48 protein-coding genes, 1 tRNA gene and 1 pseudogene are annotated in these 56,457 nt (G+C 41.0%); 20 read left to right on the top strand and 30 right to left on the bottom strand.

What is annotated here, in order from left to right; genetic code table 11:
- Window positions 1–324: 324 nt before the first annotated feature.
- The 3 genes from J2W55_RS18530 to J2W55_RS18520 form a co-directional block, all read right to left on the bottom strand.
- The gene (locus J2W55_RS18530; RefSeq protein ID WP_310099066.1) at window positions 325–1,719 is read right to left on the bottom strand and encodes an arginine decarboxylase; all 1,395 of its coding nucleotides are present in this window, start codon (window positions 1,717–1,719) and stop codon (window positions 325–327) included.
- A 1,563-nt stretch (window positions 1,720–3,282) separates the two neighbouring features.
- Window positions 3,283–4,203, bottom strand: a complete 921-nt coding sequence (gene ctlX / locus J2W55_RS18525) for a citrulline utilization hydrolase CtlX (protein WP_310099063.1) — start codon at window positions 4,201–4,203, stop codon at window positions 3,283–3,285.
- Window positions 4,204–4,295: 92 nt separating this feature from the next.
- On the bottom strand, window positions 4,296–5,738 hold the full coding sequence (locus tag J2W55_RS18520; protein ID WP_310099060.1) for an arginine deiminase family protein: 1,443 nt from the start codon (window positions 5,736–5,738) through the stop codon (window positions 4,296–4,298).
- Window positions 5,739–5,824: 86 nt separating this feature from the next.
- Between J2W55_RS18520 and argS the strand changes: the two genes are divergently transcribed.
- Entirely contained in the window at window positions 5,825–7,591 is a 1,767-nt protein-coding gene (gene argS / locus J2W55_RS18515; RefSeq protein ID WP_310099058.1) for an arginine--tRNA ligase, read from the top strand.
- A 149-nt stretch (window positions 7,592–7,740) separates the two neighbouring features.
- Here the strand turns inward: argS and J2W55_RS18510 are convergent, their stop codons facing one another.
- The 6 genes from J2W55_RS18510 to J2W55_RS18485 all read right to left on the bottom strand — a co-directional run bounded on the left by J2W55_RS18510 (window position 7,741) and on the right by J2W55_RS18485 (window position 12,090).
- Window positions 7,741–8,031: a hypothetical protein gene (locus tag J2W55_RS18510; RefSeq protein ID WP_310099055.1), complete on the bottom strand. Its 291-nt coding sequence runs from the start codon at window positions 8,029–8,031 to the stop codon at window positions 7,741–7,743.
- 61 nt (window positions 8,032–8,092) lie between these two features.
- On the bottom strand, window positions 8,093–8,989 hold the full coding sequence (locus J2W55_RS18505; RefSeq protein WP_310099052.1) for a 3-hydroxyacyl-CoA dehydrogenase family protein: 897 nt from the start codon (window positions 8,987–8,989) through the stop codon (window positions 8,093–8,095).
- A 79-nt stretch (window positions 8,990–9,068) separates the two neighbouring features.
- Window positions 9,069–9,686, bottom strand: a complete 618-nt coding sequence (bioD, locus tag J2W55_RS18500; RefSeq protein WP_310099049.1) for a dethiobiotin synthase — start codon at window positions 9,684–9,686, stop codon at window positions 9,069–9,071.
- Window positions 9,687–10,805, bottom strand: a complete 1,119-nt coding sequence (locus J2W55_RS18495) for an aminotransferase class I/II-fold pyridoxal phosphate-dependent enzyme (RefSeq protein WP_310099046.1) — start codon at window positions 10,803–10,805, stop codon at window positions 9,687–9,689.
- Window positions 10,806–10,863: 58 nt separating this feature from the next.
- Window positions 10,864–11,235, bottom strand: coding sequence for a Spy/CpxP family protein refolding chaperone (locus J2W55_RS18490; protein WP_310099043.1), 372 nt, complete (start codon window positions 11,233–11,235; stop codon window positions 10,864–10,866).
- A 78-nt stretch (window positions 11,236–11,313) separates the two neighbouring features.
- Window positions 11,314–12,090: an XRE family transcriptional regulator gene (locus tag J2W55_RS18485; RefSeq protein WP_310099040.1), complete on the bottom strand. Its 777-nt coding sequence runs from the start codon at window positions 12,088–12,090 to the stop codon at window positions 11,314–11,316.
- A gap of 86 nt (window positions 12,091–12,176) precedes the next feature.
- On the opposite strand from J2W55_RS18485, the gene J2W55_RS18480 reads away from it, so the two are divergent.
- On the top strand, window positions 12,177–12,533 hold the full coding sequence (locus J2W55_RS18480; protein WP_310099038.1) for a GIY-YIG nuclease family protein: 357 nt from the start codon (window positions 12,177–12,179) through the stop codon (window positions 12,531–12,533).
- Here J2W55_RS18480 and msrB read toward each other — a convergent pair.
- The 4 genes from msrB to J2W55_RS18460 all read right to left on the bottom strand — a co-directional run bounded on the left by msrB (window position 12,523) and on the right by J2W55_RS18460 (window position 19,583).
- A complete protein-coding gene (gene msrB / locus J2W55_RS18475) occupies window positions 12,523–12,999 on the bottom strand; it encodes a peptide-methionine (R)-S-oxide reductase MsrB (RefSeq protein WP_310099035.1) in 477 nt (158 codons plus the stop codon). The genes J2W55_RS18480 and msrB overlap by 11 nt on opposite strands.
- A 153-nt stretch (window positions 13,000–13,152) precedes the next feature.
- Window positions 13,153–13,758 carry a fasciclin domain-containing protein gene (locus J2W55_RS18470; RefSeq protein ID WP_310099032.1) on the bottom strand — a complete coding sequence of 202 codons (606 nt, stop codon included), beginning with the start codon at window positions 13,756–13,758 and terminating at the stop codon, window positions 13,153–13,155.
- A gap of 110 nt (window positions 13,759–13,868) precedes the next feature.
- Entirely contained in the window at window positions 13,869–17,084 is a 3,216-nt protein-coding gene (locus tag J2W55_RS18465; RefSeq protein ID WP_310099029.1) for a DPP IV N-terminal domain-containing protein, read from the bottom strand.
- 171 nt (window positions 17,085–17,255) lie between these two features.
- A complete protein-coding gene (locus J2W55_RS18460; RefSeq protein WP_310099026.1) occupies window positions 17,256–19,583 on the bottom strand; it encodes a penicillin-binding protein 1A in 2,328 nt (775 codons plus the stop codon).
- Window positions 19,584–19,856: 273 nt separating this feature from the next.
- On the opposite strand from J2W55_RS18460, the gene J2W55_RS18455 reads away from it, so the two are divergent.
- Window positions 19,857–20,735 carry a polyphosphate kinase 2 family protein gene (locus J2W55_RS18455; protein ID WP_310099023.1) on the top strand — a complete coding sequence of 293 codons (879 nt, stop codon included), beginning with the start codon at window positions 19,857–19,859 and terminating at the stop codon, window positions 20,733–20,735.
- 91 nt (window positions 20,736–20,826) lie between these two features.
- On the opposite strand, the gene J2W55_RS18450 is transcribed toward J2W55_RS18455, so the two are convergent.
- The 7 genes from J2W55_RS18450 to J2W55_RS18420 all read right to left on the bottom strand — a co-directional run bounded on the left by J2W55_RS18450 (window position 20,827) and on the right by J2W55_RS18420 (window position 31,916).
- Window positions 20,827–21,192 carry a magnetosome magnetite crystal formation protein family gene (locus J2W55_RS18450; RefSeq protein WP_310099020.1) on the bottom strand — a complete coding sequence of 122 codons (366 nt, stop codon included), beginning with the start codon at window positions 21,190–21,192 and terminating at the stop codon, window positions 20,827–20,829.
- A 74-nt stretch (window positions 21,193–21,266) separates the two neighbouring features.
- Window positions 21,267–23,888, bottom strand: a complete 2,622-nt coding sequence (locus J2W55_RS18445; protein WP_310099017.1) for a GH92 family glycosyl hydrolase — start codon at window positions 23,886–23,888, stop codon at window positions 21,267–21,269.
- A gap of 101 nt (window positions 23,889–23,989) precedes the next feature.
- Window positions 23,990–27,130, bottom strand: coding sequence for an efflux RND transporter permease subunit (locus tag J2W55_RS18440; protein WP_310099014.1), 3,141 nt, complete (start codon window positions 27,128–27,130; stop codon window positions 23,990–23,992).
- A gap of 92 nt (window positions 27,131–27,222) precedes the next feature.
- Window positions 27,223–28,326 carry an efflux RND transporter periplasmic adaptor subunit gene (locus J2W55_RS18435; protein WP_310099011.1) on the bottom strand — a complete coding sequence of 368 codons (1,104 nt, stop codon included), beginning with the start codon at window positions 28,324–28,326 and terminating at the stop codon, window positions 27,223–27,225.
- Between the two features lie 21 nt (window positions 28,327–28,347).
- Window positions 28,348–29,622 carry a TolC family protein gene (locus J2W55_RS18430; RefSeq protein WP_310099007.1) on the bottom strand — a complete coding sequence of 425 codons (1,275 nt, stop codon included), beginning with the start codon at window positions 29,620–29,622 and terminating at the stop codon, window positions 28,348–28,350.
- A gap of 230 nt (window positions 29,623–29,852) precedes the next feature.
- Window positions 29,853–30,638 carry an amidohydrolase gene (locus J2W55_RS18425; protein WP_310099003.1) on the bottom strand — a complete coding sequence of 262 codons (786 nt, stop codon included), beginning with the start codon at window positions 30,636–30,638 and terminating at the stop codon, window positions 29,853–29,855.
- A gap of 132 nt (window positions 30,639–30,770) precedes the next feature.
- Window positions 30,771–31,916 carry a methionine aminotransferase gene (locus J2W55_RS18420; protein WP_310099000.1) on the bottom strand — a complete coding sequence of 382 codons (1,146 nt, stop codon included), beginning with the start codon at window positions 31,914–31,916 and terminating at the stop codon, window positions 30,771–30,773.
- A gap of 415 nt (window positions 31,917–32,331) precedes the next feature.
- Here J2W55_RS18420 and J2W55_RS18415 point away from each other — a divergent pair, with 415 nt between their 5' ends.
- From J2W55_RS18415 to J2W55_RS18400, 4 genes are all read left to right on the top strand, one after another.
- On the top strand, window positions 32,332–32,739 hold the full coding sequence (locus J2W55_RS18415; RefSeq protein ID WP_310098996.1) for a DUF4199 domain-containing protein: 408 nt from the start codon (window positions 32,332–32,334) through the stop codon (window positions 32,737–32,739).
- Window positions 32,740–32,974: 235 nt separating this feature from the next.
- A tRNA-Pro gene (locus tag J2W55_RS18410) sits at window positions 32,975–33,048 on the top strand.
- Between the two features lie 194 nt (window positions 33,049–33,242).
- Complete coding sequence (locus J2W55_RS18405; protein ID WP_310098993.1) at window positions 33,243–34,049, top strand: toxin-antitoxin system YwqK family antitoxin; 807 nt, start codon at window positions 33,243–33,245, stop codon at window positions 34,047–34,049.
- 5 nt (window positions 34,050–34,054) lie between these two features.
- Window positions 34,055–34,564 (top strand): endonuclease V, encoded by a 510-nt coding sequence (locus tag J2W55_RS18400; protein ID WP_310098988.1) that lies wholly within the window; start codon window positions 34,055–34,057, stop codon window positions 34,562–34,564.
- 550 nt (window positions 34,565–35,114) lie between these two features.
- On the opposite strand, the gene J2W55_RS18395 is transcribed toward J2W55_RS18400, so the two are convergent.
- Window positions 35,115–37,385, bottom strand: a complete 2,271-nt coding sequence (locus tag J2W55_RS18395; RefSeq protein WP_310098985.1) for a TonB-dependent receptor domain-containing protein — start codon at window positions 37,383–37,385, stop codon at window positions 35,115–35,117.
- Between the two features lie 531 nt (window positions 37,386–37,916).
- Between J2W55_RS18395 and J2W55_RS18390 the strand changes: the two genes are divergently transcribed.
- Entirely contained in the window at window positions 37,917–38,183 is a 267-nt protein-coding gene (locus J2W55_RS18390) for a hypothetical protein (RefSeq protein WP_310098980.1), read from the top strand.
- A complete protein-coding gene (locus J2W55_RS18385) occupies window positions 38,159–39,226 on the top strand; it encodes a glycoside hydrolase family 130 protein (protein WP_310098977.1) in 1,068 nt (355 codons plus the stop codon). The genes J2W55_RS18390 and J2W55_RS18385 overlap by 25 nt, the downstream gene beginning before the upstream one ends.
- 197 nt (window positions 39,227–39,423) lie before the next feature.
- On the opposite strand, the gene J2W55_RS18380 is transcribed toward J2W55_RS18385, so the two are convergent.
- Window positions 39,424–40,014: a DUF308 domain-containing protein gene (locus J2W55_RS18380; protein ID WP_310098974.1), complete on the bottom strand. Its 591-nt coding sequence runs from the start codon at window positions 40,012–40,014 to the stop codon at window positions 39,424–39,426.
- A 340-nt stretch (window positions 40,015–40,354) separates the two neighbouring features.
- Between J2W55_RS18380 and J2W55_RS18375 the strand changes: the two genes are divergently transcribed.
- A complete protein-coding gene (locus J2W55_RS18375) occupies window positions 40,355–41,737 on the top strand; it encodes a mercuric reductase (protein WP_310098971.1) in 1,383 nt (460 codons plus the stop codon).
- A 188-nt stretch (window positions 41,738–41,925) separates the two neighbouring features.
- On the opposite strand, the gene J2W55_RS18370 is transcribed toward J2W55_RS18375, so the two are convergent.
- From J2W55_RS18370 to J2W55_RS18355, 5 genes and pseudogenes are all read right to left on the bottom strand, one after another.
- Window positions 41,926–43,512, bottom strand: a complete 1,587-nt coding sequence (locus J2W55_RS18370) for a DHA2 family efflux MFS transporter permease subunit (RefSeq protein WP_310098968.1) — start codon at window positions 43,510–43,512, stop codon at window positions 41,926–41,928.
- 79 nt (window positions 43,513–43,591) lie between these two features.
- Complete coding sequence (locus tag J2W55_RS18365) at window positions 43,592–43,744, bottom strand: hypothetical protein (RefSeq protein ID WP_310098966.1); 153 nt, start codon at window positions 43,742–43,744, stop codon at window positions 43,592–43,594.
- A 32-nt stretch (window positions 43,745–43,776) separates the two neighbouring features.
- A pseudogene (locus J2W55_RS25790) lies at window positions 43,777–43,902 on the bottom strand (thioredoxin-disulfide reductase); the annotation flags it as partial.
- A 57-nt stretch (window positions 43,903–43,959) separates the two neighbouring features.
- Window positions 43,960–44,385 carry an OsmC family peroxiredoxin gene (locus J2W55_RS18360; protein WP_310098963.1) on the bottom strand — a complete coding sequence of 142 codons (426 nt, stop codon included), beginning with the start codon at window positions 44,383–44,385 and terminating at the stop codon, window positions 43,960–43,962.
- Between the two features lie 500 nt (window positions 44,386–44,885).
- On the bottom strand, window positions 44,886–45,497 hold the full coding sequence (locus J2W55_RS18355; protein WP_310098960.1) for a Crp/Fnr family transcriptional regulator: 612 nt from the start codon (window positions 45,495–45,497) through the stop codon (window positions 44,886–44,888).
- Window positions 45,498–45,618: 121 nt separating this feature from the next.
- Here J2W55_RS18355 and J2W55_RS18350 point away from each other — a divergent pair, with 121 nt between their 5' ends.
- The gene (locus tag J2W55_RS18350) at window positions 45,619–46,395 is read left to right on the top strand and encodes an NUDIX hydrolase (protein ID WP_310098957.1); all 777 of its coding nucleotides are present in this window, start codon (window positions 45,619–45,621) and stop codon (window positions 46,393–46,395) included.
- Between the two features lie 152 nt (window positions 46,396–46,547).
- A complete protein-coding gene (locus tag J2W55_RS18345; RefSeq protein WP_310098954.1) occupies window positions 46,548–47,117 on the top strand; it encodes a redoxin domain-containing protein in 570 nt (189 codons plus the stop codon).
- Between the two features lie 104 nt (window positions 47,118–47,221).
- Here the strand turns inward: J2W55_RS18345 and gap are convergent, their stop codons facing one another.
- Window positions 47,222–48,199, bottom strand: coding sequence for a type I glyceraldehyde-3-phosphate dehydrogenase (gene gap, locus J2W55_RS18340; RefSeq protein WP_310098951.1), 978 nt, complete (start codon window positions 48,197–48,199; stop codon window positions 47,222–47,224).
- Window positions 48,200–48,209: 10 nt separating this feature from the next.
- Window positions 48,210–49,241: a GlxA family transcriptional regulator gene (locus J2W55_RS18335; RefSeq protein WP_310098948.1), complete on the bottom strand. Its 1,032-nt coding sequence runs from the start codon at window positions 49,239–49,241 to the stop codon at window positions 48,210–48,212.
- Window positions 49,242–49,438: 197 nt separating this feature from the next.
- On the opposite strand from J2W55_RS18335, the gene J2W55_RS18330 reads away from it, so the two are divergent.
- From J2W55_RS18330 to J2W55_RS18295, 8 genes are all read left to right on the top strand, one after another.
- A complete protein-coding gene (locus J2W55_RS18330) occupies window positions 49,439–50,299 on the top strand; it encodes a helix-turn-helix domain-containing protein (protein ID WP_310098946.1) in 861 nt (286 codons plus the stop codon).
- Window positions 50,300–50,363: 64 nt separating this feature from the next.
- Window positions 50,364–50,933, top strand: a complete 570-nt coding sequence (locus J2W55_RS18325; RefSeq protein ID WP_310098943.1) for a DUF417 family protein — start codon at window positions 50,364–50,366, stop codon at window positions 50,931–50,933.
- A gap of 28 nt (window positions 50,934–50,961) precedes the next feature.
- Window positions 50,962–51,498 carry a carboxymuconolactone decarboxylase family protein gene (locus tag J2W55_RS18320; protein ID WP_310098939.1) on the top strand — a complete coding sequence of 179 codons (537 nt, stop codon included), beginning with the start codon at window positions 50,962–50,964 and terminating at the stop codon, window positions 51,496–51,498.
- Between the two features lie 87 nt (window positions 51,499–51,585).
- Window positions 51,586–51,972, top strand: coding sequence for a DUF302 domain-containing protein (locus J2W55_RS18315; protein ID WP_310098937.1), 387 nt, complete (start codon window positions 51,586–51,588; stop codon window positions 51,970–51,972).
- A gap of 191 nt (window positions 51,973–52,163) precedes the next feature.
- Window positions 52,164–53,072 (top strand): helix-turn-helix domain-containing protein, encoded by a 909-nt coding sequence (locus J2W55_RS18310; protein ID WP_310098934.1) that lies wholly within the window; start codon window positions 52,164–52,166, stop codon window positions 53,070–53,072.
- A gap of 71 nt (window positions 53,073–53,143) precedes the next feature.
- Complete coding sequence (locus tag J2W55_RS18305) at window positions 53,144–53,551, top strand: VOC family protein (protein WP_310098931.1); 408 nt, start codon at window positions 53,144–53,146, stop codon at window positions 53,549–53,551.
- 8 nt (window positions 53,552–53,559) lie between these two features.
- Complete coding sequence (locus J2W55_RS18300) at window positions 53,560–54,174, top strand: YdeI/OmpD-associated family protein (protein ID WP_310098928.1); 615 nt, start codon at window positions 53,560–53,562, stop codon at window positions 54,172–54,174.
- Between the two features lie 801 nt (window positions 54,175–54,975).
- A complete protein-coding gene (locus J2W55_RS18295; protein WP_310098925.1) occupies window positions 54,976–55,542 on the top strand; it encodes a hypothetical protein in 567 nt (188 codons plus the stop codon).
- A gap of 317 nt (window positions 55,543–55,859) precedes the next feature.
- Here J2W55_RS18295 and J2W55_RS18290 read toward each other — a convergent pair whose 3' ends face one another.
- Window positions 55,860–56,075 carry a hypothetical protein gene (locus J2W55_RS18290; protein ID WP_310099092.1) on the bottom strand — a complete coding sequence of 72 codons (216 nt, stop codon included), beginning with the start codon at window positions 56,073–56,075 and terminating at the stop codon, window positions 55,860–55,862.
- Window positions 56,076–56,457: the final 382 nt, after the last annotated feature.

The following is a 56,457-nucleotide window of genomic DNA, read 5'->3' as shown; positions in this document are numbered from 1 at the left end:
GAGTGGTGAGTGGTGAGTGGTGAGTGGTGAGTGGTGAGTGGTGAGTGGTGAGTGGTGAGTGGTGAGTGGTGAGTGGTGAGTGGTGAGTGGTGAGTGGTGAGTAAAATTGACAAACAATTTAGTCAAAAATCAGCTAATCACATAATTATTTAATCAGCGATCAGGAATCATGATAATCATTTGATCGTGTAAATCAAGGTTCATATAAAATAGGCTCGATTACTAATCATTTAAATCAACGGTCAAAAAAATAGCGATGAATCAGGGACTCATCGCTATAAATATTATAAGGTTGCGTTAACTGACAACTGAGAGCCAATAATTTTAGGTAGTATAGCCCAGTATCTTCAATACCTGCTTGCTGTTTTGCTCTTCGCCAAATACTTCAAAGTTAAAAGTCTCGTCGCGGTTGCGGCGGATGATAACGTGCTTGGGCGATGGCAGTAAGCAGTGGTGTATGCCCCCATAGCCGCTCAACACTTCCTGGTAAGCCCCGGTATTAAAAAAGCCCAGGTACTGCACCTTACGGGTTTTGGGCATAAATACGCTGTTCATGTGTGCTTCCTGGTTATAGTAATCCTGACCGTCGCAGGTTATACCACCCAGATTTACACGCTCGTATTCAGAATCCCAGTTGTTAACCGGCAATAGTATGTATTTCTGGTTAAGTGCCCAAACATCGGGCAGATTGGTAATAAATGAACCATCAAGCATCAACCATCTTTCACGGTCGTTTTGTTGTTTACGGCCCAAAACCTTATATAATATCCCCGAAGCCTCGGCAACGGTATATTTACCAAATTCGGTAATAATATCCGGCTCAATGGTATCATGCTCGGCGCAGATCTCTTTGATACGGCTCACGATCTCGTTGATCATGTATTCATAATCAAAATCAAAAACCAATGAATCCTTAAATGGCATACCACCACCAATATCCAATGTGTCAAGCGCTGGGTTTACCTTTTTAAACTTGCAATAAAGCGTTACATATTTTTCCAGTTCATTCCAATAATATGGGGTATCGGAGATACCTGAGTTGATGAAGAAATGCAGCAGCTTAACCTGGAAATTAGGATTATCCTCAATCTTATTATGATAAAAGTCGATCACATCTTCCATGCGCACACCCAAACGCGAAGTATAGAACTGAGAGTCGGGCTGCTCTTCAGCCGCAATACGGATACCCAGGTTGCATGGTGTGTCCATTTCTATCTCATCGTCATACAGGTTAAACTCTTCTTTATTATCCAATACCGGGATGATGTTTTTAAAACCATCATGCAGCATGTCAATAATGTAAGTTTTGTACTGGAAGGTTTTAAAGCCGTTACATATCACGGTAATGTCTTTATTAACCACTCCTTTTTTCTCCAGGGCATCGATCATCGGCATATCAAAAGCCGACGACGTTTCCAGGTGGATCTCATTTTTAAGCGCTTCTTCAACAATGTGCCTGAAATGCGAGCTTTTTGTGCAATAACAATACTTATAGCTACCGCGATAATTATTTTTTATGATAGCCTGCTGAAATAACAGCTTAGCCTGCTGTATTTTCTTGGTTATCATGGGCAGATAAGTGAAGCGCAGGGGAGTGCCATACGTTTCGATCATCTCCATTAAATTAAGGTCCTGAAAGTATAGTTCATCATCGATGATCTCAAAACCATCCTGTGGGAAACCTACACTTAAATCAAGAAATTCCTGGTAACTCTGCATCCTTAAAAAATTTGGGGCAAAAATGTGATTTTAAAAGGAATTAATGGCTAAATATTGATATAAAATTTATAGTCTGAATGTAATTTATTTGTATCGGGTTCGTGGGGCGAGTTGCGGGGTTCGGGAGAGATAGGAGAACTGGGTTGAAATAGTGGTTATATAGATTAGCTGGGTGAGGGATAAGCGTTGACTGCACGGCTGATAGTTAAAACTGGTTAATGACGGTATTGGAAAAATTAAATTCATTATTTTATAAATTAAATCGCCTCGGGTAGTGCGATTCCTTCCTCGGGGAATGTAGGGGTTTATTAAACATAGTAAGCTTACATCGCATGTATAAACCCCTCCCTGCCACCACGCCATCCTGCGCACCCCTCCCGTGGGGAGGGAATATGTAGCGGATTCAGTTTTTATAAATTACCACATACCAAATCTTCAAAACCTCGAAAAACGAAGGAATCTTATACGATTTGCCATGACTGTTTCGTATATACCTTTTTATTTTTAGCCTGTATTTTTTAAATGCTTGATTATTATTTGTTTCTGAACTTAGGAGGTGTTCGAAAAATAAAAAGGAGCCTCGGGTAGTGCGATTCCTTCCCTGGGGAAGGGGGAGGTAGGGGTTCATTAAGCATAGTAAACATTGCAAGCTTTATCGCATGAATAAACCCCTCCCTGCCACCACACCATCCGGCGCATCCCTCCCGTGAGGAGGGAATACTTAACGGATTCAACCTTCAGAAAACCATCATATATCGATACATATAAGCAGTTTACCTATCGGCTGGATTAAAAACAATCAGGGCAATAAATAGAAATAATTATTTAACAGCGATTGGTATTTATTAATATTTATAGGTAAATAAGGGTTAATTTTTAACGATTGACCTGTTTTATTGTCAAACTGATGATAATACAAATTCATAAAACCATAACCTATTTCTGTTGTGGTATTTATAGTTAATATTATAAACCTACCTAAAATTAATCATTATGATAGCTTTAATAGTAGCATTAGCAGTGAGTTCGATTTCTGGTTATTTTGTAGCAGACAATACCAGTGAAGACGAATGTTAAAATATCCTTAGTGAGGAAAATTTAATAGAATGTGTTTAAAAGGTTAGTTAGAATTGGTTATCCTCTTTTACAACGGACATTCAAGACGGATTTTGGAGCTTCTTAAAAATAAACCGGATGGTGCGATTTTTCCCCGGGGAATGGGAGGTGGGGTTTAGTAAAGTGGCAAGCTTGTATCGCATGAATAAACCCCTCCCTGCCACCACACCATCCGGCGCACCCCTCCCGTGTGGAGGGAATATTCCATGGATTCAGTTTTTATAAATTACCACAGGCCAAATCTTCAAAACCTCAAAAAACAGGAAAATCTTATACGATTGGTCCTGGTCGCCCCCCTGTACAGTGTTTTATTTTTAACCTGAATTTTTAAACACTTGATTATCAGGTGTTCATGAATGTTAACGGTGTTCACGCGACGTGAACGTGAACACCGTGAACATTCCGCATGACATTATTTTACCCGGGCCGCACGTCAAATAATACTAACTATTCCCCAACCGGCAAATGCACCTCGGCCATCATGCACCTGGCGCTGCCGCCGCCATTGGTTTCAATGGTATTGATATCAGCATAAACTAACTTGCCATATTTCTTCAGGGTGGATTTTTGCTCTTCGTCCAGCGCCTGGTAAGCATTTCGTGACATCACGATCAGGTTTTCCCCTTTGTTGTTCTTCACTTCCAGCATGTTGCCAGCAAAGCGGTTCATTTGGTCGAAGGTTATTTCAATAATTTCTTTATGAGCCGACCGCAGTGATTCCAAAACCACAACCTTGTCGTGTGGATTAGGGACGCTGTCTGAACAGATCACGGCAAACCCGCTGCCAACGCACATCAGCACATTTGTATGGTAAATGGCAGTACCATTGGCGTCGGCGGCCTCAAAGCTGATGGGTTTATAGCCAGCCTGCCCGCAAAACAGAGTAAGCACTTCTTTGTCGGTACGGGGCGAAAGGCAGGCATAGGCAATTTTGTTCTCCCGGTCAAGCACCATACTGCCGGTTCCCTCTAAAAATTTATTTTCGGACTCAAAGCGGCTCAGATCAATCACATGGGCAACCTTAAAATTATCCTCCAATTTATTGATGATATCTTCCCGGCGCTCCAACCGGCGATTCTCGGCTTGCATGGGGTACAGGAACACATTACCATCTGCATGAAACGATACCCAGTTATTGGGGAAAATAGAATCGGGCGTATGAGGTTGCACGGTATCATCAACCACGGTGACATTTACCCCATTTTCTTTCAATATTTTAACAAAACCGTCAAACTCGGCCAGAGCTTTATCCTGAACGGCCAGCTGGTTGGCATCACGGTTTTGAAAAGCATTGCTCCCGGCAGTTTGCTCATTAAAGCCAAAACTTACCGGCCTTATCATCAATATGTTGTTGGTTGATTGCTTCATTTTTAGTTCATTGGGGTTTTGTCTGAACCGGGATTAAGCAGATCTATTAGATTTTGCATTCCGGCTCAAACATCTTATCCCGGTTAATACAATTAAATTACCTTATCCCTTAAAAGCGGCATGCTCATACAATGAAAACCACCCCGGGCCCTGGAAAGTTCTGCAGATGGCATTAAAATCAGCGTATCCTTCATTTTTTGCGGGTCAAGTTCGCCGGTTTCAAATTTCTGCAGCAAGTCGTTCACCCGTATTACCTCAAATCCGTTTTGTTTAAAAGCATCAACTGTTTTATCATTTCGGTCATAACCCAAAACCACCCCTTCTTTTAACGCGAGTAAATTACAGGAGTCGGTCCATTGTTCACGGGCATCAAAGGGAAAACTGTTATTGCCCGAATAAATGAACTTTGTTTTTGAGCCGCTTTGCAAGTCGTTCTCACTGATGTCGGCCAGCAGGTCTTCAATGCACCCAAAAAGCCTTGGTTTTTCATCTTTTTCAAACTGCACAATTTCAGCCTTGTCTTTTTGTTTTTTGTCGGCAAACCATGAAATAGGCTCCTGTTCTTCCAAAGGAGCATCGGCTACTGCCAGCGAGCGGAGCAGCACCCACGTATCGCGCTTTACTTGGGTAAATACAGTATCAATATGCATGTAATCGCGCTTGTGCGGTATTTTTACAATAGTTACCTTTTTTACTACGTTATGCTCAAACAATAATTTGATGGCTTCATTAGCGCCGCTGATAGAGGTACGCTCGCTGCAGCCAATAATTAAATGCTGCGGGCTTACCATCATTACATCGCCACCCTCCAAAGTTGTCTTTTCGAGGTTGTCTTCACCGGGACGTAAAAAATGTTGCGCTGTTTCGGGTATCTCCAGTATATTATTGCGATACGATGCAAACAGCGGGTGATTAAAAAAAATATATCTCGCCAGCAAAGTTTCACGGAAACGCGCTTTTTTTGCCGGTTTGTTCAGCAGCATATAGTTATTAACTGCTATGCCAATGTCCCTTGAGAAAATCAGGTTAGGTATTGGCGCAAATATCATCTCTTCGGTATTTAATGATCCCGATATAAATATTTTGGCCAGTTCAATGGGGTCGGTTTCTATCAGTTGCTGCTGCAAACGATAATTGCAGCTCTCTATGGCGCAAACAGAGGCCGCCAGTTTTTCGCGTATATCGTCCTGTTGTAAAATCTCGGCCAGCAGGGTTTGTATCTCAATTACTTTATTTGAGGCATGAAAGCCGGAGTTATCCGGTTTAAAAAATAGGCGATCACCATCATTTTCAATCTGTTGTAGTTTGCCCCTTATTTTGTCCGGGTCTAAAAAGTAAAGCAATAGTTTTACGTAATGATCGTACTCATTTTTACGCATGGTATCCAGGTGAACAATATCTTCAAATAACCAATCCTGGGCTTTTGATGGTACCACTTTACCCAGGCCGCTGTCCGGACTATGGATCAGTAAGGTGCGGAGCGTTCCAATTTCGGATGTTACATCTATTTTAAAATCGTTGTTGGTTAGTGTCATAAATGGCTATAAGAAAAACAAATCTATTCAGAATAATCAATATTTTATTATAACAAGGATATTGGCAATTTATTTAATTTTGCCGCATGGATTTTATTATTGATGCAGCCGTTAAAGCTATAAAACATCTGTACCAAACCGATGTGGCTCCGGCAGCTATAAGTTTACAGGAAACCCGTAAAGAATTTGAGGGGCAAATAACTATAGTGATCTTTCCGTTTACCAAATTTTCTCGCAAAGGACCTGAGCAAACCGGTAACGAAATAGGGGAGCTGCTGAAAAGTGAGTTAAAAGAGATAGCCTCATTTAATGTGATCAAAGGTTTTCTTAATCTGTCAATAAGTGATGAATATTGGATAGGGCAGCTATACAACCACATTTTGCGCGATGATTTTGCGGTGGCAAAACCAAACGGACAAAAGGTAATGGTGGAATATTCATCACCCAATACTAATAAACCGCTTCATCTTGGGCATATCCGTAATAACCTTTTAGGATACTCGGTAGCGCAGATCCTGAATGCTGCCGGTTATGAGGTGGTTAAGACCAATCTGGTGAATGATCGCGGGATACACATTTGTAAATCTATGCTGGCCTGGCAAAAGTTTGGCAATGGCGAAACTCCGCAATCATCAGGCTTAAAAGGCGATCATTTAGTAGGTAAGTATTATGTGCTGTTTGATAAAGCTTATAAAACCCAGATAGAGGAGCTGAAAGCAGAAGGTGAAAGTGAAGAAGAAGCTAAAAAGAATGCCTCAATTATAAAAGAAGCCCAGCAAATGCTGCAAAAATGGGAAGCTGGCGATGCAGAAGTGATTAGCCTGTGGAAAACCATGAATGAATGGGTTTATGTCGGTTTTGCAGATACTTACAAGCAGTTGGGCGTTAGCTTTGACAAATACTATTACGAATCAAATACTTATCTTTTAGGTAAGGATATTATTGATGAAGGCCTTGAAAAAGGTGTATTCTTTAAAAAAGCGGATGGATCAGTGTGGATAGACCTGACAGCTGATGGACTGGATGAAAAGCTGGTGTTGCGTTCAGACGGTACATCGGTTTACATAACCCAGGATCTGGGCACCGCTCAGCTAAAATACAACGACTTCCACATGGATAAATCTATTTATGTGGTTGGTAATGAACAGGATTATCACTTTAAAGTGTTGTTTCTGATACTACGGAAATTAGGTAAAATAGGATCTGATGGGTTGTTTCATTTATCATACGGTATGGTCGATCTGCCGTCGGGTAAAATGAAATCGCGTGAGGGTACGGTAGTTGATGCCGACGATCTGATGGAGGAAATAGAGGCTACCGCTAAAGAGCAAACCGAAGCCATGGGTAAGGTTGATGGTTTTAGCGAAGAAGATAAACTTCAGCTTTATCATACCATTGGTATGGGGGCCCTAAAATATTTCCTTTTAAAGGTTGATCCAAAAAAACGCTTGTTGTTTGATCCTAATGAGTCTGTTGATTTTCAAGGACATACTGGGCCATTTATTCAGTATACCCATGCTCGTATCAAATCTGTACTCAGCAAGGCCAATTATCAGGTGAATAACCGAGTTGAAATAACTGAGCTTGACGGCGTTGAGCGCGATCTGATCGTTTTGCTTACCCAGTTTCCCGGTGTAATCAGTACGGCGGCAGCTGAATACAGTCCGGCTGTTATAGCCAATTACGTATATGACCTTGCGAAGGCTTACAATAAATTTTATCACGAAAAGTCGATTTTACAAGCTGGGGACGAGGTATCAAAGCAATTCAGGCTGCAGCTTTCGGCTTCCTCAGCCAAGGTGATCAGCAAAGCGATGAACCTGCTGGGTATTGATGTCCCCGAAAGGATGTAGGAGCCCTAATCTCCTAAATGGGAGCTTTTTGTGAGGATTTCAGAAGTACAGATATTAAAGATAAAGCCTGATTCCTTTTGGAATCAGGCTTTATCTTTTTTAAATAAACTTTTCAAAAGTTTCCTTTTACGGGAACAGTGGGCTGAATTTTATCTCCAATAGCCTCTGTGCCAGGCATAACCATGCCTAACCGGGTGCCAGTAGCCCCGTACATAAACGCGACCGGGGCGTGGGCGGGCATAGTAGCCGTTTATATAAGTGTATCTTCCACCGCGCCAGGCCCACTCACCAGGCACCCAATAAGCACCGGGATAAGGGGCTACAGGGCGTACATATACCGGCTCGGCAGGTTGCTCGGCAACATAATAATCAGCAGCGCATGATGTGAATAAGGTGCCGGTTAAGGCGAGTAATAATCCTATTTTCGCTATCTTTTTCATCTGTAAAATGTTTATTTTAACAATTATTTACAGAATTTTTGACAAAAAAGCGCTGGATAGTTTAATTTTTTGATGCAAATTTAGCAGCCACTACTAATTCCTTGCTACCCGGTGTATAAGTATAAAAACCACTGCCAGATTTTGCGCCAAGGTGTTTTGCAGCAACCATATTTACCAGTAATGGACATGGCGCATATTTTTGATTGCCAAACCCGTCATACAATACTTTTAAAATAGCCAGGCAAACATCAAGGCCAATAAAATCGGCCAGTTGCAGCGGACCCATAGGATGGGCCATACCCAGTTTCATTACGGTATCAATTTCTTCAACACCGGCAACACCTTCATATAAGGTGTAAATAGCCTCATTGATCATAGGCATCAGGATGCGGTTGGCCACAAAGCCCGGATAATCATTTACTTCAACAGGATCTTTTTCCAAAGTTTTAGCCAGTTGCATAACGGTTTGCATAACCACATCAGTAGTAGCATAACCGCGTATCACTTCCACCAGTTTCATTACCGGCACCGGGTTCATAAAGTGCATGCCTATTACATTTTCGGGATTTTTTGTAACCGCAGCAATTTGTGTGATGGAAATTGATGATGTATTTGAAGCCAGGATAACATCATCATCGCAAATATCGCTTAACTGTTTAAACAACTTTAGTTTAATATCACGGTTCTCCGTGGCGGCTTCAATTACGAGGTCGGCCGTGGCTGCACCCTGTTGCAGGTCGGTAAAGGTTTTGATGCGGTTAAGCGTATCAGTCTTTAACTGCGGGTCAATAGCGCCTTTTTTTAGCTGACGGTCAAGGTTATTGGTAATGGTTTGTACCGCTTTATCCAGAGCACCGGGATCAATATCAACCAATGATACATCAAAGCCGTGCTGTGCAAAAGTATGAGCTATGCCATTGCCCATTGTGCCCGAACCAATTACAGTAATATTTTTCATAATGATTATTGGGTTATGTAAATGTTAAAACCCATAAGCTAAGTTGATGCAATTTTTTTACTTTACAAATACAGCTGTATTATAATGTAATGAATTTACCCGCCTCAATTATCGTTTTCTTGCTGATCTCTTCATATTCAGGGATGTGGCCAAGGTCGTCAGCTTCCGAATAATCAAGTATATAGCTTTTTGAATAAATATCCTTAGGCCCGTTAAATATGATGCCCATCATGGGGATACCGTATTTTTTTAGCGCGTGAAGCGATAGGAGGGTATGATTAATACTGCCCAGATAGTTTTGCGATACCAGGATCACTTTCGCATCTAATTGTTTGATCACATCTATCATTAAAAAATTATCATTTAAAGGCACCATAAGACCGCCGGCTCCCTCAATCACCAGCTGGTTATTAGTTTCGGGAGCAATGATGTTTTGTACATCTATAACAATTTTATCAATGGCCGCTGATTTGTGCGGAGAATATGGCTGCGTTAAACGATAAGCTTCGGGGAAAAATCGCGAAACGCTATTTGTGACCAAGCTTTGTACTTTTTGGGTATCGCTATTGTCCAGGTCGCCAGATTGTACAGGTTTCCAGTAATCGGCCTGCAGTTTTTCAGTGATGATGGCCGAAACCAATGTTTTGCCAACACCGGTACCTATTCCGGTAATAAATATAGGCTGTTTAGGAAGCATTTATAAGCTGGTTAAAATATCAGTAAGTAAGGTTAAATCATGGGTTGTATTGTACGCGTGCAGACATATCCTTATCCTTTCGGTTCCGGGCGGTACAGTGGGGCTCAGTATCGCTCTAACATCTAACCCGGCATTTTGCAAAATGTTTGCAGTTTCGCGCGCCTTGTCATTGCTTTTTAATACGATACATTGAATAGCACTGTCGCTGTTAATAAGCGTAAAGGTGTTATTGGGGCTTATTTGATTTTTAAACAGGTCGATATTGTTTTTCAGGCTGATGATCTCCCTGTCGGCATTACTTAATAGCCAATAAGCCATTTTTACAGCTGCCAGCTGGTGAAAGGAAGGAGCAGTGGTATAAATAAACGAACGGGAAAAATTTATAAGGTATTCTCTTAGCTGATTACTGCCCAATATAATAGCTCCATGGCAGCCCAGGGCTTTGCCAAAAGTTACAATAACTGCAAATACCTCGTTTTGCAAGCCAAGTTTACTTATTAAACCCGCGGGGTATAAACCTACTGCATGTGCTTCGTCAACAATTAAGTGCGCGCCGTATTTTTTAGTAAGGCTCAATATCCCGGCTATTGGCGGAGTGTCACCATCCATCGAGTAAATACTTTCAATCACAACGTAGCAATTGCCTTTGGCCTGCTTTAGCTTAGCTTCAAGGCTCTCCATATCATTGTGACGAAAGCTGTAACGATTGGCATAACTTAATCGCGCACCGTCAATAGCAGATGCATGTATAAGCTCGTCAAGTATAATGGTATCGCCGCGTTGTGGCAGTGAGGATAACAGGCCGAGATTGGCATCATAACCCGAGTTAAAAAGCAGTCCGGCAGGGTATTGGTGATGCGCCGCTATTTCTTTTTCAAGATTTTCTGCATAGGTTATATTGCCCGATAAAAGCCGGGATCCGGTGGAGCCGTTTAAGCCTTCCGGATGCTTTTGTACTTCGGCGGCGATGCTCTGCCTTAAAATTGGCGAACGCGCAAAGCCGAGGTAGTCATTAGAGCAAAAATCAACAAGGCTGTTTTCCGGCTTTAGCGTTCTGTACAAGCCTGAGCGCCGCCTTTCATCAAGTTTGCTTTTAATATATTTTTCAGCAGATGTCAAATGGAAATGATTTCTGCAAAAATAAAAAAAGCGGCTTAACGCCGCTTTTTATTATAAATTAATTTTGCGAGCCTCCTCCGCCGCCTTGTCTCATCCTGTCCATTCTTTCCTTCATTGCTTTGTCATAAGCAGCAGCCTGGTCGGGTGTTAAAATGGCTTTGATCTTTGTATTGGTTGCTTCCATCATTGGGCGCATGGCACCTCTCATGGCACTCCTGTCGCCGTTGGCGGCAGTTCTTACGCTATCCATTTTGGTTGCTTGTTCTTTATATATAGCAGTTATTTTAGTGGTTTGATCGTCAGTAAGTTTTAGCTGTGTTTGCAGATCCTTAGCTCTTTCTTCCGGACTTTTTCTCATACCGCCACCCTGTGCATGACTTACGGCTGCAATCCCCATCAGGAAGCAGCACATCAACAAAATTTTTTTCATAGCTTCTTTTTTAATTTATTACGTTTTATAATCTTATGATAAAGATATACCGTAAAGGTTTAAATAAGCCGATGTAACTTAATTGTTGCTTTGCTGTAAGTTTGATATAGAACGCTGCATTTGTGCCATCATATTGGTAAGGCTTTCCATGGTAGGCTCAGGTGTAGGCTGCGGCAATTGGGTAGATATATAACCTTTAGCTTTCCATATTTCCAGTACGTCTTCTCCATTTATTTCATAGGGCTCATATACCGGGTTGTCAGATATCAGCTTCAGTTTTTTGTTTTCTTTAAATTTATTACCAATGCGTTTATACACTACGCCATCGGTTTTTGATATCACCACATAGGTTTCGCCGGTTTTAACATCGCCCCAGTTTTCCAGGTATTCGCCTATAATAATATCGCCCGATAAGATAGGTAGCATCGAATCGCCTTTTATTTCAAACGCGCGATAGGTGCCCTGTTTAAACATGGGTAAATAAAATTTAGGCAGCTGTGATACATATTCGGGATCGGCATAACCGTTTAAATACCCGGCGCTCGCCTTAAGCGGCACCATTTCAATATTTTCATTGTCTTCCTTGTCAACAGAAATACTGAGTATGCGCAGGTTGGCCGGGTTGCCTTTGGGCTTGGGTACCCATTTGTCATTGATGGTTTCATTGATAAAATCATCAATAGTAATGTCAAAAAATATTGCTAATGTTTTTAGTAGTTCATATTTGGGTTCGGCGCGTTCTTCTTCATATGCGCCTACTAATGAGCGTTTTATACCTAATTCATCGGCAAACTGCTGTTGGGTTAAACCCTTCTTTTTGCGGAGATACTTAATATTTTGTGAAATTATTGACATAAAATTTGCATTTGCTAAAATAATTAGTAATTTTATGCTCATAAAGTTAGTAATAATTATTGGTTCACCAAATTTTTTATCATAAAATGAAACGTTTTGTATATATCATCACCGACAGAAACAGGAAGAATTTACACGTTGGCTTATGCTCAGACCTTGTAAAAACGCTGCAGTTTTACAGCGATATGCCTACTTTGTTTTTTGACAGCGCGCAACAGCTTAACCGTTTGGTTTATTTTGAGGAGATCAATACCGAAGAGCAGGCCATGGAGCGCTTTAAGGTGGTGAGCACTTATACCCGCCCGCAAAAAGAAAAAATGATCAGACCTGTTAATCCTGACTGGATAGATCTGACCATTGGCCTTAAGTTTGAAAATGGTTTACGTGTAAGGCCGCAGTTGCGCCCATCAGTAAACGTAAACAGAAGAGCAGTTACTTTTTAATGAATTTTAACGCGCCTGAGTTCATGCAGTATCTTTTGCCGCCGCGGTCAGCAGGGCCATCGTCAAAAACATGTCCCAGGTGCAGGCCTGTACTTTTTTCAATAACTTCGTCGCGGCTCATACCGTAACTGTTGTCATGTACTATCGCTATTTTTTTTGAGTCGACAGCTTTAACAAAGCTTGGCCAGCCGGTGCCGCTGTCAAATTTATCATCAGAGCTAAATAGCACATCGCCTGTGGCCGCACTTACGTACATACCTTTTTCATGGTTGTTCCAATATTCATTTTTGTATGGCGGCTCGGTACCGCTTTCAACCATAATGTGGTATTGATTTGGCGTTAATATTTTTTTCCATTCGGCAGCTGGTTTGCTCATTTTCCTTTTGCTGTCCTGGCCGTTGCTATTCTGACAGCCAAACGCGGTTAAAATACATAATAGCACTGCTGCTAAAATTGATCTTTTCATTTTTAATTATTTAGTTAACCATAAATATATTCATGAGGCATTGCCGCATGTTTACTTTGAATGTTAGTCGTAAACTGTGGCCAATCCTTACAATTATAATATACTTAAATACGTAGTACTGGTTTTAACGGATTGTCATTGCACTGTACTTTATTATATGGCTTTGGATTTTGGAATGGCAACCTTGTTTATCACATGCAGCAAACCATTGCTTTGCTCAATATCAAACCGGCTGATGATAACTTGACCGCCGGTTTCGTCTTCCAGTACAATATTACGGTTGCTATCAATTTTTGCAGTAAGCACGCCACCACCTAAAGTAGTAAAAGTAGCAGCTCCCTTTTTTTGGTTTATTTTTTTCTGGATGTCTTTGGCGCTTAATTTACCTGCTACGGCATGATAAGTAATGATATGTGTAAGTTTCCACACATGCGATGGTTTTGAGAGCGAATCAAGCTCACCAACGGGCAGTTTGTCAAAGGCAGAGTTAACCGGCGCAAATATGGTAATTGGGCCTTTACTTTCAAACGTTTCTGTAAGGTTTGCCAGCTTAATAAAGTTAGATAGCACAGAGAAATCTTTAGAAAGTGCAATGTTTTTAACGATGTTATTTGTTGGCTGCATGCCATCGCCAGCAGTAGTTTTAAGCGGGCCAATTGCGGGGGTATTGCCAGCTATGTTGGCGGCTGTATCGGCAGTTTGTGCAAAAACCGCGATGCTTATCATAAAGGCAGAGCTCAATAGCAATATTCTTTTCATGGTGTGCAGGTCATTATATATGGCTTACAATTAACTAACTACTTTTTAGCAATTTAGGTTTTAAATAAAAAAAGCGGTACCAGACCGCTTAATTTTTTATCGTTTAATAACTACCAACCCGGTGTAAATCCTAAGCCAAATAAAGGCTTGGTAACGTCACTGCGATTAAATGGAACTGCAAGGTATGGCTCAAGTACAAAAGCGCCAAAAACATTTACCCTTAATGATATACCCGCGCTTAAGGCGGGCACCCTGCCATATATGGGTTGGGTAACAGGCTGTCCGTTAATAATGGTTGGAGTGCCGTCGTCATTAAGTACCGGGGCCTGGCCTATTACAGGTGGGTTTTTCTGAAAATAAATATGATCGCCTGCGTTCCAGGCTAAGCCTGCATCAAAAAATAAGTTCAAATCTGTAAACAAGAATTTTGATTTGATCTGTGCCAGTTTTTCGGGGCCGGTAAATGGTAGCCTTACTTCAAAATTAAACACCGCTATGCGGCTGCCCGATAGCTGGTCGATATTGAAACCATTGGTTGTGGATTTGTTGTTGTTATAAAACGACTGCCCCTCATAACCACGAATATAAAAGGGATAGCCAACATATAGGGGGTAAAGCCCGCTGGCATCGCCGCCAAGGCGGCCGTAACCATAAAGTCGGGCGGCGAAGGTTACCGGTTCAACCCGTACATACTTTCTTAAATCAATAGTAGGTGCAAAAAAGCGGTACGTGCCAAAATTGTATTCGGCCTCCAAACGGTACCTGAAACCATTGAGCGGTGCGGTTACCCCAAAAAAGGAGTTATCGCCAACAAGGGCCGTTGAAACCTGGAAAAGGGAATAAGACCTTAAACTGGTGCCGATGAGGTCGCCTTCTTCCTTGTTTGATACCCTTTTTCTGTCAGATGTTAAATAGGTTGTGCTGATGCTTTTGCTGTTATCAGCATTTACAACGGTGTCAAGCGCATAGTAATCGCTGTAACGGTCAACGCGGTAAGAGTTGTAGGATGCTCCAGCGCCAACTTCAAAACGTGTGGTTTTAGAGATAGGATAGGAGGTGAACACCCTGGCCGCGTCTTCAAAATTCCGGATAATGTCAATATTGTCTGAAAATACCGTTTCATTTTTACCACCTACATTTTTTACCGGGAATGTACTGGTTTGCAAACCAAACTGGTAAGGGATGTGCGATACACCAAAGCCGAGGTTCCAGCGGCCGGTTTGATTTACGTAGGTTATAGCGGCACCTGAATCATATATCTGCCCGTTAACAGAGGCAGCGGCAAATATTTGGTTACGACCCAGTATATCGCTGAAAACGCCCTGTATGCCGCTTGACAGGCTTGTGCCGTAAAAGCTGCTTACACCAACGCCAATGCCGCTGCCTGCAAGGTAATCAAGTTTAAACTTAGGCTTAAAAGGAATGCTGATAACTGAATCGGTTGGTATTTTTTTGTAAGCAAGGTAATTGTTCAGATTAGAGTTGATCAGGTCGACACCGGCCGCACGGGGGGGGGGTAACATGGCGGCGCTGAAGTTTACGTCTGTTGGTTGTAAAACCACAGGTTTAAATTCTGATGACTTAGCGTTATACAATGAATATTTTTGAGCTCTGTAATAAGAGTAAACCACATCATCATTGTTAGAGATACTTAAAGCCGGAGAATATTCAGTTATGCCGCAAATACCGGTAAACAGATCGGTCATTTGCTCAATTTTGCCGCTGCTGATAGTGTAGCGGTACAAGTTGCGGAACCCATCGCGGTTTGACAGGAAGTAGATCTGTGTGCCATCGGCCGAATATTGCGGATTAAGGTTATTGGCCCCGTTGAATATTTTTATATCAGTTATCTTCCCGGTAGCCAGATCAAGTTCGGCCAGATTAAAGGGAATGTCCTGCTCTAACGATTGATCATACGTTGTCCTGTCGCTCGAAAAAATGATCTTTTTACCGTCCCTTGAATAACTTGGCTGGTAATCAGAATATTTATCATTGGTGAGCTGTGTTACTTTTTTAGTATCGAAATTATAGGAGTAAAGATCGCCCTGGCCTTCAGATAATCCCTGGAAAACAACATCTTTTCCCGTAGGCGACCATGACAGGTTACTAAACTGTTCTGCCTTCTCCATCGAAATATCATCAAGCGTGCGGCCGCTGGCTACGTCAACTACGATCATCCTGTTACGGCCTTTGCTGAACACGCTAAAGGCAAACCGCTTACCATCAGGCGACCACGCGCCTGCCGATTCAATGAAGTTAAATTCGTCGATATGTGTGTTTGAAACCTTACTCGTGAGCTTTCGCAATATCCGTCCGGTATGCGCGTCGGCGAGGTAAAGGTCAATGGAGAACAAGCTTTTGGCCGATAAAAACGCAACATAATTACCATCGGGACTTACGGCCGGCGCCACCACCAGGTCGCCGCCGGTTTTACTGTCCACAAGTTTCAAGCCTACCGGTTTTTGAACCGTATCTTTTAAATAAGGCTTATAGGTGTTTTCTATCGAGTTTTTCCATAGGCGCGACAAGGTTTTATCGTCATACCCAAAAGTGCGCCTGATGCCATATTCCAGGCCGTAACGAGCCGTGTTTTTGAAGAAAGGGACAACTACCGTATCGCCATAGGTAGATCCTAAGAACGACCAGAAGGCCTCGCCGTAACGGTAAGGGAAATATTTATTGCTTTCGGTAAGGTCGCGCACGGATGGGATATCATGATTCAGGTAAGCATCGCGCATCCACATGGCGGTGTACGAGTCCTTTTTACCTAAAGACAGATACTCGGCCATACCTTCTATCATCCACAAAGGAATGTTATTTATATTTTCAAAACTTTCACCTTCGTTACCCAGCAGGGCCCTGTATTGAAAGGCATGTACCAGCTCGTGACCAATAACATGCCTTGTGGTTTGGTTAGTTTCCATAACGGGCATTACCACCCGGTTTTTTAATCCTTCGGTGACGCCGCCTGTTCCTACGCCAATTTCGCCGTCAATGGCAGTGGTTTGCTGAAAATCGGGGTGATTGGCATATAAAATGATAGGGTTAGCCGTTTTAAAAGTATCCCTGAAAATTTGCTGATGCAGGGTGTACCACAATTCGCTTTCCTGGGCAAACCGCTTCACCATACTATCATTTTTTAAGTAATAGTAAATTTCAAAATGCGGGGTTTTATAAACATTAAATTTTAGGTTTTTATAACGTACCTTATTTTGGCCAAAGTACTGCGCACTGGCTCCGGTGCTTATTAACAGCGAACCGATAAGGCATATCAATACTACGGTGAGCTTTTTGGCTTTGCCTGATAAGGAGTAGTGTTTATTCATAGCTTAACTAATAGATATGGCTAATTTAATGAAATGCCGGGGATTTCGGATTTTGGTTGTGTAATTTCGGAATTTTTAAAAAAATAAAATCTGAAGATGCCAAATCCAAAATAATCTATCCAAAATCAAAATAAATCCTAACTCACACATCCGAAATCCCTGAAATCGCTCTTACTGTCCCGGCGGAGTATTTTCAGGGTTTTCGGGTGTTGTTGTTACTGGTGCAGGTAATACGCCGGTTGTATCAACAGGCGTGCTTGTGCTATCAGTTGATGTGGTATCGACAACTATTCTGGGCGATGGGCAATTGTATTCCTTGGTTATTTTAACCCAGGGCTTAGGGAATGCTCCGTAAGTATAGCCCGATTTAGGATCGGCATAAACTTTTTCCATAAAACTGCCAAAAATAGGTAACGCCGTATGTGACCCCTCACCGGTTTCTGATGTGGTAAAATGCACACTGCGGTCATCAGCACCTACCCAGATACCGGTTACCAGGTTTTTGGTTATGCCCATATACCAGCCGTCAACATAGTCGGACGAGGTGCCTGTTTTACCGCCTATCTGATTGTCTTTTTTCCACAGGCCGGGGTATTCCCACAAAGCCTGCGAGGTACCGCCGGGCTCTTCCATGCCCCCGCGGAACATATATAACATCAGCCAGGCAGTTTCCTCGCTTATTACCCTTTCTGATTTTGACTTAAACTCCTCCAATACATTGCCCTGCTGATCGGTTATTTTGGTAACCAGTATCGGGTCTAACTTTTCGCCTTTATTTAAAAAGGTGCTGTATGCCCTTACCATTTCATAAACCGAAACATCATTTGATCCCAAAGATACCGAAGGCACTGATTTTAACGGGCTTTCTATGCCGCATTTATGAGCATATTCAACAATTTTATCCCAGCCTACTTTTTCTGTCAATTGCGCGGTTATGGAGTTAACTGATTTTCCCATCGCCCAGCGTAAAGACATTTCGCGGTACGAGAAGTTAAAATCGGCATTGTTAGGCTGCCAAACCTCATCTTTGCCATTATCCTTGTATTTAATGGTTACGGGTTTATCAGTAAATTTATCGCAAGGCGTATAGCCATTGTCCAACGCGGTTAAATAGGCAAATGGTTTAAAGGTTGAGCCAGCCTGCCTGCGTGCCTGGTTTACGTGATCGTAGTTAAAAAAGCGATGATCGATACCACCTATCCAAACTTTTATTTTACCTGTTGACGGCTCCAGGGTCATCATGCCGGTATTTAAAATACGGGCGTAGTACCTTATAGAGTCTATAGTTGAAAATGTAGTATCCTGCTCACCTTTCCAGGTAAAAACGGTCATCCGCTTTTTCGTTTTAAAATATTGCTGTATCTGGGTAGTATCTCCTTTATATTTTTTATCAAGCAGCTTGTATATTGGCAGCCTTTGCTCATTTTTCAAAAGGAAATCCTTAATCTCTACGCCCTTCGAATCGCGCCAGGGGTTTTTATTACCCCAAAGGTTATTGAAGCGCTTTTGCAGCATCTTCATTTTTTCTGCTACAGCTTCTTCGGCATACCGTTGCAGGCGCGAGTCAATGGTAGTATATATTTTAAGGCCATCTTCGTACAGGTTATAGTCATTTTCCTTGCACCATTTATCCAGCCATTTTTCAACGGCGCGACGTATGTAGGAGTCGCCATGCGAATCCTCTTCCACGTAGCTCAGGTCAAGCTTGAGAGGTGACCGGGCACTGGTATCGTACCCTGTTTTTGTAAGATAATTATATTTCTGCATCTGACCCAAAACCGTATTGCGGCGTTCAAGTGCCCGCTCAGGGTTTTTAATGGGATTATAGCTCGATGTGGCTTTGAGCATCCCTATAAGTAAGGCAGCCTCCGCCGGACTAACCTTATCTGGTGTTTTATTAAAATACTTTAATGAGGCGGTTTTTATACCAAACGAATTATTACCAAATGGTACCGTATTAAAATATAGGGTGAGTATTTGCTGCTTGTTGTAAACATGCTCAATTTTAAAGGCGGTTAACCATTCTTTGCACTTATAAACTATGGTTCGGATAACCGGTATGCGCTTAATAATACCCTGGGATTTTCTTTTACGTGTTTCGAACAGGTTTTTTGCGAGCTGTTGAGTTATGGTGCTGCCGCCCCGGCGTTCGCCTTTTGCGGTGGATAGCATGCTGGTAAAAAAAGAATAAAAATCAACCCCGTGATGCTTATAAAAACGAACATCTTCGGTAGCAACCAGCGCGTTTATAAGATTGGGAGAGATATTTTTTAGCTCCACAGGTGAGCGGTTTTCTTTATAATACTGGCCTATAAGCTTCCCGTCGGCAGTGTAAACCTCTGAGCCAACTGACATGATGGGGTTTTTAATATCCTGCATATCAGGCGAGTAGCCAGAGAGCCACAAAAAGTTAAGTTCAATAGAACAGAAAAAGATAATAACGAAGTAAATAAATATGGCGAAATATCTCAGAAATCGGTTTCGTATACGTCTGAACATTGGGTAAAGATGTAAAATTATGGCACTAAATCATAGTCCCAAACAAATATTAATATATGCAGTTTACATAAAGCGCAGATAAGTTGGTCATTTGTCAGTTGTAAAGCGTAAATCGGAATTTTTTATTACTTTAAACTCACTTTAAAGCCTGATATTGACCGGTTTAAATACTGGATACAAACAATATCCGGCTTTTGATTAAACAGCATTATTATCAACGCAATTTTAACATCTAAATTTTAAGTTAACAAAGTGTAAAGCAATTTTTTTATTATGAGTGATTTGACCAGCAAATTCAGGGTAAAAAACGGAAAAAAATTTTCGCTTAAAGATTTTGATCCCGGTTACGCCAACAGCTTTAAAAAAGGAGATACCAAGGATGTTTTGGCGGGCTTAATTGAAGAAACCTTTGATTTGCAAACCGAACTTTACGCGGCCAACAAATACGCTTTGCTTATTATTTTCCAGGCTATGGACGCTGCCGGCAAGGATAGTGCCATTGCCCATACGTTTTCAGGTTTAAACCCGCAGGCCTGCCAGGTATATAGTTTTAAACAACCCAGTACCGAAGATTATGAACATGATTTTTTGTGGAGGCATTATAAGGCACTTCCTGAGCGCGGCCGTATTGGTATTCATAATCGTTCGCACTATGAAAATGTATTGGTAACAAAGGTGCACCCGGAGCTAATATTAAACGAGAACTTGCCGGGTATTGATGATGTTAAAGATATTGATGGCCGGTTTTGGGCCAGGCGCTACGAAAGTATACGTGGATTTGAAAATCACCTTACCGATAATGGAACGGTCATAATCAAGTTTTTTTTGAATGTTTCAAAGCACGAGCAAAAAAAACGTTTTTTGAAGCGGATAGATGACCCTAAGAAGAACTGGAAATTTTCGGCGAGTGATATTGAAGAACGTAAACACTGGAACGATTATATGGACGCCTATGAAAAAGCCATCCAGGAAACGGCGTCTGATAATTGTCCGTGGTATGTGATCCCAGCTGATAGAAAATGGTTCACGAGGATAGCCATTTCATCAGTTATCCTGCAAACCCTTAAAGATCTGAAACTAAAATACCCGGTTTTACCAAAAGAAGAAAAAGAAAAGCTGGATGAATCAAAAAAACTGCTGGAAAGGGAATAAGCCCGCCAATACCGCAGGGAACGATACAGCTGGGATTTGATTTACGAAGTTTTAAAAACTTCGTAAATCTTTAAATAAATTGTAATTACGATCAGATACTCGAAAATACCGATTGTGCTTTATCGCCAATAAAAGGAATTGGTTTTTTCTCCCCGTTAATGGCACCAATTAAGCCGATGATCCAGATAACGAATAAGCCAACCTTGATTATCCAAAAAATGGAATAGCCAAAGGAGAAACCACCCGAAAAAACCATCGCCGCGAAAATTGCCGCTGCCGCGTAATAAATAATTATTGAGGCGATGTGATATAACAATGTTTGCCTTAGCTGATAGCTCGCCAGTTCGGTTTTATTATCCTTGTACATAGCGAAATAGGCGATAAGCCAGCCAACAATGGTAAAGTAACTTACAATACCGGCTGTTTTGCCGTCGTCTTTAGGTGGAAACTCGTTCATGGTGATAGGTTAATTAATGTGTGTTGATTAATTAAAGCTAATATTTTTATAATCAAATACTTAATTTTTTTTGCTTAATTATTTGAATTGGTTTTTACAAAAACGGCCTCATCAACAAAACTGCTTTTCCCATTAATAACCGCTATTGCCTTAACAGTTGTATTTGCCGAAATACTTAAAGGTTGAGTGTAAAGCGTTGAACTTGCAGATGGGGTTGTACCATCAAGCGTATAATATATTTTAGCATCGGTGTCGGCACTTTTTATCTGGATGCTGACGGGTTGTTTAAAGGTTTTAGCCGGCGCTATGATATAAGGATTGGCCACAATGGGATCATCGGTTATTTGAGATAGCGGTTTTTCAAGATCCTGCAGGAACAGCTTGTTTGAAAGCCGGCCGGTAAAGACCTCAAATTCACCTCCGTCTGCAATATCACTATTGTTAAGATAAAGTTTGTTGTAGGCTTTTTTTGCCAGGTTCATGCCCTGTAAATAAATATTACTGCGGGTTATGCTGGCGCCGGAATTGATAATGGTAAATTTTTTGCCATTTTCCAGGTATATAACCGCTTTATCAAATTGTGGTATGCCTACCTGGAACTGGTTTTGCCCGGGAGCAATGTTGTAAATGCCCAAAGAACTCATCACATACCAGGCCGACATTTGCCCACAGTCCTCATTACCTGCCAGGCCATCCGGCTTTTCACTATACTCCTGGCGCAGTATCCGGTCAATATAAAGTTGGGTCTTGTCAGGCGAGTCGGTGAAATTAAACAGGTAAGCCATGTGATGGCTCGGTTCGTTGCCATGGGCATACTGGCCAATTAAACCGGCAACATCAGGCACCGCGTTGCCGCTTAGTTTTGATTCGGTAGTAAACAGTTCGTCCAGTTTGGCTTCAAATGCCTGTTTACCACCCATCCGGGTTATTAAACCCTCTACATCCTGCGGCACCAGGAATGAGTATTGCCATGCGTTGCCCTCGGTATAGTTGTGGTTTATCTCCGTTGGTTCAAATGGGGTGTACCAGCCGCCGTTAACGCGGGCCTGCATAAAACCATTCTGATCGTTAAACACGTTTTTCCAGTATTGGGCACGCTGTATGTATTCGGTATAATCCTGCGGCTTGTTGAGCATCTTGGCCATCTGGGCTATACACCAATCGTCATACGCATATTCCAGCGTTTTTGAAACAGACTGATGTTCGGTATCAGCCAGCACAGCGCCATTTTTACGATAGTTGTCCAAACCAAACTGGTTTCGGTTTACGGCGGCTTTCATGGCAGTAAATGCTTCAGCAGCATCAAAATCGCGGATGCCTTTAGCATAAGCGTCTACAATAACCGGGATAGCGTGGTTGCCAATCATGCAATAGGTTTCGGTACTTGCCAACGGCCATATAGGCAGCAAACCGCCCTGTTCATACATCGCCAAAAAGGTTTTAATAAAATCGAGCGTTCGTTTTCTATCTATCAGGGTAAGCAATGGGTTTTCGGCCCTGAAGGTATCCCATAAAGAAAACACGGTATAATAATTAAAGCCTTGCGCGGTATGTATTTTCTGATCCATTCCACGATACTGTCCGTCAACATCGTTATAAACATTGGGCGCAAGCATGGTATGATACAAAGCCGTATAAAATATGGTTTGTTTAATTTTAGCATAATCAAGTATAGCAGTTTTTTTTCCATTTGGAGCGCTGCCATAGGGACCGGCATTTGTTCGCAGGTCTGTTTGAGCGGCTTGTGTAGCCTGCGCCACAGAAGGGGCGCCTCCTTCAACCTGTATCTTGTTCAATTCGGCGTTCCATGCAGCCTTTGCGGCTTTTTGTATTTTTTTAAAATCAAAATCAGGTACTTCTGCGTCCAGATTCTTTAAGGCGCCATCAGCGCTTACCGCCGATATGCCTACTTTTGCTATCACCTCGCCGGGATTATCAAATTGCAGGTACATTTTTATGTTTTTACCTGCTGCCTTGCTTTGTCCCTGCAGTACCTGGTCGTTACCAGCTATGCCATATGTTTTAAAAGGCTTTGAAAATTTAGCATAAAAATATACCTGCTGGTCAGTTGCCCATGATTTTGATTTGCGAAAGCCACGCACTTCATGATCATTCACTACTTCTATCCAGGAATCAAGCACCTCATCACGGTGTTGCAGGTCAATAATGATATTTGCTTTTGATGTGCCGCCAGGGTAATCATAGCGGTGTACGCCCACTCTTGTCGTGGCGGTAAGCTCCACATCAATGTTATACTTATCTAAACGGGTTTTGTAATAACCCGGCGAAGCTTGTTCATTTTTCTTTTTAAATGCTGACCGGTATTCGGTGTTTTTAAATTGAGGGTCGCCGGTAGTAGGCATAAACAATATGTCGCAATAATCAGGCACACCGGTGCCGCTTAAATGAGTGTGCGAAAAACCGTAAACAAGGCTGTCTGTATAATGATAGCCCGAGGAGCCGTCCCAGCCTTCAAGGCGGGTATCAGGACTAAGCTGCACCATACCAAAAGGCATAACCGCGCCGGGGTAGGTGTGTCCATGCCCGCCAGTGCCTATAAAGGGATCAACCAGCTGGGCATAATCTTTTATTTTTTTCTTTTCAGCCTTTGGCGTTTTTTGGGCCGATGCAGCTAACGTTATCGATAATAAAGCGAATGTTAAAACGCTGCGATGTATTGATCTTATTGCGGGCATGTGAGTAAATGCTGTTTATTATATCACGCAAATTAAAGCTTTAATATTACATAAATAAAAAACGCCCCGGCAAATACCGGGGCGTTTTTTATTTATGCAGATCAGGCATTTCGTACAACACCCATCTTTTTCAATAGTTTCCTGTTTTCGCGCCGGTGAATAAGCCGGTGAACTATGGCATAAATAATAGGAAGTATCAATAAAGTAAGTATGGTTGATGTAACTAAACCGCCAATTACCACTATGGCTAACGGCTTTTGAGTTTCGGAGCCAATGCCGGTTGATATGGCTGCAGGCATTAGGCCAATGGCGGCCATAAGGGCGGTCATTACAACAGGCCGTACCCTTGAAATTACACCATCTAATATGGCCTGGTTAAGTGGCATATGTTCTTCAATGTTCTTTTTGAAAACCGAAATAAGGATAACACCATTTTGAATACACACACCAAATAAAGCAATAAAGCCAATACCAGCAGATATACTGAAGTTTGTACCGGTGATGTGTAAAGCCAGTATACCTCCAATGAGCGCAAATGGCACATTCAGTATTACCAATGTGGCATCTTTGGCATTGCCAAAGGTTACAAAAAGTATCAGGAAAATAACCAGCAAACAAATAGGCACCACGTGCGCGAGTGTATTTGAGGCCCTTATCTGGTTTTCAAATTCGCCCGCCCAAACAAAAGAATAGCCCTGACCAAGCTTTACCTGGTGATTAACCTTTCTTTGAGCCTCGGCAATGGTACTGCCTAAATCGCGGCCACGCACCGAGAATTTTACCGCTATATAACGGGTATTGTTATCGCGATATATAAAAGCGGGGCCAGTAATGGTTTTAATGGTTGCTATTTCCTTTATGGCGATCTTTGCACCGTTAAGTGTAGGCACCAATAGGTTCTCGATCTTCTCCTGGTTGTCCCTGAATTGTTTTTGATAACGGATCCTGACGTCAAACCTGCGCTCGCCTTCATAAAGCTCAGTAGCGGCTTTACCTCCAATGGCCATTTCAATTACCGAGTTAGCATCGGCTGTTGAAACCCCATATAATGCCATTTTACGCTGATCAAGTTCTATCCTGAACTCCGGCTGACCAAGATTACGCAATACTCCGAGATCATCAACTCCCTTTACCGTTTTAAGGATATTCATTACCTTATTTGCCTTTTCATCAAGTGTTTGAAAATCGGGCCCGAATATTTTTACGGCTAATGCGGCATTTACGCCAGCAACGGCTTCTTCCACATTATCACGAATGGGTTGAGAGTAATTGAAGACAGCGCCGGGGATTTTGCTCAGCTGTTTATCCATCTGGTCTATCAACGCATCTTCGGATAAACCACTCGGCCATTCTTTTTTATTTTTCAGGTCAACCTGTATCTGCACATTAAAAAATCCTTTTGGATCAGTACCGTCATTGGTACGGCCTACCTGAGCCAGGGTTTGTTTCACCTCTGGGAATTTGGCCAGTATCTGCATCATTTTCTGGTTGATGCTCTCCGCTTCAGATAGGGAAACACTCATGGGCAGTTCGGCTTCTACCCAAAGGGCGCCTTCATTCAGGTCGGGCAGGAACTCAGACCCCAGGAATTTTGCCGAAAAGAAGGTGAGCGCCATGAATGATATCGCTACAATTAAACTTAATTTAGGGTTTTTATAAGTGTAATTAAACATGCGGCGAATGCCGTTCTCAAAAAATAAAACTACCGGGTTATGCTTTTCCTTAACGTTTTTGCGGAGCAGGATACTTGATAAGGCTGGTACCAGTGTTAAGGTAAATATAAGCGCGCCCAACAAAGCAAAACCCAGGGTATAAGCCAGCGGACTAAACATTTTACCCTCTACCTTTTGAAACGCGAATATTGGGATGAGACAAGTGATGATGATGAGCTTAGAGAAGAAGATAGCTTTCCCCATTTCGGCACCTACATTTTTAAATAAGCCAAGTTTAGCCAGGCCGTTAAATTTTTGCATGCCTACCTCTTTGGCCTTATGGTCAAGCGCTACAAATATGCCCTCAACCATTACCACGGCACCGTCTATAATAATACCGAAGTCAACAGCACCCATGGAGAGCAGGTTGGCGCTCATTCCCTTTATACGCATGCATATGAAGGCAAATAGCAAGGATAGCGGAATAATGATAACCACTGTTAGGGTGGTACGCCAGTCGGCCATGAACAGGAACACGATCACAGTAACCAGGATAATACCTTCGCACAGATTGTGGATTACCGTTTCGGTACAAAAATCCATCAGGTTGGTGCGATCGTAAAATGTGTCTATCTTAACATCCTTTGGCAAAACGTTTTCATTCAGGTCCTTAACCTTATCGCGTATGCGGGTTAAAACTTCGGCGGGATTTTCGCCTTTACGCATCACTATAATACCCTCTAAAACATCCTGCTGTTTATCACGGCTTACCTGGCCCAAACGCGGCAAACCGCTTTCTTTGATCTCGGCAATATCTTTAGCCAGTATGGGAACGTTATTTACATTTTTAATGATGATGTTCTGTATCTCCTCAATGTTATTGATAATACCTATGCCGCGTACAACGTAAGCCTGGTCGTTCTTTTCAATTACATCGCCACCAACGTTGATATTACTGCGGTTTATGGCATTGTAAACATCAAGCGAGGTGAGTCCGTATTTTTGCAGCAAGGAAGGGTTTACGCTTACCTCATATGTTTTTTCTTCGCCGCCAAAGCTGTTTACATCAGCAACGCCCGGCACTGATTTAAACTGGCGGTCAAGCACCCAATCCTGAATAGCCGTTAATTCATGGATAGATTTGGTGTGGCTTTTAAGTGTATAACGGTATATTTCGCCGGTAGGGCCGTATGGTGGCTCTACTTCGGGTTTTACGCCATCAGGCAGGTCGGCATTGCCAAGGCGGCTTAGTACCTGCTGGCGGGCAAAGGCATCGTCAACGTCGTCGTCAAATATGATACGTACATACGATAGGCCGAACGCCGAAGTAGTACGCAGGTTAGCCTTTTTTTGTACCGAGTTTAAAACCGTCTCCATAGGGATGGTGATCATTTTTTCAACCTCTTCGGCGCTGCGCCCCGGCCATTGGGCAATAATTATGATCTGGGTATTGGTTACATCAGGGAATGTTTCAATTGGTGTGTTGGTGTAACTCCACACACCGATCACAACAAGCACCAGTGTCATAAAAAACACAAAATAGCGGTGCCTGAGCGAGAAATAGATTATATTTTTAATGAATTTATTCATTGTAATTTGAGTAAAGAGTTATTAGTACAGAGTATGGGGTGAGTATGGTTTATGGATTTAATTAAATTCATAAACCATACTCGCAACTGCTACTAATTTTCCCCGGTAAGCGAATCATATAATAACAGCTGATTTTTGGAGATCACCCTGTCGCCGGCTTTAAGGCCCGATGATATATAGGTTGTATCGGCCACGGTTTTGATGATACCCACTTCTCTCAATTTTAAATCGCACTTGTCGTTATACACGATCACATAGTTCTTGCTGTTATCAAATACTACCGCCTTTGCCGGAACCGATACAGATTGTGCTTTATCGCTATTGGTAATTACCACATTGGTAAACATTTCGGGTTTTAGCATCATATTGGTATTGGGCAATACGATTTTTATTTTCATTACCTTGTTATCAGGATCTAAAACCGAACTGACAGCATCTACCTTTCCTGTAAAAACCTTATCGGGGTAGGCTACGGTAGTTACCTTTGCTGTATAACCCGTTTTAACCTTGCTGATGTCTGATTCAAATACGTTTGCCCATATCCAAACATCTTTCATGTTTGAAATGGTGAACATGCTGTTGTTGTTATCCGGGCGGATAAAACTGCCTGCGGTGATATTTTTTTCAACAATATAACCACTCTCCGGTGCTTTGATGACCAGTGAGCCGCCGGCATTGGTATTACCGCCGCCGTTAATGGCTATCTGTTGTTGTATTTTGGTGTTTGCGGCTGCAGCTTTATTGTAGTTTTCTTTAGCCTCGGTATAATCGCGTTCGCTTGATATGCCGTTTTTGTATAAGTATTCGGCTTGTTCCAGCTGACGTTTGGCTATGGCCAGATCTGATCTGGTTGCGGTAAGGTCGGTGTAGTTGCCAGCAACATCTGCGCTGCGCACAATGGCCAGCGTTTGACCTTTAGTAACCTTATCGCCCAGGGAAACCTTGACATCCAGCACCTGCCCACCGGCAAATGGGAATACCTTAACCACGTTATTATCGTCATATGAAACCTCGCCCGAAAGGCTCAGTTCATCTTTCATGGTTGTGGTTTTGGCCGTGTCAATGGTTATCATGTGTGCCATGGAATCGCTCACACAAACCTGTTTGTTTTCTGCTACGGGTTGCGGCTTGCCTTTGCAGGCGGCAAGCAATAGTAAAGCGGAGATGCCGGATAACAGCGTTTCTCTTTTCATCATTATTTATATTTATAAAAATTTTCAGGATTTAATTACGGTGGTGCCGGTAGCGAAATTGAGATCGGCAATAGCTTTTTGCAGATTATATTGTTGCTGCAGTATTTTAAGTTTGGTGTCTTTATACGTATCAAAAAAGTCAACAAACTCTACAAGGCTAATCTGCCTTTGCTGAAAGCTTTTGAGCATGCTGTTAAATAATTTGTCATACTGTTCATTAAACTCAATTTGTTGCGTTGAAAACAATTGCTGGTTTAATTTATATTGATTTATAGCAGCTACTACATCGTTTTTAAGTTGCAGCTCACTTTGTTTTAAAGTACTTTCCTGGCTCTGGATATTATACTTTGCCGATTTGATGTTACCCTGATTGCGATTAAAAAAGGGCAGGGGAAGGCCAATTTCCAGACCGTAGTAATTTGGAGCGTAATTACTGTTCTTATCATATGATGCCCCAATGGTTATATCAGGAACAGCCAGTGCCCTCTGGTATGCGAGGTTATGTGTGGCTGAGTTGAGTTGATATTGGTTTGACAGATAATCGGGACGGTTAGCTTTAGCCTGCTCAATTAAGGCAGGGATGTCAAGCGCTACTGTCTCGATTGGTTTATTATTGATAATTGGGTCAATAAATGCGGTTTCTTTTGTTTGCAGCAATGTTTTTAGCTCTGTTTGCAAATCGTTTATCTGGCGGCTGTTCTCAACCATGTCATTTTGCAAACCAAATAGTAAGGCTTTAAGTCTGATGAGGTCCTTCATGGAGGTGTTCCCGGTATCATATGATTTTTGAATAGCGTTAACCAGGCTCGTAGCCGAACTGATCTCGTTTTGATATACTTTTTCCTGGGCGTTCAAAGTTGCCAGTTCACTAAAATCAAGCTGCAGGTTATACTTCAGGTTTCGCATCAGGTCATTAAAAGCAGCTTCCTGTACCATGGCGTTATCTTTAGCCATCTGCACCTGTTTGCCACGTTTACCGGCTGTGGTAAACACCTGGTTTAACTGTACAAATACTTGCCCGTTACCTTTACTGTGATCAAAAAACTTGTTACTGCCACCGGTATGGATATTTTGATCGGTGCTCAATACAGGGTTGTCCCAAAGTTTGGCTTGCTGTATCAGCGCCTTTGATGCTTCAATGTTATACTTTTGAGCTAAAAGGCTCAAATTATTTTCAAGAAATTGTTTTTCGGCGTCTTGAAAGGTAAGCTTAACGGTGTCGGTTTGGGCATTGGCCCGGTTAGAAGTAAAACTAAAAAATACAACTAATAAAAAAAGCAGGGTTTTTATTTTATACATGATCCTCGTCTATCAACGCAACAAAAATTCACAACAGATATGAATTTTCTATGAAGACGAAGTGGTGAGTGGTGAGTGGTGAGTGGTGAGTGGTGAGTGGTGAGAAAATGGGCAAACAAGTTAGTTAAAAATTAACCGAATCAAATAAATGCTCATTTGGGGGAATAACAATCGGTGATTCGGGTAAATCATGGTTTACACAAATCACAAGACCAAAACAATGTATGGAATCAGCGGTCTATTTTAAACTTATCGGCATCTTTTAAAAAAGGCAGTGCACGGCGCGCCTTTTTTACTTCATCGGCTATAATGGAGAAGGTGTACACATCGTCTTCATCGCGTTTATAATATACCACATTGCCGTTAGGGTCAATACAGGTTGAATCGCCGGAATGATAAACCTCGTTTCCATCATGCCCCACACGGTTTACACCAATTACATAAGTCTGGTTTTCAACGGCGCGCGCCGGGAGCAGGGTACGCCAGTGCAAGGCCCTGCGCTCGGGCCAGTTGGCTACTACGATCAGCAGGTCGTAAGCGTTGTCGTCAACATTGCGCAACCATACCGGGAAACGTAGGTCATAACAGATAACCGGACAAATTATCCATCCTTTAAGTTCAACAAAAAGCTTTTTATTTCCGGCTGTATAGGTATTATGTTCCTTGCCCAGGGCAAACAGGTGGCGTTTATCATAATATTGATAAGTACCATCAGGCCGCATCCAGATAAGGCGGTTGTAATATTTATGTTCTTGCTGTATGATAATACTGCCTGTTACTACACAATCATATTGTTGGGCGGTTTTGTGCATCCATTTCATGGTTTTACCTTCCATGGGCTCTGCCAGTTTTTCGGCATTCATAGTAAAACCGGTACTGAACATTTCGGGCAAAATAATAAGGTCAGTTTTTTCACGTATACCGCCCGATAATCTCAATGAGATATTTTGTAAGTTTTTATCCGTATTTTCCCAAAAAAGGTAGCCTTGAAAAACAGTAATTTTAAGATTATCCATAAGCGACATTTAGTATATGGGCCAACATTAATTGCCCATAGTTTTTTAAAGTTAATGGATGATAATGTAATTATCCTTCATTTTGTTTCTTCAGTTTGTTATGGAAAGAGGTTGTCATCCGTTAACAAAAAATTAAACCTTTATTAACCTATCAACGGCTTTATCCAAAGTTTCTTGCCTTTTGGCAAAACAAAACCTTAACACATGGTGGTCAATCCCTTTACTATAAAAGGCCGATACCGGTATAGAGGCAACACCATTTTCTTTGGCTACCCGTATAGCAAAGGCCGCATCTTTTTCATCAGTTATGTTGCTGTAACGTACGGATTGAAAGTATGATCCATGGCATGGCAATAACTCAAATCGGCTTTGTTCCAGACCTTTACGAAAGTAGTCTCGCTTTTGTTGAAAAAAGTCAGGAAGGCCCAAGTAGGTAGCCTCGTTATTTAAATATTCGGCAATGGCATATTGTATGGGCGTATTTACCGCGAATACCAAAAATTGGTGAATTTTCCTGAATTCGTTCATGAGGTATTCCGGGGCCATACAATATCCAACTTTCCAGCCCGTAGCATGAAACGGCTTGCCAAACGAAGCTACTATAAAGCTGCGCTGCTGTAATTCCGGATATCGCGCCATGCTGTGATGGGTTTCGCCATCATATATCAGGTGTTCATATACCTCATCGCTTAATATCAAAATATCTTGATTTTTTACTAAAGCACTTAATTCATCAATATCATCCTTATGCAGTATGGTTGATGTTGGGTTTTGAGGCGAATTAAGGATGATCATCTTCGTTTTATGATTGATCAGCCTTTTTACCATGTCCCAGGCAATGCGATAGTTAGGTGGTTCAAGTGCCAGTGATTTTACAACACCGCCCATTAACTTAATAGCTGGAGCATAACAATCAAAAGCGGGCTCAAAAATGATTACCTCATCATTTGGATTTATTACCGCACTGATAGCAGTAAATATAGCTTGCGTGCCACCGGCCGTTACAGTGATCTCCGTATCTGGGTTGTAAACGGCGCCATATAGTTTTTCTGTTTTTTCGGCTATCTTTTCGCGCAGGCTCATTACTCCCGCCATGGGAGCATACTGGTTATGGCCGTTTTTCATGGCCTTATTTACAAGCTCAATAAGCTCAGGCGAACAATCATAATCAGGGAAACCTTGCGAAAGATTTATTGCACCAATCTCATTGGCCAGGGCCGACATAATGGTAAATATGGTTGTGCCGGTTTGGGGGAGTTTTGAAACAACAGGTATCATCTGGCGCTAAAATTAAGCAAAAAACAATAAACCATGACATCGAAAACTACGCTTTTTTTGTTTGTTGAAAAATTTTAATCTTATACGAAACTTATTTACATCAATAATTTATCGCATACAAAGCTGTTGTTGAGATCATTATCCCTGTAAAATCTTCTGCGTCGGGGAGCGTTGACAATTATTCCGATATAATGGAGGCTATAATAGGATAGTCCTATTTTTTGAGAATTTTTTAAAAATTGGTGATAAAAAAGTAACCGGATGATCCTTAACGCATTCGCAAAATTTAACTGTTGTAGATACCCCAATACATGCATTCGTCTTTACTTAAAAGATCATTCGTGTTCAAACAAATAACTTTGGTATTTCTTTTCATTATATGTAAATTTATATGGGGTATTTAATAAATTGATTTATGAAAAACGCATTTGTAACAGGTTTGGTTATTGGTATTTTTAGCGGAACTTGGTTGTTTGTAATGCATACATTTGGATATTCCAACTCAGGTAACCATGTGTATCCTGTTGAATATTTATCTATATTAATACCTTTGGTTGGCGTTTATATCGGCGTAAAAAATTACAAAGAAAACGATATGGGTAACCGCCTTAGTTTTTTTGAAGCTTTATTTCAAAGTTTTAAAATATTAGTGATAGGCGGCATTTTTGCCTGCCTTGCAGGTCTCATATATCTTAACTATGTTGATCAGGGAAATAATTTTCTTGATTTTTCGGGCCGCTTATTGGGCGGATCGTTGATTGGGATATTAATTTGCGTAATAGTATCAATTACGCTTATGAGCAGGTCAAATAAGTTTGAATGATTACCTGCTTATCTTTTAAACCTAATTTACTAACGTTCCTTTTGTTGCGTAAAGTCTTAAAATGTGTCATGGAGTGTTCTTTTTGCTATAAAAACATCTTCAAAGCAAAGATTTAAAAATTTTTTTTAAGTTCAATCCGGTGCAAATGAACGGGTTATAATTTTACTTTAAACTTCTTTGAAAAAAAGTTTTGTAACTTGATTTTAAATCCTACTTTTGCAAACCCAATCGGGAACGGGATGTAGCGTAGCCCGGTATCGCGCCACATTTGGGATGTGGAGGCCGCAGGTTCGAATCCTGCCATCCCGACGATATCTTTCAAAGCCTGTAGATCAATGATTTACAGGCTTTGTCTCGTTTAATGACATTTGCAAATCGTTATTGTACAGTGAATTAATGATTCGAATCCTGTTAAGACTTTAAGTCAAAATATCTTTTCTTGTTTAGGGGAAGAAATGCAGATTGAAGTATATTTACTTTGTTTTCTAATTATATTATTATTGATGAAAGAGCCGCTTATTGATTCTGAAGATCCGGAACTTGAATATAATCCTTATGATGTTAGCTACCTTCAGTATAAAAGTAAGCTATTTACAGGTACATTAATTTACACCGACACCACTCCAAATTCATTTCAGGAATACACAGATGGAGATTACGACGGGCGTAGAATTTCATATCATAAAAATGGAATGCTCCATGAAGACGCTATATATAAAAACGGTGCCTATATTTCAGGAAAAGAATGGTATGACAATGGACAATTACGTTATGATAGTAACGACGACAAAGTTATTTGGGATTCTGACGGATTATTGACCAGAAAAGATTGGATATATTTTTATAAAAATGGTAATCCTAAAACCAAGAAAGATGAATTTGGCACTTACTTCTTGTCGCCCAATGGGGATATCGCAATTTCCATTTCACCATTTTTAGGGGAAAAATCCCCATGTCGCAATAAAACCACTTTTTTTGATAAAATTATCACCGCTTTTCTTTCAGATTTGTTTGAAAATATATATAACAACGGGGATGATAATCGTGATTCTAGAACTAATTTAGGTTACCAAATAAAGCACTACATCATTTGTTTATACCGCCAAGGCTTTAAATCTAAATCTATTAATATCACTGAGCAAATAATCGACGACGCAGTCAAAAGAAAAGATAGTAACCTCATCATGTCGTCAGATGACAGCGTTATGATTCACAACTATTTATCTCTCAAAAAGCATTTAGAGGAGGATAGGATAATTGAATTATATCCATATCACACAGACGAATGTGTTAAAATTATCTTCGATTAATGATATTGGCTTTTGATACCTTTTATTACGATAATCGCGCTCAAACTATTTGTATAAGTTTTGAACAATGGGAGTCCGAAAATATATTAACCACTTATGTCGATACTGTTTCGGATGTTGAGGATTATTCTTCTGGAGAATTTTATAAGAGAGAATTGCCATGCATTTTACATTTAATTACTAAGATTGATTTATCATTTGTAAGGTTCATCGTTATCGACGGCTTTGTCTATTTGGACGACAATAATAGGTTAGGTTTAGGAGGTCATCTTTATCACAGTTTGGAAAAAAAGATACCAGTAATAGGCGTTGCAAAGACAAATTTCGCAGCAATTCAAGAAAACAAAAAATCAATTTTAAGAGGCGAAAGCAGAAAGCCTATTTTCGTAACATCGGCTGGGGTAAATCTGGAAGACGCTTCAAAGTACATTAAATCTATGCATGGAAAATTCCGGATTCCCAAGCTCCTAAAAGAATTGGATACTTTAACAAAAATCCGCAGTCCTTATGAGTAATCAAATCTAAATCGGGCTTTAACGCAGGAAATGGATATAATATCACAACACCAAATTAGCCAACAGTCGCAAATCATGCAGAAAAAGGTTCGAAATTTGTACAGGCGGGGCGACAAAAGCGATATCACGAAGTATCAAAATCATGTAAGTGTCTCATTTACATGGTTTTTGTTTTCATCAAATCCAGAACGACGCAAATTTACACCAAAATCTTAGAACAGAAGGTTAGTGATGATATGAATATGCTTTGGCATAAACTAGCCTCTCTCCCGGTAGTTGTGAGAACAGCCCAACGCAAACCGACCAACGGAAGTAATCTCAAAAAAGCCAGCTAAATCATGTTATAAGATTGATCAGCCGGTTATCCGGCTGATCAATCTTATATACTAAAAGCTCTGGGCTACGCAGCTTTACAATTTAAAAGCTACCATTGCGCTAAACCTCCGCGGCATCATCTGATTGACGTAACTGCCCCAATAAACTTCATTGGTGAGATTATCTAACTTAAGATTCAAACGGAAAGCCTTGTTCTCATAGCTGGTTACAGCATTTAAAACGGTATAGGATGGTATGTAAAATCTCCGGTGCCGCGAGACTGACTAATGTACGCCTTGCTATTATAGTTACCTCCGATGCCAAATGACAGTCCCTTTAAAGTTTTTTTCTGGAAGGCATAATTAAGCCATAAATTAGCTGTTTCGGCGGGGCCCGTCCATTGCCTTAATCCATCAATATCCGGATCTGTATTGATCATATATGCTTTATTATGCGAATAGCCGGCAACTATGTTGAACCCTTTAGCAAGGTTAGCGATCAGCTCTCCTTCAAACCCTTTACTGGCTTGTCCGCCATCCTGAACGCTGAAACCAGCCCGGTTAGGATCAAGGCGAATTACATCTTTTACCTTTATATCATAATAACTAAACGTTGAATTTAACATTCCATCAAAGAGGTCAATTTTAAAACCCAGTTCCCATTGATTTGCATTGCTGGGTTTAAAAGCACTTCTCTCGCCATCGGGTTGTATTATAGGTCCGTTATTTGTAAAACCATTCATGTAATTTCCAAACATGGACACCTTTTCAGGAATAAGCTGATAAACAAGCCCTAATTTGGGTGATAGATTGGTTTGATTGTATTTTCCTGTGGTTGTATCAGCCGTAACATTGTATGATCCTCCCGAACTGAAATTATCAAACCAAAGGCTCACCATAGCCATAAAATCAGACGTAATATTAAACACATCAGAAAAATAAGCGCTGTAAGTACTTTGCGAGGATATATTTCTGATGGGGCTTAGCTGAGCCAGAGCGGCATCAACAGTTTGTTTACTGATGTTGGTATACTCCGGATCTTTTCCTATTAGTTTTACTTTATCAAAAGGATAAGCAATTAAAAAATTCTCATTGGCTCTATTGGTATAATAATCGAGCCCAATAACTAATCTGTTTCGGTGGTTGCCGATCTTGAAATCACCCGTAAAATTTTGTTGAGCCTCAATGGCATTATAATTTGAATTACTGTACCTGATATTCCTATTCACTGAATCTCCATGAATTTCATTCCACACGCGGTAGCCATCATTTGAGTGTTTGGTTTGAGATAAAATGGTTTGCGATTTCCACCTATCTGATAGTTTATAATTCACCTCAGCGATCAAACTTACCGAAGGTTTTGATTCGGTAAGGTCATTGCCTTGATAATATCGCTTCCAGTTCAGATCCAAAGTTTTTGGATTTGTTTGCGTAAATGAATTTTCAGGAAACAAGCGGTGAAAGTCATTTGACTTTTGCTCATAAATTTCTGCATCTAACGATATTGATAAACGATCATTTACCTGATAAAGCAGGGATGGGGCTATAAATAATCTCCTGGTAAAACCAGCATCCATATAGTTGCCCTCGTCGTGGTAAGCGATGTTTGCACGCAGCAATAAGCCTTTTTCTTTATTTAATGGGGTATTGATATCAGCGGTAATCCTGCTTAAATCATAACCGCCTATGGTATAACTAATCTCTCCTTTAAATGTGTCGAACGGTTTCTTGGTAATCCGGTTAATTAAACCGCCAAATGAAGTTAAACTATTGCCAAATAATGTTGCCGATGGCCCTTTTATTACCTCAATACGCTCGATATTCGCTACCTCTAAGCTATTGTCCTTATTGTCCTGAACGCCGTTTCTGAGTAAGCTCTGGTTCGAGAAACCCCTCATGTAAAATGAATTGTTGCCATTAACCAGACCCTGACTAACACCAGTAACGTTTTTTAAAACATCATTATAACTCACAATTACCTGGTCCTGCAGAAGGTCTTTAGGTACTACATTATAAACCTGCGGATTTTCCAGGTTTTTGAGGGGTAGCTTTGCCACGCCATCAGTCTCTTTTTTGGCGAACTTATTATAACCCGAAGTGATCACTACTTCCTGTAACGCCTGGTTGTCTTCATGCAGTACAAAATCAGCCGTAATCGTTTCGTTGGCTTTAACGCTGATTTGTCTGTTTTGCGGAACAAGGCCAATGTGCTTTACAGTTAAGATATAAGTACCTGGAGGGATATTGGTAAGTATATAATTGCCGCTCTCGTCTGTTTTAGTTGCTTTAACACCTGTTAACGTAATACTTACAAATGGTGTTGCGTTGCCATTGGCAAGGGTTATTGTGCCCTTAACGGTACCGGTTTGTTGCTGCGCGAAAGCTAATACTGAAAAAGATAAGCAAAGCAATAACGCGGTTGCGGCTTTATAAACAAGATGCGGTATGCTAAGGAACGTAAAATGTTTAGACGTAAAAGTAGAAGTGCATAATAAAATAGATTTCATAGTTTTGTTGAAATGATTAATTGATTAAAGGATCGGTTAACGTTACCCGGTGTGAAGTTTGGCGACCAAGCACCGGGTTCTTTTTTTAACAGGAAATGATCAGGGCGGGGCTTTACACATGGGCTGTTCTTTTATGCAAATGGGTGCGGCGCAAAGAAAAGCCTTATTTAGAATAAATCCAAATAAGATACAAATAACTTTTTTAAACACCATTATCAGTTAAAGTCGCGGACGCATTAGCGATTACGAACGTTTCCGTGGAATGTATACGTTTCTCCCTTGAATGTTCAAGTGAATCGTTGACCGCGACAATACCTTTGATTCATAGAAGGTTATAATCATGAAAACAAAAAATCAGACATCAAAAATTGTCTCGTTACCGGAGATAGCCGGAAGCTGGTACAAATGAAGGATAATAAGTTAAAGGGCGGGATCAAACAGAGACTTTAGTATTTAACTTGTAAGAAAAAGGTTTATTTAATAATAGGTGATATTTTGAAACATAGCGGCGACACTTTTTGTAGTAAAAGTATGACAACAAAGACTGGTTCAATATTAGCCTGCGACTGGGAACAGGGCCTCTCTTTGCAGTACGGAGCGACAATGATGGCTTCGAAAGGCTTATTTAAGGCGAATAGTGTTTATGATGCGTTTATTGTCGGCTGCGGTATTAACGGTCTGGCGGAGGCATTATCGTTGCAACATGCGGGTAAGATCAATTATCTTTCGGTGCTGGATACGGACGCACATAACTACCTTGAAGAAACAAAAGCGTGGATAAGTCAGCAGGAGATATGAAAGATATTGCCAGGCGTTTTCCCGAAAATCCTTTGTTGTTACCCAAAGACCTGCAACCCAGTGCAGACGGCCTGCAGATCATCAGTTTGCTGAATCCAGGCGTTTTTCGTTATGGAGGAAAAACCTGGCTCCTGGTCAGAGTGGCGGAGGGCGTAGCGCAAAAGGAGGGCGCACTTTTTTTTCCTGCCCTGAATGCGACAGGAAATACCGAAATCATAGAGGTTCCGTTAAACGACCCGGACCTTATCGCTGCGGATGCCCGGGTGATCAGTTATAAAGGCTTGGACTACCTGACAACCATTTCGCATTTGCGTTTGCTGGCCAGCGATGACGGAATCCACTTTGAAGAACAGGAGAATTATCCTTCTCTGTTTGGATGCGGATATCTCGAACGGTTTGGAATAGAGGATTGCAGGGTTTCGCAAATGGATGATACTTATTATTTAACCTATACTGCTGTATCTGATAGTGGCGTAGGGGTAGGGCTGAAAACGACCAAAGACTGGCAGCACTTTGACTCTGGTGGAATGATCCTGCCGCCGCATAATAAGGATTGTGCCATCTTTGAAGAAAAGGTTGGCGGGAAATATTATTGCCTGCACCGGCCCAGCAGTAAAGAGATTGGCGGTAATTATATTTGGCTGGCCGAATCTTCCGACGGGCGGCAATGGGGAAATCATCAATGCCTGATCAAAACCCGCCACGGCTTATGGGATGGCGCACGTGTTGGTGCCGGCGCTGCGCCGATTCGAACAGCGCAAGGCTGGTTGGAGATCTACCATGGCGCGAACTTGGAGCATCAGTACTGTTTAGGCGCATTTTTGATGGATATTGATGATCCTTCAAAGGTAATTTCCAGGACTATTGAACCAATTATGGTACCGACTGAAACTTACGAACTGAGCGGATTTTTCGGTTACGTAGTTTTTACCAATGGCCATTTGGTAGATGGTGACCGGTTAACTATGTATTACGGCGCAGCAGATGAGTTTGTATGTGGCGCACATTTTTCAATAAGTGAAATTTTAAGTAAACTCAAATAACGGAAAGCCGAACGCACAGGTGATTATCAATAATAACAAAGGCGGACGGAAGGTAATTAAAGGGCACACGGCTTGCTGCCGCAGATCGTAGTGCAATGGAAGTATACAATCGTAGGGATCTTAAAGTTGGATATTGATCAATATAGGTATTACGCTGCCGGTGATTGTATTTACCGGCAGCGTAAAAAAACGGCTGGTTAAGCAATAGCTGTCGAATTTTTGATAGTTTTTCCCAAACGAATCGCAGCCAACAAAAAATAGAAAGCGCCAAAGGCGGAATATCCTGCAAGCGATACAACACCCTCAACAGCAACATGTGCAGTATAAATGATGAACCCGCCAGCTAAAACTGATTGCGCACCGCTCAGTATCATTGGCCATTGGCCTTCAAAATATTTTCGACGACGTAAACCCAGTATCAATTGAATAATCCCGGTTAGCGATGCCCAGACCCCAAATACAATTAATGCCTCTGGTATACCTTTCTGCAATGCCACGATCACAGCAATTGTTGTCAAAATGCTGATTCCTGCATTGACATATTGTGGTGTTTTATTCGTATTAGCCGAGTTGGCTTTAATGTCAAAAAAGGTTGCTAAAACATCCCATGCCGGATAAATAATGAACAATAATGTGGCCGCTGTACTATTCGTTTTGCCTAATGTAACTACCGATATAATCCATAGTACAGAAAATGCAACACGGGTGAAATAAAGTTTGCGTAATGACCTTGCAGTCTCAACAGCTTCGTCTGAGAAACTGGTGTTGATTTGATTTGCTGAATTCATGTTTTGATGTTTTTTTATTTGTTATCACAAAGTTATGGTGAAGTCCAGGCCGCATTTTTCACTTAAGTTAATTGCGGAAGAAATAATATAAAACTTTTGTAAGACCATCCCATTTCCTATGAGTAATTGATAATTACTGTTGATGAAAATCGGTCTCACTCTTCCAACGCATGAAGATCAGTTAAAATTCAATCCGTTAAAGCGTTATGAAATGACAGATAGGTTTGAAACCTGCCAGCTTTATTGTCAAAAAAATCAGACTCTTAACTTAAGTTAAAAATAACAGGATTCAGAATGGCCACCTTTGACATAAACTAATATTTAATAAAAGCATAAAAAAATGAAATATTACGACGCAATTGTGATTGGTTCAGGACAGGCCGGATCACCATTAGTTAAACAACTTGCCAAAGCCGGTAAAAAAACAGCGCTTATTGAAAAACGTTTTATAGGAGGAACTTGTGTAAATGATGGCTGTACGCCCACTAAGACTGTGATCGGCTCTGCTAAAGCTGCTTATCTTATTAATCATAGTAAAGCACTTGGTGTTCATGTTGATAATTATCAAATTGATATGAAGCAAATCAAAGCACGCAAAGATGAAATCGTATTAAGCTGGCGAAACGGTGGTCAAAAAGCTATAGAAAACACAGAGAATCTTGACCTTGTTTTTGGAGAAGCGAGTTTTACAGGACAGAAGACCGTCAAAGTAAAATTAAATGACGGCGGCGAATTAGATATACAGGCCGATCTGATCTTCATTAATACTGGTACAACACCCGTTATTCCGAATATTGAGGGGCTACAGGAGGTCGGTTATTTTATCTCGACTACACTTCTGGACGTAGAGTATATACCAGAGCATTTATTAGTACTGGGCGGCAATTATGTAGGATTGGAATTTGCACAAAGTTTTCGACGATTTGGAAGTAAGATAACAGTGTTAGAACGTGGGCCGAGGCTTGTTGCCCGCGAAGATGAGGATATTTCTGAAGAGCTGACCAACATTCTATTGGCCGAAGGTTTGGATATTTATGCCAATGCAGAAGCTGTTAAATTTGAGCGGGAAAATGGTGATATCAAAGCAACAATCATTGTGGATGGTCGTCAAAAAGAGATCTTTTGCTCTGATATCCTGATTGCAACAGGTAGAAGGCCGCTTACTGAAGCGCTGAATGCGCAGGTGGCGGGGATTGAGCTTGATGACAGGGGGTATATTACGGTCAATGACAGATTGGAAACAAATATTCCAGGTATTTATGCTTTAGGTGATGTGAATGGCGGACCTGCATTCACGCACATTGCCTATAATGACTATGCAATAGTATATCAAAACCTTTTTGAAGGTGCCGACCAGCGTACAACGGGTCGGCAGATTCCGTACTCTATGTACACTGATCCCCAATTAGGGCGTATAGGTTTAACCGAAAAGCAGGCATTAGAACAAGGGTTCAATATTAAAGTTGCGAAGCTGCCGATGACCAGTGTAGCGCGTGCAATTGAAACAGGCGATACCCGCGGTGTTCTCAAGGCCGTTGTCGATGCCGACACTAAACAAATTTTAGGCGCTGCAGTATTAGGTCAGGAGGGCGGCGAAATTATTACTGTATTGCAAATGGCTATGGCAGGAGGGATCACTTACGATCGTTTGCAATATTTTATCTTCGCTCATCCCAGCTATTCAGAATCCTTGAATAACTTATTTATGAAACTCGGGCGCTAACAGGGGAAGGAGATCTTCTGTTAATCTCAAAGTTACTAACTACCCTTTGCTGTAGCTTTTTGTTTCACACCAGAATGATCTCTAATTACGTTTGCCTGCCGGGGTGGCAGACAAACGTTTTATGAATGGCTTTCGGGATTTATAAATCTTATCTGCCTGGTTTTTTGCTTGCTCATTATAAATGGAGTTTAATCACCCGGTGCATCGGCAAGCGACATTCTACGCTTTGATTTTTTAACAAAGATCAGCACAAATGGCACACAGACCAGGAACAATGCTCCAACCCATAAAAAAACATCCATGTACGATAGCAATGTTGACTGGCTTTGAATAATATTTTCCAGAGAAGTATAGGCGGCTTGCCGGGCATTTGCTGCATCATAGCCACGTGCCTGAAATCTGGCGCTAAGCAATGTTACACGTTGCATAACTACGGGGTCACTCACTGATATATGACTGACTAGATCAATGCGGTGTTGCTGCATTTGGCGGGACACAAATGTTGAAATGAGTGCTACTCCAAATGATGCGCCTAATTGTCTCACCATGCCAGAAAGTGCGGCTCCTTGCGCAATTTGTTTCCCGTCTAAGGTAGATAACGACATGTTCGTGACCGGTACATACATCAAGCCTAAACCAAGACCGCGAATGATTAGCACCCAAAATAAGTTACCACTACCGGTTTGTAATGCAAGCAAATGATAAGACCAATATCCGTATATAAAAAACACGATCATTCCCATAACGATCAGGTATTTCTCTTGCATACCGCGTTGGATTATTTGCGCTACGACAGCGATAACAACGGCAACAAATAAGGTTCCCGGCAGGAGCAGTAGTCCGGACTGTAATGCCGTCCAGCCTAACAGGGATTGCGTGTAAAGTGGAATCACAAACGTAGTTCCGAATAAACCGAAACCAATAATAAACGTCAGAATCACCCCGAGCCTAAGGTTTGTGTTTTTAAGAACACGCAGCTCTACAATCGGATACTTGTATTCAAGTTGACGCCATATAAAACAGATAATTCCCAAAACGGCCGATGTTGTAAGTGCAATAATAAGTTTACTGCTGAACCAGTCGTCTTCCTGGCCTTTTTCCAGAACATATTGAAGGGAAGACACACCGACAGTAAGTAAGAATATTCCGAGCCAATCCACCTGGTTGGCCGGGCGTTTTTGTTCATAAACTGGACTTCGTACATATTGAAGCGCTAACATAGCTGCAAGTATGCCTATCGGAATGTTGATATAGAAGATGATGCGCCAGGAAAAATTGTCAACCAGGTAGCCACCAAGTGTTGGCCCAATCGTAGGCCCTATAATTATACCCAGTGTGTATATTCCTTGTGCAATGGCCCTTTTTTCTTTTGGCCAGCTTTCCGTAATGATCGTTTGGGACGTTACCAGCAGTGCGCCTCCTCCCAGGCCCTGTATAAACCGGAAGATAACCAATTCCCAAATACTGTTTGCATTGCCGCATAAAAAAGAACAGATCGTGAAGATGAGCACAGAAGCCACAAAGTAGTTTCTCCTGCCAAATTGCTGTGAAAGCCAGCTCGTCATGGGTACAATGATCACATTTGCTAATGAATAAGCCGTGATTACCCAGGCAATTTCGTTAATAGTGGCACCGAGATTACCGCGCATGTCGTTTAATGCCACGTTAACAATCGTTGTGTCTATCAATTCAAGCAGTGCACATATCACAGCGGTAACTGTGATAATTATTCGTCTGAAGCCATACTCTACAAGTACGTTTTCCGTTGTTTCCATAGCCGTTACTGTAATCGCTAAAGCTTATCCTTTCATAATAAGCTCTTTTCAGCAGATTTAAATGAAATAATAATAGCTTCTAATTAGCTATCAAATCGGTTTCTATTGTTTTCGCAATTTTTGAGGTAGTGGTTGAACCGGCGATAGTATAGCCGGTTTCGTGCATGTCCAGCATACCTCCGAATACTTCGGTAGTTGGTTGATGGCCAATAGCTACGAAAAACCCGGTCACAGGAATTTGAAATTCTCTACTTCGGTAGTTTATCCGGGAATTATTCCCGTGTACATAACCGGGTTTAAACTCGCCTTGGGTATACAAATTGCTGCAGTATATCCTGCCGGTCCTGATCTAATGATCAGGCACTTTACATATTCTGTTTGTACTAGCATAATATAAATTGAATAAGCGGCGGCCATGGCGGCCGCCGCTCAAATTATATACAGTGGTTATTGCTGATATTGCACAGTAAGTTCGATCTTAACACCTGCTAATGCCTTTGAGATAAGGCAGTTATTTTTAGCCTGTAAAGCAATTTCCTGGAAATCTTCGGGCGAAAGGCCTTCGATTAATGTTGCCGAAAGCTCAAGCTCAATCAAGCTGATAGAACCCGTTGACATATCAAGGGTCACTGCAGTAGTTGTATTCAGCTCGCCCGGAGAATAACTCTTTTGAGATAAGGCGTGGGCGATAGCCATAGTGAAGCAACCGGCATGTGCGGCTGCAAGTAGTTCTTCGGGGTTAGTACCGGTGCCGTCTGCAAAACGGGTATTGAATGAATATTGAGTTTGATCAAGCACCCGGCTTTGAGTAGTTAATGAGCCATGACCTGCTTTTAGGTCTCCTTGCCAAAAGGCTTTTGCCATTCTTTTCATGATATAATTTTTTGTTGAGTCAAAAGTCTGACGAATCTGAAATAGCCTTTTTCACTTAAGTTAAATTCGATCAAAATAAGCTGTCATTTGAATGTCTTAATTAATCTTTCAAAAAATAGTGCAGGGAAGGTACATAAGAAAGGTGTGCTAATTTCGTAACAGCATCGCGCACATACCATTATTTTATAAGCGCAACAATATTTTGTAGAGAATACGTCTGATAAACGGGGTTAATATACATTAGGGCCAGGATATTAACTGACACGGCAAGGAACATCCTGGCGGCGCCCTTAGGGAAAAACAGTTTATATTTAATAAAATCGTTCTGCCAATCTTTTGCCCAAAATAGCTTCCTTCACTGTTACAGCATCTTAATTCAATCAATTTTCCGAAAATGAGCCCAATAGTATTTATAAGCGAAAATCAATTGCATCCATGATCCCAGACAGCATAAATTCCACATGATAAAAAGGAATTGAACGAAATTCCATGGCGAATAATCAGGAGGCGAGAGCTGCTGCTTCATTATCTTTTATGCGTTTTCTTATCCTGCTTAGAGAGGGATTTGTAATGCCCAAGAAGGAAGATATATGATATGAGGGAATTCTTTCGACAATATTAGGATGTTCCTCTAACAATCTCAGGAACCTTTTCTCGTGAGAGAAAAATATAAATTCTTCTGTGCGCGACTGCGCGTACGCGAAAAATGTTTCTGCCAGCAGCCGGCCAAATTTTCCCCAGTTGAGGTTTCTCTCGTATAAGCTGTTGAGGTCGTGATAGGAAATGAAAATTACCTCAGCGTCTTCCATAGCCTCAATAAAATACCAGCATGGATTTCGTGAGATAAAACTTCGGAAAGACACCACGAACTGGTTTTCTGAGAAAAAGAAAAGATTTTTCTCATCAACACCATTGGGATCACGATAGTATATTCTGAATATTCCTTTAATGACCAGTCCAAGGTCGTTGCAAACCATGCTTTGCATATTGAAAAAGTCTCCCCGGTTAATCTTGCGCGTCTTCCAAAAAGGTTGGCTGTCTGCTATATCCTTTTCTGTTAGTGCAGCAAAATTGCGCAGATGTTGTGCTAAAATTTCATTTTTTTCAGTCATAACAAAATGTTTTTCATTTAGTATTTTTTACAAAATGTGATAAGCGAAAATAATCATTAATTAGTAATTATCACTAAATGATTAAACATTATTTTGCCAACGGAAAATATTACTTTTGAGTATGCAAACGGAAGAGGACTTTAGGGATTTTATACTTAACGGGCATCTACATTACATACCTAATATAGCAATTGATTGTGCAATTTTTGGTTATCAAAAACACCAGCTTAGATTATTGCTTATACGACACAGGAACATGAACAGATGGAGTTTACCGGGAGGCCACGTTAAACGTACTGAAAAACTGGAAGAGGCTGCTTATCGCAATGTGAAAATCCGCACAGGGTTAAAAAATCTTTTTTTACAGCAATTTAAAACTTTTGGCGGTCCCGACCGAATGAAATTTGACAGATTTGACAAGAAGAAATGGACTGAAATTACAGGGCTACCTTCATGGGAAGGCAATTGGCTTATGGATCAAACTGTTACTGTCGGTTTTTACGCGGTAACAGATTTTTCCGAAACGGTACTTCAATCTGATATTAGCATTGGTGAGTGCGCATGGCACGACCTTGCCAATTTACCCCCATTAGAGTTCGACCACGAGGATATCGTACGAGACGCACTGCACGCGATGCGCTTGCATCTTTATCACTATCCAATTGGCCTTAATCTGCTTCCGGAGAAGTTTACATTAAGCGAGATTCATGCGTTGTATGAAACCTTGCTGGAAAAGAAATTAGACATCAGTAATTTTCCAAAAAAATTGATAACGCTCGGCCTGTTAAAAAAACTGGATGAAAAGAGAAGCATAGGAGCACACCGTTCTCCTCATTTGTATAGTTTTGATAAAGTCAGATATGAACTGGCATTGAAAGAGGGATTAGTATTAAGTTAGAGAACGATTGCGAGTGGTGAGATAAACGAGGCAAAAGAAGATAAAACACCTAAATTAACTTAAGTGAAAAACAATTAGTTTAAATGACCATAGGTTTGTGATGAGCAGTTAAAAGAATTATCGATTAATCCTACATCTAGCAAACTACTAACATGGCACTAATTGAAAATCAATTGGCCCCTGACTTTCAGGCCGCAGACATTCTGGGAAACACCCTGCACATCAGTGATTATAAAGGAAAAAAGATTCTGCTTACATACTACAGACACGTCGCCTGTCCATTTACCAACCTGCATTTTCTGGAACTACAGGAACTCGACAGCTATTTTAAAAAAATGGGCTTGGTTGTGCTTGCAGTTTATGAAAGTAGCAGCGAGACTCTTCAACGATACAGTCGTAACGAATCTTTTTACGCCCGGATGATTGCTGATCCGGATTACGGGCTTTATTACTTATATGAAATTGAGCAAAATGCACTGAAAATATTATACTCCATGTATAAAGGTGCGCACGCTAAACGCTTGGAAGGAAACCGGAAATTCAAGGAAAATTACTGTCCCGAAGGTCGCAAAGATACCTTAGGGGCGGATTTTCTTATTGATGAAGATGGTTATATTAAATATGCTTACTATAACCAGTATTTGGGTGATCATTTGCCGGTGAAAGATATTGTACGCTTTTTAAAAAATGATAAAATAGAAATTAGTCGCGTTTTATGCTAAGACACAAAGACTTTACTCCAGATAAACAAGGTAGCTCATATAACGGCTAAACATAGAGCCGGGTAACCTTATTACGGGCTCTATGTTATTCTTTTAAACTTTAATTAAATCTGTGATATCAACTCAGCGATCCGGTTTGATATGCCTACTTCATTATCATACCAGGCAACAACCTTTATCAGTTTTCCCATGGCCTTTGTCATACCACCGTCTACTATAGATGAATGGGTATTGCCAAGAATATCCGATGATACAAGTTCCTCCTCAGTATATTCCATAATTCCTTTAAACGTGGTATCAGCATAACGCTTAAGCGTTTCATTGATTTCTGATGCTGTAACCTCTTTTTGTAAGTTGATCGAAAGGTCCACAATAGAGCCGTCTATAACCGGTACGCGGTATGAATATCCATCCATTTTACCTTGCAAATTAGGTAGGACATTACCGATAGCCTTGGCTGCACCAGTAGTGGTTGGAATAATTGAATATGGAGCAGATCTTGCCCGCCGAAGATCCTTATGCGGCGCGTCCTGTAAATTCTGATCGGCAGTAAATGCGTGAACAGTTACCATGTAACCCGATTCAATCCCGAATTCTTTGTCCAACGCATAAAGTACAGGTGCTATACTTCCGGTTGTGCATGATGCCGTTGAATAGATTTGGTCATCGCCTATCAGTTCATTATTTACGCCTTGAACAATAGTTTTAACGCCACCAGTTGCCGGAGCGGTGATTAAAACTTTTTTTGCGCCCGCCGTGATATGTGCCTGTGCTGAGGCCTTGTCTGTGAATCGGCCTGTGGATTCAATAACCGCATCAATTCCTAAGGTTGCCCATGGTAGTTTAGCCGGATCTTTTTCCTTAAACATGACAATGCTTTTTCCATTAACCATTAAGGTTTCACCTTTTGAACGAACATCGCCAGGAAAGCGCCCATGCGCCGTATCGTATTTTAAGAGGTGAGCAAGAGTATCAACGTCGGTTAAGTCATTGATAGCAACAACTTCGATTTCGGGATGTTGCTGAAGCGCTCTTAGAGTCATGCGGCCTATCCGGCCAAAACCATTTATCGCGATTTTCATGGTGTTATATTTATTTAGTGAGGAGTAAATCGTCCATGTTTGCAGCCTTTAGAGCCGTGCGAAAGGTCCGCCTGTAGTCGGAGGGAGTAATATCCAAATGCCTTAAAAATGTGCGCCGCATACCAACCAGGTTGATCAGCCCGCAATCTTCAGCAATCCTTTCCAAAGGAACATCAGTATCTTCCAATAATTTTCTTGCCGCTTCCACGCGTACCTTCTCAATAAACTTTGCGGGAGGCAGCCCGGTTTGTTTATGAAATACCCTGGTAAAATTACGGGTACTCATATTTAAGTGATCTGCGATCCGAGCAATATCAAGGGATTCATTTAAATGATCTTTTAGCCAAAGCTGAAGTTTTTCAGCAATGTTTTCAGATTCATAAACAGGAAGCAAATTCCCGAATTGCGACTGGAAACCAGGACGGCTTAAGTAGAAAACCAGTTTCCTTGCTACTCGTATTGCAATGTCTTTGCCATGATCTTCTTCAACCATTGCCAAGGAAAGATCGATGCCTGATGAAACGCCCGCTGAAGTATATATGTTTCCGTCACTTGTATGAAAATGGTTGGCATTTACAAGGACGTTTGGGTAATCCTTTTTCAGCTTTTCGCTACGATCCCAGTGAGTAGTCGCCTTTTTTCCGTCCAATAATCCTGCTTTTGCTAAAGCAAAAGCTCCACCGCAAATTGAGGCGATCCGCCGAGTTTTAAAAGTATCGATATTGCTAAGCCAATGATGAAAATCAGCAAATCGAGTTACTGCATCTGCACTCATATCGTTTCCTGCGATGATCAGCGTGTCTATAGGCTCTTCTATTTCCACAGCGTAGTAGGGGCAATGAATCTCAACACCTGTTTCGGTAATTGCCTTGCGGTTTCGTGTTGGAGCAGCGATCATTACTTCATATCCTTCTGATTTACCGGAGTCTATCAAACATCTGTTTGCGGTAGTAAAAACATCAGATGGTCCCGAAAAATTAAGCAACATATTGCCGGACATGACCACAATGACAACTTTCTTTTTTTGAGTGTTACCATTCATATAGTAAAGGTATGATATTAAGGATTTGTCTCAAAGGACATAAAATAGTCAATTTAGGCCAATTCGCAATAGTGCATTCATTCATTGTAAGATATCGCGTGCAAAGGAAAGGGACCTGGATATAGAAGAGACAAGCGTAAGAAAATCATAACTTTAAAACGCGGTAGCGACTATCATCACAACAGCATCCATTAATTATGAAAGAGGTCTTATCAAGAGCAGGGGAGTATTTGCTCAGTTTAAAGAAAACAGATACCGGTCTGTTAAGTACCCCCGTACAATTTTCGGAATACACTATGCTGTTTATCCCGGAAGGAGAAGGGGTCTATCGCGCCGATTTCGGAACTTTTAATTATTCCGGCCCGGTAATCTTGTTTTCAACACCTTTGCAGGTAATTTATCTGGAACAAAGCCAGCCCGGCCCGGTAACCCTGCTGCAATTCCACGGCGACTTTTATTGCATTGAATACCACCGAATCGAAGTGGCCTGTAATGGCCTGCTGTTTAATAACATTTACATGCAACCCTGTATAACATTAACAAACAGAGATGTTCATGTTTATGCCAGTCTGTTACAGGATATAGAGGAAGAGTTTCGGCAGGATTCTCCGTCAGAAATCTTGCTCCGGGCGTACCTGCAACTGTTCCTGGCCAAATCAAGCAGCATCAAGGTCAAATTAATTGATAACCAAAACGGGACAAAGGAAAGAGATGGACAGATGGAACGCTTTCGGGAATTGCTGGATAAGCATTATCTCACCCTGCACAAACCCAATGATTACGCAGAGCTGCTGGCTATGTCGCCCAATTATTTTTCCAAACGTTGCAGCCGGTATTTTAAAAAGACGCCCTCGCAGCTGATCCAGGAAAGGATCGTACTCGAAGCTAAAAAACAATTGCACCTGACCAGGCTGAGCATTAAAGAAATTGCTTATGCTTTGAAATTTGAAGATGAATTTTATTTCAGCCGGTTTTTTAAAAAAGTGACCCGGGTTTCCCCGCAAACTTTTCGTGATAAGACCGGTATATCCATCGTGGCAGATTTGTCCAAGCAATAGCCATTTTTGTCCATGTCAGGCGGTAACGGGTTGGTGTAATTTTGATTCAAACAATAATCACATCATGAAGACTTCAATCATAAGTTCTATCGCCAATCTCGACCAATTCGGCAAAAAGATTATTCGCTTTGGCATCGTAGTTGTTTTTCTTTGGATAGGGGGGCTAAAATTTTTCACTTACGAGGCCGATGGTATTGTGCCTTTTGTAGCCAACAGTCCGTTCATGTCGTTATTTTACCATCACCCGGACGAATATAAAACCCATCAGAATAAAGAAGGCGAGCTGATCGCAGCTAATCATCAATGGCATATTGATAATAATACCTACGGCTTTTCAAAAAGACTGGGCGCATTCCTGGTAACGCTGGCCATATTCGTCGCGTTATATAAAGTAACGCCGCTACCAAGTCTGATCGCCAGTTTGCTGATTGGTATAGTTACCCTGGGCACGCTGTCCTTTCTGATCACAACCCCCGAAAGTTGGGTGCCGCATCTTACCGACGATCAGTTTGGATTTCCTTACCTGTCGGGTCGTGGCCGCCTGGTGATTAAAGATCTTGTCATACTTGGCGGTGCGATCATCACTATGAGCGAAACAGCAAGAATCTACCTGGATCGTCGGAAAGCAAAATAATTATAGACAACCACCTTAATTTAATAACATGAAAACAATTCAAGTTCCTGTCAGAGAACAGGTAAGTCCGGAATCGCAGACCATATTCGACCAGATGCAAAAACGCCTGGGCAAGGTGCCAAATCTATATGCTACTATAGGTTACTCAGGCAGTGCCCTTAAAGGATTTGTTGATTTCGAAGCCGCACTTAACCATGGCGTATTCAGCGGTAAAGAGCGGGAAGCTATTGCGCTTATCGTATCGGAGATTAACAGTTGTGCTTACTGTTTGGCCGGCCATACCTTAGCCGCTATGAAAAATGGATTTAGTAAAGAAGATACGCTAAATATTCGCAGGGGAGTAACTGCCGATGCGAAGCTGAATGCCATTATCGGTTTAGCGAAATCCGTTACGGTTAACCAGGGCCACGCAGATGTGGAAGCACTGGAAAACTTTTACGCCGCAGGTTTTGCTGAAGATGGAGTAATGGAGTTGATCGGTTTGGTGACCGTCAGGATATTTACAAATTACGTATTCGCGCTGACCGAAATACCGGTTGATTTTCCGCCGGCAGAGCGGATCTAAGCTGCTCATAGCTTAATCGTTAAAAAATATATCATAAAAAATCAAGGCGGTTGCTTTTACTTCATTTTACCTTTAAAAAACAATTTGATGACTACACCTAACGGAATAACTATCCGCAAAAGCCCTTTCAGCGTAAAGGAAACGATAGACCGTCTGCAGACTTTTTTGGAAGATCGTCGTGTAACGGTATACGTTCGCATCAACCAGCAGCAAGAACTGCTAAATGTGGGCCGGAAGATACTTCCACTGGAGTTTTTACTGTTCGGGAACCCGAATGCAGGCGGACAGGTAATGGCTGAAAATCCCGTTGCAGCCCTTGATTTGCCATTGAAAGTGATCGCCTGGCAGGATGAACAACAAGCAGTTTATATAGCCTACAATGATGCCTCGTTTATCAAAAGCAGGTATGGTTTGTCTGCGTATGTATCCGCTCCTTTAGACCTCGAATATATAATAACCAAAATACTATCATGAAAAGTCTCAAATGATGATCATACCAAGCCCAAATTTAAGCCGCTCTTAATTTGCTTGGTACACTTAGGCATTTTGAAACTGACGGTACCTTCATTTTCTAAGCTTTTTAAGTGCTTAGTATCGGAGTAATTAAAAAGAGAATATTAATCATCAAAAACATTTTTTAATTTGGTCTTCCTTTTGTGCCCTCAATGCAAAAAACAAAGACTACGCTTCCTTATTACACTGAAATAAACGACTTTCTCGCTTCGATACCCTGGCCGGCAAAAACCGAAAACCCCAATTTTTATTGCCTGCGATTAAAGCCAGTTGCCGGGCAGAAATTGGTTTACCGGCCGCCATTTAAACGTTCCTTTTACTTTTTTGCGTTGTTTCGTAATTCGGGTAAAATTGAGGTTGATTATGGCGATCAAAAGGTTTATGATCCTGATTCATATCTGGTTTTTCATTCACCTAATCTTATTTACAGCTTTGCACACAATAATGCATTAGAGGGCTATATTATCTATTTTAAACCTGAAGCTTTTTCATTTTTCAAACCCGATTTTCATCAGCGGTTTCCGTTGTTTGACTTGTTACACACCAACCTTTTCAAATTCGATCATGCAACCTTTAACAAGCTTGTCCCTCAATTGGAATATGTTTTTACCGCCTATGAAGAATCAAACAAAGACAATCATCTTGAAGCACGGTTAAAGGCACTGGGATTGTTTAGCCATCTTGAACAATTTGCTTTAGAACAGGATCGGGTGAACCGCCATGTAACTGTGCAACAACATCTGCTGAAAAGGTTTATGCAATTGATTGACAACCATTATATTGATAAGCATACCGTGCAGGAGTATGCAGATATGCTGTCTGTAACGTCAAACCATCTTTCGCAGGTAGTTAAACAACTTACCGGTAAAAACGCACTCAATTTTATTGCGGAGCGTTTGATTACTGAAGCTAAATCCTTAATACACTATACTAATCTCGAAGTAGCCCAGATAGCGTATCAGCTCAATTTTTCAGATCCTGCAAACTTTGGCCGTTTTTTCAGGAAGCACACCAGTTTGTCACCATCTGAATTTCGCAAGCGGCGCGATTTACGAAATTGACCGGATAATCCAAGATTTTGATAAGTAAGTTTTAATCAAACCTGGTTTCTTTGTGGTTCAAATTGAACCATATGCCAAGTAAAGTATTTATTAACCTACCCGTAAATGACCTGAAAAGGTCTATAGATTTTTTTCAAAATTTAGGCTTTTCATCTAGCCCACAATTTACCGATGAAAAGGCCGGCTGCATGATAGTGAGCGATAGCATATATGTAATGCTGCTTACAGACACCTATTTCAGGTCCTTTATAGACACGGATATTTGCGATGCACATCGTCAAACTGAAGTACTTATTGCCCTGGATGCAGCATCGGTAGATGAGGCGAAACAATTTATCAGCAAAGCCGAGTCACTGGGCGGGAGAATATATGCAGAAGCCAAAGACCATGGTTTTATGTATCAACACGGTTTTGCTGATCTCGACGGCCATAAATGGGAAATAGCCTACGTTGATATGAGCCAGTTTCCACAATCATAAAGATAGCTATGAGTTATAATCCAGCGGTTGATAATTATATTAACAAAGCAGAAGGGTTTGCGAAACCCATCCTTGAACATTGCCGTCAGCTTATTCACCAAAATTGCCCGGATGTAGAAGAAGCTATAAAATGGGGAATACCTCATTTTGACTATAAGGGTGACCACATGTTTGTGATGGCAGCGTACAAAGCGCATTGCTCTTTTACTTTCATGAAGGGCGAACTGATGGGCGATTCGCGTTTTAAGGCCAATAAAGATGTTAAACCCATTAAAAGGTTTCTTGGAAAGATTAACCAGCTTAACGATTTGCCTCCGGACGCGGAATTCAATGCACTGATCCGGGAAGCAGTGGAATTGAATGAGCGGGATATTAAAATAAAACGGGTAAGACCTGAAGCTGAGAAGCCTAAAATTCTGAAAACACCAGATTATTTCCAAACAGCTTTAGAAGGCAATCCACGAGCAAAAGAAGTTTTTGAAAGTAAATCAAATTCATTTCGCAAAGAATACGTTATCTGGCTTACCGATGCAAAAACCGAAGAAACCAGGCAAAAGCGAATTACTGAGGCTTTAGAGTGGATTGCAGACGGAAAGGGTAGGTTCTGGAAGCATCAAAAATAGCCAAACCAGGCAAATGAATATATTCTAAATTAACCTCAAGAAACCTATAACCTGGCAATAAAAAATTCTCCGTCACTTGTTAGGCTAAGATTATCCGTTCTGACACTATATATTGTTTTGCCAAAATCAGTAGAACGATGTTGTTTCAATATGAGTAAGGCCTATTCGACAACTATCTTGCGTATTTCATCTGGAGTAAATAAATTTAGCCCGATTTAAGTTTTAAGGTAAGATTAGAAACATCGGGATGGGAATTGACCTTATGGCCTGCTGGATAAGTATGAAAAAAGTAGATCGTAATTATCCAACTTGCTGTATAAAGAAACAACAGTGAAGATCGAAGCGTTAACCACAAATAAAAGCCTAAAGAAATTCTAATCCTGTTAAACAGATCCTATATTTAACACATGATAAAACTAACCTTACCCCTTATCGTATTTCTTGCTACCCGCTAGTTTTCATATGCTCAGTGGACACACGCGAATCCTAACACTGTTTTCAGTATACCGGGAATGTCGGCATTGGAGTCAGCAACCTAAATGCTAAGTTTACCGTTTACCAGGCTGCGCAATTAGGAACTGCAATTAAAAGCAATACCCTGCTTACCTCTATAAGCGGCTCGCCCAAAATCGTGATGAGATATTTTAATTGACAGAGTTTTAAAAGACGGGAACTCCTATACTGAAGACGCAGCAAAGACCGATCACTCAATATTAACATTCTTTAATAATATTAACGATTTGAAAAAAAGGAAATATATACTTGTTAACGAAGCTTGGTTTTACAATATATAGTATACTAATGAAAATAATTCAAATGATTATGATAATTGGGATATCAGTGTTTATTGTCTTTTCATGTGGTGACAAAAATTATAGAATAACGCCAGAGGAATTTAAAAATAGAGTAGAAGTTGATAAAAAGGTCTACTTAAAAGATAAAGAGCAAATTTATCAAATTATCCAAAAAATGATAAATGACAAAACCGAACCTTTTGATGCTCCTAAAGAATATGATCAAAATACCCAAATAATGGTTGATACCATAATTTATAATCAGGATCAAAACAGATTAATTACATTTATAATTAATAAAAACAGTACTGACAAATTGTTGAAAAAAGAAAATAAAGAGAGGTATTATTATAATTCGAATTATTTTTTCTGTTTAAAAGATACTCAAGGCAAAATTAAGATTTTTGAATTTAGTAATTTTAATTTAAAGTATTTTTATAATCTCCATGAAATTAAAAATGCTCTCTATAATTATTGTTTTATCAGCTATCCAGCGAAAGTAAACAAGGCAATATTCATTATAACATCGATGATATTAGATTTTGGGGGTCGAAAGATTTTGAATGGGTTATAAAAAACTCGAATTCAACCCAGTTGCCTTGACTTATTAAATCACTCAGTTTCGAGTGGGGAAATTAACAGCGCTCAATACAAGAAAACTTGGACTTTTGTGCGGTTTTGGATGCCTCCAGGTGAATAAAAACGCTACCAAGTATAAAGTGATATACGCGCATCATCACTCACGGGTATTAGATATAAACGACTTTGTTTCTATTGAATATTAATTTATTCGCAACTGTAAGAATCCCTTCATTTCTGACAAATAAACAGGCATACCTAAAAAACGGTACTTATCTGTTAATTTTGCATAGATGAACGATGTGAAAACTTTTAAGTGAAATGATGAACAGCAGCGGCCCGTTTTTGCTCGAAGTGATGGTTACCAAAGAAAATAACGTTTTCCGGATGGTGCCGCAGGGCTGCAGTTTGAGTGAGATCCGGCTTAAGTAATAATAAAGAAAGTGCCGGGGGAGGACTGAGAGTGATTGATGTTTTATTGTTGTTTTGATTTGAATGCATCTGCCCCTGCATTGTGGGGCAGGTCATACTTTTATCTTTGATTTAAAAGCGGGTTGATAACTATTTTAATTAGGTTCCGGAGCTCAAAAGGTTAAAAAATCGAGTACGATAACGTCTTTTAAAGAGATAGAATTGTGTGACGATTCGATATTTGTGATGCATGAAAAGTGTGAGAAATTTATTCTCTTTCACAAGCATAGTAAAGTCAGTTGACTTATGTAGAAGGTGGGCTGGGATATATAAGGTTTAGGGAAAGGCTGTATGTAATACCGCAAGACGCTATTCGGATCTTAAAGCAATGTCATTTTTGTTGAACGGCGCTCATGACCCTGGCGGCATATTCATTCACCATCTTATTAGTCCTTGGTCTATACAGGCAAAGCAGTAGGACAGGAGGTACCCTCCGCCT

Source organism: Mucilaginibacter pocheonensis, from assembly GCF_031456535.1.
GTDB classification, from domain to species: domain Bacteria; phylum Bacteroidota; class Bacteroidia; order Sphingobacteriales; family Sphingobacteriaceae; genus Mucilaginibacter; species Mucilaginibacter pocheonensis.
Note: the sequence above shows the minus strand (reverse complement) of the source record. Positions and strands in the feature narration are given on the sequence as shown.

What these genes read in the sequence shown, in the direction of transcription:
- ctlX (WP_310099063.1), bottom strand. Translation starts at nt 4,203, where the DNA reads ATGAAGCAATCAACCAACAACATATTGATGATAAGGCCGGTAAGTTTT.
- J2W55_RS18445 (WP_310099017.1), bottom strand. Translation starts at nt 23,888, where the DNA reads ATGCCCGCAATAAGATCAATACATCGCAGCGTTTTAACATTCGCTTTA.
- J2W55_RS18370 (WP_310098968.1), bottom strand. Translation starts at nt 43,512, where the DNA reads ATGGAAACAACGGAAAACGTACTTGTAGAGTATGGCTTCAGACGAATA.
- J2W55_RS18415 (WP_310098996.1), top strand. Translation starts at nt 32,332, where the DNA reads ATGAAAAACGCATTTGTAACAGGTTTGGTTATTGGTATTTTTAGCGGA.
- J2W55_RS18465 (WP_310099029.1), bottom strand. Translation starts at nt 17,084, where the DNA reads ATGAATAAACACTACTCCTTATCAGGCAAAGCCAAAAAGCTCACCGTA.
- bioD (WP_310099049.1), bottom strand. Translation starts at nt 9,686, where the DNA reads ATGCTTCCTAAACAGCCTATATTTATTACCGGAATAGGTACCGGTGTT.
- J2W55_RS18505 (WP_310099052.1), bottom strand. Translation starts at nt 8,989, where the DNA reads ATGAAAAATATTACTGTAATTGGTTCGGGCACAATGGGCAATGGCATA.
- J2W55_RS18310 (WP_310098934.1), top strand. Translation starts at nt 52,164, where the DNA reads ATGCAAAAAACAAAGACTACGCTTCCTTATTACACTGAAATAAACGAC.
- J2W55_RS18530 (WP_310099066.1), bottom strand. Translation starts at nt 1,719, where the DNA reads ATGCAGAGTTACCAGGAATTTCTTGATTTAAGTGTAGGTTTCCCACAG.
- J2W55_RS18425 (WP_310099003.1), bottom strand. Translation starts at nt 30,638, where the DNA reads ATGGATAATCTTAAAATTACTGTTTTTCAAGGCTACCTTTTTTGGGAA.
- J2W55_RS18430 (WP_310099007.1), bottom strand. Translation starts at nt 29,622, where the DNA reads ATGTATAAAATAAAAACCCTGCTTTTTTTATTAGTTGTATTTTTTAGT.
- J2W55_RS18405 (WP_310098993.1), top strand. Translation starts at nt 33,243, where the DNA reads ATGAAAGAGCCGCTTATTGATTCTGAAGATCCGGAACTTGAATATAAT.
- J2W55_RS18395 (WP_310098985.1), bottom strand. Translation starts at nt 37,385, where the DNA reads ATGAAATCTATTTTATTATGCACTTCTACTTTTACGTCTAAACATTTT.
- J2W55_RS18435 (WP_310099011.1), bottom strand. Translation starts at nt 28,326, where the DNA reads ATGATGAAAAGAGAAACGCTGTTATCCGGCATCTCCGCTTTACTATTG.
- J2W55_RS18440 (WP_310099014.1), bottom strand. Translation starts at nt 27,130, where the DNA reads ATGAATAAATTCATTAAAAATATAATCTATTTCTCGCTCAGGCACCGC.
- J2W55_RS18345 (WP_310098954.1), top strand. Translation starts at nt 46,548, where the DNA reads ATGGCACTAATTGAAAATCAATTGGCCCCTGACTTTCAGGCCGCAGAC.
- J2W55_RS18390 (WP_310098980.1), top strand. Translation starts at nt 37,917, where the DNA reads ATGACAACAAAGACTGGTTCAATATTAGCCTGCGACTGGGAACAGGGC.
- J2W55_RS18455 (WP_310099023.1), top strand. Translation starts at nt 19,857, where the DNA reads ATGAGTGATTTGACCAGCAAATTCAGGGTAAAAAACGGAAAAAAATTT.
- J2W55_RS18300 (WP_310098928.1), top strand. Translation starts at nt 53,560, where the DNA reads ATGAGTTATAATCCAGCGGTTGATAATTATATTAACAAAGCAGAAGGG.
- J2W55_RS18330 (WP_310098946.1), top strand. Translation starts at nt 49,439, where the DNA reads ATGAAAGAGGTCTTATCAAGAGCAGGGGAGTATTTGCTCAGTTTAAAG.
- J2W55_RS18350 (WP_310098957.1), top strand. Translation starts at nt 45,619, where the DNA reads ATGCAAACGGAAGAGGACTTTAGGGATTTTATACTTAACGGGCATCTA.
- J2W55_RS18380 (WP_310098974.1), bottom strand. Translation starts at nt 40,014, where the DNA reads ATGAATTCAGCAAATCAAATCAACACCAGTTTCTCAGACGAAGCTGTT.
- msrB (WP_310099035.1), bottom strand. Translation starts at nt 12,999, where the DNA reads ATGAAAAGATCAATTTTAGCAGCAGTGCTATTATGTATTTTAACCGCG.
- J2W55_RS18470 (WP_310099032.1), bottom strand. Translation starts at nt 13,758, where the DNA reads ATGAAAAGAATATTGCTATTGAGCTCTGCCTTTATGATAAGCATCGCG.
- J2W55_RS18375 (WP_310098971.1), top strand. Translation starts at nt 40,355, where the DNA reads ATGAAATATTACGACGCAATTGTGATTGGTTCAGGACAGGCCGGATCA.
- J2W55_RS18325 (WP_310098943.1), top strand. Translation starts at nt 50,364, where the DNA reads ATGAAGACTTCAATCATAAGTTCTATCGCCAATCTCGACCAATTCGGC.
- J2W55_RS18320 (WP_310098939.1), top strand. Translation starts at nt 50,962, where the DNA reads ATGAAAACAATTCAAGTTCCTGTCAGAGAACAGGTAAGTCCGGAATCG.
- J2W55_RS18485 (WP_310099040.1), bottom strand. Translation starts at nt 12,090, where the DNA reads ATGTCAATAATTTCACAAAATATTAAGTATCTCCGCAAAAAGAAGGGT.
- J2W55_RS18360 (WP_310098963.1), bottom strand. Translation starts at nt 44,385, where the DNA reads ATGAAAAGAATGGCAAAAGCCTTTTGGCAAGGAGACCTAAAAGCAGGT.
- J2W55_RS18335 (WP_310098948.1), bottom strand. Translation starts at nt 49,241, where the DNA reads ATGAATGGTAACACTCAAAAAAAGAAAGTTGTCATTGTGGTCATGTCC.
- J2W55_RS18460 (WP_310099026.1), bottom strand. Translation starts at nt 19,583, where the DNA reads ATGTTCAGACGTATACGAAACCGATTTCTGAGATATTTCGCCATATTT.
- J2W55_RS18510 (WP_310099055.1), bottom strand. Translation starts at nt 8,031, where the DNA reads ATGAAAAAGATAGCGAAAATAGGATTATTACTCGCCTTAACCGGCACC.
- J2W55_RS18420 (WP_310099000.1), bottom strand. Translation starts at nt 31,916, where the DNA reads ATGATACCTGTTGTTTCAAAACTCCCCCAAACCGGCACAACCATATTT.
- gap (WP_310098951.1), bottom strand. Translation starts at nt 48,199, where the DNA reads ATGAAAATCGCGATAAATGGTTTTGGCCGGATAGGCCGCATGACTCTA.
- J2W55_RS18490 (WP_310099043.1), bottom strand. Translation starts at nt 11,235, where the DNA reads ATGAAAAAAATTTTGTTGATGTGCTGCTTCCTGATGGGGATTGCAGCC.
- J2W55_RS18480 (WP_310099038.1), top strand. Translation starts at nt 12,177, where the DNA reads ATGAAACGTTTTGTATATATCATCACCGACAGAAACAGGAAGAATTTA.
- J2W55_RS18290 (WP_310099092.1), bottom strand. Translation starts at nt 56,075, where the DNA reads ATGACCTGCCCCACAATGCAGGGGCAGATGCATTCAAATCAAAACAAC.
- J2W55_RS18355 (WP_310098960.1), bottom strand. Translation starts at nt 45,497, where the DNA reads ATGACTGAAAAAAATGAAATTTTAGCACAACATCTGCGCAATTTTGCT.
- J2W55_RS18305 (WP_310098931.1), top strand. Translation starts at nt 53,144, where the DNA reads ATGCCAAGTAAAGTATTTATTAACCTACCCGTAAATGACCTGAAAAGG.
- J2W55_RS18450 (WP_310099020.1), bottom strand. Translation starts at nt 21,192, where the DNA reads ATGAACGAGTTTCCACCTAAAGACGACGGCAAAACAGCCGGTATTGTA.
- J2W55_RS18520 (WP_310099060.1), bottom strand. Translation starts at nt 5,738, where the DNA reads ATGACACTAACCAACAACGATTTTAAAATAGATGTAACATCCGAAATT.
- J2W55_RS18315 (WP_310098937.1), top strand. Translation starts at nt 51,586, where the DNA reads ATGACTACACCTAACGGAATAACTATCCGCAAAAGCCCTTTCAGCGTA.
- J2W55_RS18295 (WP_310098925.1), top strand. Translation starts at nt 54,976, where the DNA reads ATGAAAATAATTCAAATGATTATGATAATTGGGATATCAGTGTTTATT.
- argS (WP_310099058.1), top strand. Translation starts at nt 5,825, where the DNA reads ATGGATTTTATTATTGATGCAGCCGTTAAAGCTATAAAACATCTGTAC.